Source organism: Snodgrassella sp. ESL0304 (assembly GCF_013344995.1).
In the GTDB taxonomy this organism is placed as follows: Bacteria; Pseudomonadota; Gammaproteobacteria; order Burkholderiales; family Neisseriaceae; genus Snodgrassella; species Snodgrassella alvi.
The window spans coordinates 1-57,671 of the sequence record NZ_JAAEDR010000009.1 but is presented as its reverse complement, the minus strand read 5'-3'; the positions used below and the strand labels follow the sequence as shown (position 1 = coordinate 57,671).

The following is a 57,671-nucleotide window of genomic DNA, read 5'->3' as shown; positions in this document are numbered from 1 at the left end:
TTTCCGGATCCACCAGACCGGTGGGTCGCACCACCTGCTCGACTACCTGACCGGCATGTTCTTCTTCATATTTCGCCGGTGTAGCCGACACAAATATGGTTTGCGGCATCACCCGCTCAAATTCATTGAATTTTAACGGCCGGTTATCCCGCGCAGACGGCAGGCGAAAGCCATAATCCACCAGATTCTGCTTACGTGAAGCATCGCCCTTGTACATACCGCCAATCTGGCTGACGGTAACATGGCTCTCATCGATAAACATCAGTGCATTTTTGGGCAGATAATCCATTAATGTAGGCGGCGGCTCTCCTTCCGGTTTGCCGGAAAAGTGGCGTGAGTAGTTTTCAATACCTTTGCAAAAACCCATTTCATAGAGCATTTCCAGATCAAAGCGGGTGCGCTGTTCAATGCGCTGCGCTTCGACCAGTCTTCCTTCATGGGTAAACCATTTAATCCGGTCGCCCAGCTCCTGTTTGATGTTTTCGCATGCCCGCAATACGGTTTCGCGCGGGGTAACATAGTGGCTGGACGGGAATACGGTATAGCGCCCGACCCGCTGTTGCAGGCTGCCGGATATCGGGTCAAACAGCTGCATGCGGTCTACTTCGTCGTCAAACAGGCTGACACGCAAAGCCAGCTCAGAACTTTCTGCAGGGAAAATATCAATCACATCACCGCGCACGCGGAAAGAACCGCGGGCAAAGTCGATATCGCCCCGCTCATACTGCATGGCTACCAGACGCGCGATGATATCGCGCTGGTCGATTTTCTGCCCTTCTTTCAGGTGCAGAATCATCTGGTGATACTCATTAGGGTCACCAATACCATAAATGGCCGATACAGTTGCCACAATCACCACATCCTGACGCTGCATCAGGCTTTTGGTGGCACTCAGACGCATCTGCTCGATATGCTCGTTAATGGCCGAATCTTTTTCAATAAACAGGTCTCGGCTGGGCACATAGGCTTCCGGCTGATAGTAATCATAATAGGAAACAAAATACTCGACTGCGTTTTCCGGAAAAAACTCACGCATTTCCGCATATAACTGGGCGGCAAGCGTTTTGTTATGCGCCATGATAATTGCCGGCCGGCCGCTTCGGGCAATCACATTGGCCATGGTGAATGTTTTACCGGAACCGGTAACGCCGAGCAGAGTCTGGCCGGACAAACCGTCTTCCAGCCCCTCCAGCAATCCTTTGATTGCAGCCGGCTGATCACCAGCAGGGGGAAATGGCTGGTGCAGTTTAAACACACTACCCGGATACTGAATAACATCCATAAGTTGGTAACCTAAATAAAATTCAACTCAGCAAAAAATCACGGCTGAAACAGCCAAAACCGCCGGCAGCGGTTTTGGCTTACAAATAAGGCCATTACAGGTAAAAAGCAAGTTTGAGCATAATGCTTTATATCACTTTTGCTTGCTGAAATACCGGCTGCTGCCAGACTTTACTTTTTATGGTGGTTTTCTAACAAATCACTTATTTAATCAGAAAGTTAATATTCCACAGCAGCCAATCAGGCATATTATGCCGAGCCTGCCCTGCCGGCCGGTGGTTTTGCGTTAGCCGACAGCAGGCAATAGATGGTTGGTGTAATCATACTGCGCCCTGTCTGGCTGTGTTGTAAAACCCGCTAACGGGTCTATTTTTATGCGCTTTTCCGGATTGATTTCTGTATTACAGCCATTCAGAAATATTATAATCAAATCATTGATTACACCAACCAGAATAACCGGTGAGTACCGGCAGAATATTGTTATACAGGGGAAAAAGTATCATGGGTAAACTCAGTCTGGGCAAATGCCAGCCAATTGAAATTGATGCCGATAATCCGTTTAAAAACGATGCACTGGGCAGAGAAACCAATATCACCGTCCTGACTCAATTTATTACCAGCTTTGAACAGTCTATTGTACTGTGTATTGATGGTGGCTGGGGACAAGGTAAAACCACCTTTATCAAAATGTGGCAGCAGTACCTGAAGAATCTGCATATACCTACAATTTATTTTAATGCTTGGGAAAGTGATTATACTGACGATGCCTTGATTGCACTGATTGGGGAAATTAGTTTATCTATAAAGGAATTAGAATTTCAGGATAAAACTAAGGCTGAAAAAATAATTGCCCGTATCTATGAATATACAGCCAATCTTACTAAAGTTGTTTTACCTTCTGTTACTAATCTAAGCATTAAAGCCCTTTTCGGCTGTTTCACCAATACAAATGAACTAGCCAAAGCCTTAGGTGCATTAAGTGAATCTCTGGTGAAAGAACAGATTAAGAAATACGAAAAATCTCGCAAAACTTTAAGCAAATTTAAAGAAGAATTAAGTAAGCTGGCACAATGTTATACGGGCGGCGATAAACAAAAGCCGTTGATAATTTTTATTGATGAACTGGATCGCTGTCGCCCTGATTTTGCGATTGAGGTGCTGGAAAAAGCCAAACATTTGTTTAATGTGGATAATATTATTTTTGTACTGGCGACGGATAAAACTCAGCTTGGTCATTCTATCAGGGCTGTGTACGGTCAAGGGCTGGATGTTAACGGCTATCTGCGCCGGTTTATTGATTTTGATTATTTGCTCCCACTATCAAATCACACATATATTGAATATTTAATAAATAAATATTCACTTAAAAAGTATTTACTGAAAAAAGAAACACACTATATCGATCCTAAAAGTTTTTTAGAAAATATGGTTGATAAATATAATTTAACTTTAAGAGAACAAGAAGCATTCTGTAATATTTTCAATATTATTGTTAGAACGAAAAATGATGCCTGGTTTGACCATTGGGTGATTTTTATATGCATCTTTTTAATTATATTGAAATTAAAATTTCCGGATATATATAAAAATTTGGAAAACAAAAATAATAGTTATAGTGATTTTCTTGATGAAACAATAAAAAATATTGATTCACATTGTACTTCAGATGATATAAATTCTAATTGTTACTTAGAATTATTAGAATTTTTATTTTTAGAATTTTTAAGATCGTTGCCATATATTTATAATTCAAATTCATTAGAAGAAGTAATTAAGAAAAATGCAAAAAAATTTAATTTTGATGTAAATAAAATAGATAGGCTATTAGGTATTCCTGTTAGATATGGAGATCCTTGTATAAGTTTACCAATACTGTTAGACATAAAAAACTCCATTGAAATTTCTAATTCATTTGAAATTAATTAATTTTCCGGATAGGTATTTATCTACATTTTCTATCTTCTGTTTCCGAATAAAGAATTAATATCCAGAAATATTGAAAACTGCTGGCAAAAATAACATTTGAATAAAAAAACCGCCATACAGGCGGTTTAAATATTTATTTTTTCGGTGTACGTTTAGAATAATCAATGGCTTTGTAATAATCTGCGCCACTGCCTGCCGGCGGTTTGGCTGCCTTCTTAAGACAGGCATTAATCACTGTTTCATCATTCAGTCTGAACTGTTTACTGTCCAGTTTACCGCTTAAGGCCTGATTTTTGATTTTTTTAGCGATATTGATTAAATCCTCACGTGACATGAAACCGGTCAGATTATAAATCCGGTTCTCAGCAATTTCCTTTTCAAGGCCGTTTCTTTTTATCAGATTATAATATTGCAGCATGCCATTATTCAGATATTCTTCCGGCGTGCCTTTCAGAAACGCCGCTCTGATTTCGGTGGAAACAACATTATCGGCAGCAGATAAAGATTTCTGCCCTTTGTAGGCCATGTCATACTGATTGTTGGCTGTGGATACAAAAGCTTTTAACGTAATGCACTGCGGCGGCAGATCATTCACATCGCTGGTTTCATAATTGTATTCTTTGGCAGCAGCGCCTGCCGATATACAAAACAATAAGACAGAGGTAAGCAGCAGTTTGTTCATACGGTTTTCCTGGTTAATCAGATATTGCTTTAACTTTATTTATCAAATCAGATAAAGCAGAGCTTCTATTCAGACAGCAGACAATAAAGCTTAAATTCTGTTTCTCTTAATCCATGATAACTTCACAATAAAGATATCAATGAATGATTAATGTTTAAAGATATAGTTTATATGGTAAATAAGTTTTATATTTTTTTGTCTGCCGAAGTCATTTTCTCCGCATACTGAGTTGATTACTTACCTAAGTGATTTCAGTTAGTCAAATCAGCATTTTTTAGATAAATCTGAATAGCTTTGCCGGTGTATCCCAGAGTATATTGTGTGTCAGCTGTTTATCCTGCAACAGCATATTCAGCTGTGCAGACAGATAATCAGAGGTAATCTGCTGTTCAAATTGGGTATGCGGCCAGTCACTGCCCCACATCAGCCGGTGGCTGCCCAGATTTTCTACTAATAAAGGGATGGCAGAAGTAAAGAATTTGTGACCTTCTGCTGCGGCTGCACTAATCCGGTATGCTCCGGACAGTTTGCACCATATCATTCCGCTACGCCCCCACTCGAGTAACTGCTGAAAACCATAATCGCGGGCAGGCTGACAATCCGATGGCCGGCCGAAATGATCAATCACCACTTTCACATTCTGTTTGAGCAGTGTTGCAATCATGTCACTGAGTTTGTTACTGCGGCAATGTACTTCTACATGCCAGTTGAGCTCTTTTACTTTATCAAGCAGATTTTGCCATGAATCGGTTTGTAAATCCGGCTGGACACCATCAATAATATTCAGGCGTATACCGACAATACCGCCTTTATCCAGTGCTGCAAGTTCAGGCATTGTGATAGAGGGCTCAACACAGGCAACGCCTCTGAGACGGGGTTTAGTCTGTGCAATAGCCTGAAGCATAAAGCTATTGTCATAACCCAGAAAACTGGGCTGAATCAATACGCCATGTGTGCAGCCATGAGCATCCAGATGCGCCAGATAATCAGCGAGCGGCGCATTTTGTGCCGGTGTGTAGCGGCGGCCGGCTACCATCGGTAAATCCAGCATAAAAACATGGGCGTGGCTGTCTATAATACCCACTGACTCCTGATTCATGTTATTTCTCTTTCTCAATCTGCTATTTGTCTGATATCTGACCGTCCTGATCAATTTCGCTTAAGTCGCGCCCTTTGGTTTCCGGTAACAGCAATACGCTAATGACCACGATTGAATAAGCCCAGCTGGCATCTATACCGATGGCTGAACCCAGCGACATTGAAGCGCTCATATGCCCCACCAGAGACGGAAATGCAGAGGAAAGAATACGGCCGAAGTTATAACAGAAGCCTACTCCTGCACCTCTGTATTTCTGCGGATACAATTCATTAAATAATGCCCCAAGACTGGAGGGGATGCCGGCAGCAAAGAATCCCAGCGGAAAACCCAGAAACAGCATCTGGGTATTGGTTAAGGGGACAAACAGATAAATACGTACAGTAATCACACAACATATAGCAAAGCAGGCAACATTAAAACGTCTGCCGATTTTATCGAGTAAAACTGAACTGGCCATACAGCCACACCAGAAGGCAACGATGATTACTGCCAGATAGGCACTGGAATTGAGCACAGAAAGGTGGCGTTCTTCTTTCAGATACGTAGGCAGCCATGACATGATTGCATGATAACCGCCATGTGCGCCCAAACCCAGTAAACCGCCTAGTAAAGTAATACGAATCAGTGAAGGAGAAAAGATACCGAACAATGCTTCTTTAATAGGCATGCTGTTTTCGTTTTTCGAAACTACGCTAGCTTGTTTTACTGGCTCCTGTACATGCCGGCGTACATAGAAAATCAGTAATGCCGGCAATAAACCAACTGCAAACATGATGCGCCAGGCGAAAGTTTCCGGAGCCAGACTGAATACAATGGAAAATAGTATAACAGCCAGTCCCCATCCCACTGCCCATGCACTTTGTACTGTTGCCATCACTTTGCCGCGATACTGGCTGGAAATGGTTTCTGCCATCAGTACAGCTCCGGCTGCCCATTCACCGCCAATACCAAATCCCTGTAAAGCTTTCAGCACCAGCAACCAGTGATATTCGGTAACAAATGCCGCCAGAAATGTAAAAATTGCAAACCATATAATCATAATTTGCAATGTTTTAACGCGTCCGTACCGGTCTGAAAGAGCTCCTGCAAACCAGCCACCCAGTGCTGAAGTGACAAGTGTGGCACTACTGAATAAGCCGGCCTCCCCTCTACTGATAGCAAAATATACAATTAGTGACGGAATCACCAAACCAAACATCTGTGTTTCCAGAGCATCGAGTGCCCAGCCACTAAAGCATGCCCAAAAGGTTTTTCTTTCATTTCCTGATACTGCCCGGTACCACGTAAACATAAAGTTTCTCTTTCTTTATCTAATTTAGAGAAGATCAATTTGTTGTGCTTGCAGCAGAGATAGAACTTAATTTTTAAAACTTTATGTCTTTAATTTACGCTTAATAGCATTTAAAGCCAATAAAAAAACATAATGTTATTCAAAACAAAATAAAACAGATGAAATTTTTCATTAATAACCCTTTTTTTGATAATCAATCTATTAAACATTAAGATATACAAGATTTATCTTTCCAGATATATACACTAGTATATTAGTCTTTTTCCATTTAACTACAATTATATACAATAAAGTTTTGATTTTAAGCAAATCTTTAAGTCTTTATTGCACACAAAGGTTATTAATTAATAAATTATTTTAATTCTAATAAAATTGGTACATTTTGTGCACCTTTTTTTCTATTACATTTGTTTTAGCAACAAACTATGAAAATTTATTCTTAATAAAGAATATTATTTTAATAATAATATTTTTTTAAAAATAAATACCAATAAATATCCAATATCTATCCGTAGTTGTCCCTGACAAGCGTTAAAACATTCATTTTATTTGGCATACAATTTATGCAAATAATATTAAATGATTATTATGGTGAATGAACCATTTTATGGTCAGACAATATATATTTTTATTTTATTTTTATAAAAAATTATATATATCTTTGTCTTGATGTTTATTTATCATCCATCTTATTCTCCCTGAGTTTAAACTTTGATTAAATTAAAACAAACCCATATATCAGATTATATTTTTAAACAATATATCTAATCAAATTAATTTTTACATAAAAAATTTAATTTTAACATTAAATTTCTCTTACTTCATTCGATTTCTCTCACATAAATTTTTAATAACCACTGCTTATCTTTTTAAAATTGATTATTTCAACCTCAAAAAAATACAGGTACTAATTAAAACTGATATTTTGAGGATTTTTTATTAAGTTATGTAATATTTTTCTTTACAATATAAGTTATATTAATAAAATTGTTGGTATTTTAAAAAAGAAATCATATTTAAATGGATATTAAACAAATTAAAACTGATTCAGACAAAACAACTGAATCACTTAACACTGAGGAACAACAAGTAGTAAATGAGCATTTTAAATTACTAGTGCATAATGCAATAGATTTTTTAGAAAAATCAGTCAATTATTTTGAAAATGATTTGAAGGTTTCTATTATTTGCTTGTGCTCTGCTTTTGAACTTTTTCTCAAAGCTCGAATAATTAAAATTGACTGGAAACTAATTTTTAAAAAGCAAAAAAATGCAACGATAGAAAATTTTATTAACAAAGAATTTACTTCTATTAATCCTGACGAAGCTAAAAAAATTCTTCAAAAATTTGATAAAGATAGTTTATATTTAATTAATCATAAAGTTTTTGAAGAATTAAAAGACCTTAGAAATAATATTATTCATTTTTTTTCAGAAGATACTCAAAATGAGGACAAAGATAGGATTATCATAAACCGATATAAAGCTCTTTATTGTTTAGATAAATTATTACAAAATCAATGGAAAGAATTCTTTAAGGATTTCGATAGAAAACTTAAGATTATTACAAAAATGCTATTAGAGCATAAACCATATCTGCAACTTAAATATGACAACTTACAGGATGAATTAAAAAGTTATGAGATTAAAGAAACTTGTAATGTTTGCAGCTTTAATTCATCAGTTAAAACAAATATATACCATAAATTGATTACAGAATTTACCTGTAAAGTATGTGAAACAATGCAATTTCAAATCAAATATAATTGTCATAATTGCAAAACAGATATACTCTTAAAAATTCCAACCTCAATAAAATTAGAACCCCAAGAATTAAACACACTAATTTGCACGAAATGTGATGATGAAATTGTAGCTGATGATATTCATACCTATTTAGCTAATAATCAAAAAACTATATATGTTACTGATTCTGATAATTTAGACCAAAAATGGGTAACTTGTTGGTACTGTGAAAAAGAAGGTTCTTGTGTCGAATTAGAAAAAGATTATTATTTTTGTTTAAACTGCTTTGCTTTTGCATCAGGTATTTCTAAATGCCAATACTGTAATCACTCATTTACGGGTAAAGATACATTAGATGAAGAAGATAGTTATGTTTTTGGATGCCGATTTTGTGAAGGATATTTAGGGAATAATTGTCATAATTAATATTATCTGTTAAAACTGTAGTGATGAAAAAAACACCATCAATACTGGCGAAGTAATATTAACAATAAAACCAAAGCTGATTGCCACCGGTACAGCAGTAATGCCGCCGGAAGACTGTATTACTGGTAAAGTAAAATCCAGACTGGTTGCACCACCTACGCTGACGGCTGTAGTAGGATAACGACGCATCAGTACGGGAATAAAAATAAGGGCAAAGAATTCGCGTGCCAGATCATTAAACATGGCAATACTGCCCCAGACAGCCCCGTAAGCCTGACTCATGATAATGCTGGAAAGTGAATACCAGCCATAACCGCTGCTAAGTGCCAGCCCTTTACTTACAGACACATCAGGCATAATCAGGGCAAATAGCAAACCGCCAAGCAGGCTGGCCAGTGTGAATAATCCGGCACAGATAACGCCGCGGCGATTGAGAAATACCTGATGCAGAGTAATGCCGCTGCTGCGCAACTGCATGCCCACCAGTAAAAGTAAAATTATCAGCGCTTTATTAACAGCAGCCAGCGGGCTGCCCAGCCAGTCAAAAGAGAGATAATTGCCGGCGATCAGCCCGGCAAGCAGACAACCAACCTGCTTGAGACTGCCCATAATACTGGTACTGCCGGACTGGCCTGTTTGCTGCTGCCGGTTCAGCCGCCACGGATAACGGCGGTCAAACCAGATAAATATCAGTAGATTGGCTGCGATCAGGCAGATGAATAATACCGCTACAGTTAAGCTGATATTAGCCAGTTGTGCGCCCAGATCGGGCTCTTGCGCCAGTGATAATCCTATTAGAAATAAAATCAGATATACCAGCCATGCCAGCCCGTAATTCAGCCAGTTTACAACCCGTACCGGTGTGGGTATGCAAAATCCGATAAACAAGGGAATCAGGATGATTAGCAGGGAGATTAAATGTTGCATGGATAATTGTGTACGGCAAAATTGGGATAATAAACGGTTTGGCTACAGGCTGGTACAAAACAGGCAGCACATTGTGTGACAATGGCTGCCTGTGAAATATACGTTCAGGTTTTACTGGTCAACGAAAGCGCGTTCGATAACGTAGTCACCACGCTGCCCCATTTTCGGGGAAATAGTCAAACCAAAACTATTAAGTGTTTCACAGCTGTCTCTGAGCATTTCGGGGCTGCCGCAAATCATCGCCCGGTCGTCAGCAGGATTAATCGGCGGCAAGCCAATGTCGGTAAACAGTTTACCCGATTTCATTAAATCAGTCAGGCGTCCGTGATGGATGAAATCTTCCCGGGAAACCACCGGATAGTAAATCAGTTTTTCACGTACTAATTCACCCAGATATTCATGATTGGGTAACTCTGTGGTGAAATGATCAAAATAGGCCAGATCTTTTTTATAGCGCACGCCGTGAATCAGAATAATTTTTTCAAACTGTTCATAGATGTCCGGATCTTTGGTTACGCTGAGAAATGGTGCCAGACCGGTACCGGTAGACAGCAGATACAGATGTTTGCCGGGGTTAAGGTCACCGACAATCAGGGTACCGGTGGGCTTTTTACTCACCAGTACTTCGTCACCCGGTTTCAGATGCTGTAAGCGGCTGGTTAACGGACCATCCTGTACTTTAATACTGAAAAAAGCCAGCTCTTCTTCCCAATTGGCACTGGCAATACTGTAGGCTCTCATCAGGGGTTTACCGTCTACCATCAGACCAATCATCACAAACTGACCATTCTGAAAACGTAATGATTCGTCCCGTGTGCAGGTAAATGTGAAATATGCGTCTGTCCAGTGGTGTACAGACAATACTTTTTGTGTGTTATAGGCTGCCATTAATTATCCATGGTTAAGGAAAGCGGTATTATTAGCGTAAACCGAAAACACGCCAGCTTTCTGTTGCCATTCAGGGACATTTTATGCTCTGGTTGCTGACGTAAGGTGTGAATTTTAAGACAATTTGATGTGCTGTTCAATGGGTTTTAGAGTATTCACTTTAATAAAAGTACTCTGTTTCAGGCAGTTTTATCTAAACAGCAGTAAATATATCAACAGGTTGCCATAAATATAGCAACCTGTTGATGTTAAGCTGGTTTATCCGCAGTTACAGACGGCCATGGCACAGTTTGTATTTCAAACCGCTGCCACACGGGCACGGATCGTTACGACGAATAACAATACCGCGTGCTTCCAGAGCTTCGGGGCTGAAATCTTCATCTTCTGCTACATTATCAGCAGCGAATACTTCTTGCTGCTCTTCTTCAGAGGCCGGTTGAAAACGCACTGAAATCAGCAATGAAGCAACGGTATGGCGAATATTGCTCCACATGGCCTGAAACATTTCAAATGCTTCGCGTTTGTATTCCTGTTTCGGATTTTTCTGGGCATAACCGCGCAGATGAATACCCTGACGCAGGTAATCCATATCGGCCAGATGTTCACGCCAGCGGCTGTCAATGATTTGCAGCATAATGTCGCGTTCAAATTTGCGCATGGTGTCGATGCCAACCAGTTCGACTTTATAAGCATAATCTTTTTCTACTATATCCAGCAGACGTTCAGAAATGCTTTCGTTGTCGAGGCTGTTGTCTTCTTTAAGCCAGTCATTGATGGAAACTTCAATATTGTAATCAGCAGCCAGTTTGTTTTCCAGACCGGAAATATCCCACTGCTCCTCCATACTATCCGGCGGAATAAAGCTGTCTACAGTATCAACAATTGCATCATGGCGTATTTCCTGCATCATACCGTCAATATCGTTGCTGGCCAGAATATCGGCACGCTGATGATAAATAACCTTACGCTGGTCGTTGGCTACATCATCGTATTCAAGTACTTGTTTGCGCATGTCGAAGTTACGGTTTTCGACTTTGCGCTGTGCTCCTTCAATCTGACGGTTGAGCATTCCGGCTTCTATGGCTACGCCGCGTTCAGGAGCCAGACGGTTAAGAATGGCTGTTGCACGGTCAAGTGCAAACAGGCGCAACAGCGGATCTTCAAACGACAGGTAAAAGCGGCTGGAACCGGCATCACCCTGACGACCGGCACGGCCGCGCAGCTGATTATCAATACGGCGGCTTTCATGGCGTTCGGTACCGATAATGTGTAAACCGCCAGCTGCAATCACGGCATCGTGGTCAATCTGCCATTGCTGCTGTAATTTGTCGATTTCGCTCTTTTTCGCTTCTTCGGTGAGGCTGTCGTCGGCATTAATGGCATCTATTTGCGGTTTGATATTGCCGCCGAGCACAATATCCGTACCACGACCGGCCATATTGGTGGCTACGGTAATCATGCCGGGGCGGCCTGCCTGAGCAATAATATCCGCTTCACGCGCATGTTCTTTGGCGTTGAGAACATTGTGCCTGAGGTGTTCTTTATCCAGCAAGGCGGATACCAGTTCGGAATTTTCAATACTGGTGGTACCAACAAGGATTGGCTGACCTTTGGCATGGCGCTCTTTGATATCGGCAACTACAGCTTCGTATTTTTCTTCGATAGAACGATATATCTGGTCGTTCAGATCTTTACGTATCATCGGGCGGTTTGGCGGGATGATAACGGTTTCCAGACCGTAAATATTCTGGAATTCAAAGGCTTCCGTGTCGGCAGTACCGGTCATGCCGGCCAGTTTGTCATACAGACGGAAGAAATTCTGGAAAGTAATGGAAGCCAGTGTCTGGTTTTCTTTGTTGATTTCCACGCCTTCTTTGGCTTCAACAGCCTGATGCAGACCATCAGACCAGCGCCGGCCGGCCATCAGGCGGCCGGTAAATTCGTCAACAATAATTACTTCACCATCCTGTACCACATAATGCTGGTCGCGCTGGTAGAGTGTATAAGCACGCAGCGCAGCCATCAGATGATGCATCAGCATGATATTGGTGGTGGAATACAGGGAATCACCTTCCTGCAGCAAACCCATTTTGGTGAGAATCTGCTCGGCATGCTCATGCCCCTGATCACTGAGCACTACCTGCCGTGCTTTCTCGTCTACCCAGTAATCGCCCTCACCGTCTTCGCTTTTCTGGGCAATCAGCTGTGGCGGAATCTGATTCATTACCTGATAAAGGGTGACGTTATCGTCAGCCTGACCGGAAATAATCAACGGTGTACGGGCTTCGTCAATCAGAATGGAGTCTACTTCATCAACTACCGCAAATGAGAGCTCACGCTGCACTTTTTCGCTTTGATCACTTACCATGTTGTCGCGTAAATAATCGAAGCCGTATTCATTGTTGGTACCGTAGGTAATATCAGCCAGATAAGCAGCTTTTTTATCGGCATGATCCATGTTGCTGATAATGATGCCGACAGACATGCCCAGAAATTCATACAGCGGACGCATGATTCCGGCATCACGTGCAGCCAGATAATCATTCACGGTAACTACATGTACGCCTTTACCGGTCAGAGCATTCAGATAGACGGCTGTCGTGGCAACCAGTGTTTTCCCTTCACCGGTACGCATTTCGGCAATTTTGCCATAATGCAGTACCATACCGCCGATAAGCTGCACATCAAAATGCCGCATACCGAGTACACGCTTACTGGCTTCACGGCATACGGCAAAAGCTTCTACCAGCAGGCTATCGAGTTTTTCCCCATCAGCCAGACGTTGTTTGAATTCAGCAGTTTTAGCCTGTAGTTCAGTATCGCTTAAAGCCTGAATTTGTGGTTCGAGCGCATTGATTCTGGATACTTCTTTACGATATTGTTTCAAAAGCCGGTCGTTGCGGCTTCCGAGAATTTTTTTTGCTAAGTTTTTCAACATAAATCAACAGTCCGGCACCTGCTGGCGCAATAAATAGTAAGCTGGAAATAGGAGATTTTAACACAAGCGCCTACGCTGCTGTGCGGCTGTTTGCATGCCTGTGTCAATTATGTGCAATCTGAAGCTGTTCAGAAGTTACTGATTGCTGTTTATGGTGCTTAATATAATGGTAAAACCCTTTTTTCCAAGCATTGTCTGACACAACAGAAGCTGTTCATGTCTTTAACGCTGCTATATGAAGATGAAAAAATTTATATGCAATACCGATTATTACTGTTCCGGCAACTGAATTTTGTTTAAAAATAGTTGATTGCACACCAGTAGAAGGATATTGATTCATAATCAGAACTGAATAAATATTATTTATATTTCTTTAATTTTGTCATCCTGATTAAATTATTTTTTATCATTGCTTAAAGCGTCTGACAAATACACAGGCTGAAATAGCTCAATTGCTCTTTTCACTTAAACGGCGCAGTGCTGCCGCTAGCTCTGGATGATGTGTTAAGGCCTCTGCCGAACGTGCCAGCGTATCGCGCGCCACAGGGCTTAAACTGGCATGCTTTACTGCTTCGGGTTTTGATTCTGCCGGCTGAACTTTAACCTTTACAGTTTCAATTGAAGCATCAATCTGCCGCAGTTGCGGCAATAATGCCGGCAACACCATACGTAAACGTGAAGCAGCCATACTATTTTGCGCAATCACCACCAGACAGCCGGTGCGTACACAGGCAACACTAAACTGAGTTCGCATACTTGCCGGCAACTCTTGTTTCAGACAGTTACTCAGGCGTTGCCAGTGTGCGGATTGCTGCAATAATTGATTAAGCTGGGCGTTTTTTTTGCCGAATTGATTCAGGTTCATACTGCCATACTAACTTAATTTGCCGGTGACATCAGAATATTTGGTTTAGTTTGAAAGTTATAGCTAAGTTTACACTCGTTATATCAGGAGCTGATTTTATCCGGTGATTAAAAGCCGTTTTCCATAATAATCTGTCCCGGTACTCTGTTACGGTGCATGCTATAGCCCATATCCAGTAAGGTCTGAAAAGTATCGGTGACCATGGCCGGATTACCACACAGCATAAAACGGGTTTGTTCAGGGTTGAAATTCAAACCCAGTCCCTCTGCCAGCGTACCATTCTGCAATAATTGCGGCAGACGCTGACCGAGTGCTCCGGCAGTAGGTTCACGGGTAACCACCGGCTGGTAAGTCAGTTGGTCTGTATATTCGCCAATCAGAGGGTGATGGATTAACTCGTTTATATGCTGGCTGAAAATCAGTTCATTGGCATATGAAACGGAATGTACCAGTCCGATATGCCGGAAACGTTCCCAGACAGCAGGCTGTTGCAGCATAGACAGAAACGGCGCAATGCCGCTGCCGGTACTGAGCATGATCAGCTGCTCGCCATCAGTAAACCGCCCTGGCAGAAAAAAGCCAAAAGCGGTTTTATCCAGCAATATAGAATCGCCCGCCTGCAATTGTGCCAGCCGGGCACTCATCGGTCCGCCTTCAATCAATACCACAAAGTATTCGAGTGTATCTGCATATTCGGCAGATACAACAGAATAGGCGCGCCAGATAAAACCTGCGCCATCACGAAAGCCCAGACGCGAAAACTGACCGGCACTGAAGCGATAGGCTTCAGGCCGTGTGATGGCAAAAGTCAGCAGTTTAGGGGTATGCTGTTTGACCCAGAGTACGGTTTCTTCAGTAAATTTGGCTTCTGCGGCAGCCTGCATGCAGTTATTCCTGTGTGTGAACCACCGCCTGAGCGGTGACAGTATGATTACAGTCTGATATCGATATCCTGATATTTTCGGCTGGCTTCGGTATGACTGATTTCAATACCATCACTTACTGCCCATTTTCCATCATTAATACGCTGGTATTGCAGGCTGAAACTGCCATCACCGATTTTATGCAGGGTAAAGGTTTCGCCCGCCGGAATATAAAAGGTGCGTATAGCTGTAAATTTACCGGCGTGCAATTCGTATAATTGGGCAAATACCGGCGATTGCAAGGAGGTGGCATGTACGACAATATTGTTATTGCCGCGCTCACGCAAAACCGGATAGCCGGATACATAAGCAGCTTTAAGCGGGAAAAGTTGCCCATTGGGTGCCGTGGTAACTGGCATGCTACTCTGCTCATTAACGTTATTAGCCGGCGGATATGCCAGCCTCCACCACACTCCGCCCATAGCAATCAGTACGGCAATCCCCACAATCCATAACCAGCCGTGACCGCGTTCGTGCAGGTCGACAACTTTATCCTGATGGTTAGGCAATAAAACCGGAGGCGCAAATGGTGTCTGCCGGCGCGCCAGCAATGCAGGTGACAACCTTGCCTGCAGGCTTTGCCGCGCAATCCACACATCATGATGATGGCGCTGCTCCGGATCAGACAATACTGCATATGCTTTATTAATCTCAGCCATACGCTGATGTGCCTGCGGATTATGCGGATTGCGGTCCGGATGGTATTTTTGTGACAAAGCCCGATAGGCCGCACGAATGACTTCGTCGGATGCCCCTTGAGCAACATTTAATACTTCATAATAATTGTGCACGGATTTTTCACTTACACAGGTTAAATCAAGGTATTGAGTGCATGATTGATATCATCCCAGATATCTTCAATATCTTCGATACCGGCTGAAATACGCAGCAGGCCTTCACGGATGCCCAGTGATTCTTTAACTTCTTTACTCATGCCGCTATGCGACTGGCTGGCACTGTGATTAATCAGGCTTTCGACGCCACCAAGGCTGGCCGCCATCCGAATCATGCGCAGATTTTTTATCACACTATTGGCTGCTTCGCGACTGTTCTGACGTAAATAAATGGAGACCACTCCGCCAAAACCATGCTGCATCTGTTTACAGGCGATATCATGGTGTTCATGTTCCGCCAGACCCGGATAAAATACTTTTTCTACCGCAGGGTGCTGCTGCAAGCGTCTGGCCAGCTCAGCCGCATTGGATAAATGCCGGTCCATACGTACAACCAGTGTTTTGATACCGCGTAATACCAGTGCACAGTCCATCGGACCGGCCACGCCGCCGGTATTAATACTTAAGGCACGTAATAATTTTGCATGTGCAGGATCTTTTACCACAACAATACCCATCAGCACATCTGAATGTCCGCACAGGTATTTGGTTGCGGAATGAAAGACGATATCCACACCCAGATTCAGCGGATTCTGTACGTAGGGTGTCGCAAAAGTATTATCCATACCGACAATGGCACCGGCAGCTTTGGCTTTAGCAGACAGTTCGGCGATGTCTACCAGACGCAGCAGCGGATTACTCGGGGTTTCCAGCCATACCATTTTTACTTTGGTCTGTGCCAGTATCCGGTCCAGATTATCCGGATTGGTAAGATCGGCAAAAATAACGTTAACACCCCACTGGGCATATACTTCGGTTAATAAATCATAAGCTCCGCCATAAATATCGGCTACCGCAACAATGGTATCACCCGGCCGCAGAAAAGTACGCCACACAGCATCGATTCCGGCCATACCACTGCCATAGGCAAAACCGGCACAGCCATTTTCCAGCTCGGCGACTGTGTCTTCAAGTACTTGCCGTGTCGGATTGGAAATACGCGCATAACGGAACGGAATATTTTCGCCGATTTCATTCATGGCGAACATGCTGTTCTGATAAATAGGCGGCATTAGGGCACGGTTATGCTCTTCCGGCTGATAACTGGAATGGATGGTCTGTGTGGCAAATTTCATATTTTCTCCGTTTGATTACTGGTTTTGCTGTTCAGACAGCTGTTTATACGGGTAACGGCATTAATACTGAGGCTGCTAGTTTAGCACGCACTCTGGTTATCAGGCAGCATGCTGTTTCTTTTACACTAATCCCGACTGATTTGCTCGGAATTAAGGCATACAGTATAATTTTATGCCTTATATGCCGGCGGTTTCTGTGGTTTAACCATACTGCGCCGGCTGGATTCAGATTTGTTTTGCAAGGAAAAGTATCAGAATGGACACTATTGCCGACGTGCAAAGCAGTGTTGATAAACGCAATATGCCAATCAATCAGGTTGGTGTGAAAGGCTTACGCCTGCCGCTGAGTATTATTTGTGCTGCAGGTAAACAACATACTGTTGCTGATTTAACCATGACTGTGTCACTGCCGGCCGAACAGAAAGGCACACATATGTCACGCTTTATTGAGTTAATGCAGACACAGCATGACAGTATTGATTTTGCTGTACTGCGGCAGCTGACTGCCGCCATGTTAGAAAAACTTCAGGCAACGGCTGGTAAAATCAGTATGCGCTTTCCTTTTTTCCGGCAAAAGCAGGCTCCGGTAAGCGGTATTTCCAGCCTGCTGGATTATGAAGTGGTACTCAGTGGCGAAATTCAGGCTGGTATTTATCAGCAAACATTACAGATCATTATTCCGGTTACCAGCCTGTGTCCGTGCAGTAAGGAAATTTCTGCTTACGGGGCGCATAATCAGCGTTCACATGTCACTGTTACGCTGGTATGCACTGAATCAATTGCTGTTGAAGAAATTATTGATCTGGTAGAACAACAGGGTTCATGTCAGTTATACGGTTTGCTGAAACGGCCGGATGAAAAGTATGTTACTGAATATGCTTATGATAACCCCAAATTTGTTGAAGATATGGTTCGTGATGTTGCTACCGCGCTAAAAACTGATACACGTATTCAGTCTTTTACTGTAGAAAGTGAAAATTTTGAATCTATTCATAACCATTCTGCCTATGCACTGATACAATACCCGTAAACTGATTGTTTGCAGACTTAGCTTTATCTGGTAAACGAAATCAGAAAGCACTTAAGGGGAGATAATGACTACCCTTCGGTTCTGCCGGTAGTCATTTTCTTTGTTGATTGTTCAGGTTGAAATTACACTGGTTACAGTGACCATTTTTTATGTATCACAATCCTACCCGTTCTCGTGTCTGTATGACTTCCCTGTTAAAACTGATGTTTATGCTGCTGGTATTGCTGCCGGGGCTGAATAGTGCAGTGCTGGCTGCGGACAATAAAAAATTATTACCGCCGGAACAGGCTTTTGTACCGGAACTGATTGTTCATAATCAGGATATTCGTGTACATTTTGTTATTGCCGACGGCTATTACCTGTACCGGAATAAAATTCAGATTACTACTGAACCGGCAGATATCTTTGGTGAAGGACAATTTATCCGGCAGGGACAGCAAAAGCACGATGAGTTTTTTGGTACCCAGCAGGTTTACTATAATTATGCAGACGCAGTCTGGCACTATAGATCAGATGCACAGACTGTTCCGTATCAGTTAACTTTATCTTATCAGGGCTGTGCAGATGCAGGAATCTGTTATCCGCCGGTAGAAAATACATTTACCATCAGCCGTACCGGCAAATATCGTATTACGCCACAATCAACGCATATTCAGCCAGTCCCGCCGGATACTTTTACTGATCCTCCGGTTAAAGCTCCGCCACCGGAGTGGTCAGGCAGCTCAGGCGGGGACAGTCTGTTTCAGCTTTCCCGCGCAACACTGATTACCAATTTAATGACATTTTTTATTGCCGGTATGGGATTGAGTCTGACAGCATGCATGTATCCGCTGCTGCCGATAGTATCAGCCATCGTCATGGGTACCCGCCGGAAAACCACTAAATTGCGGGCATTTATCCTATCATTTGTTTATGTACAGGGGCTCGCTTTTACCTATACTATTGTTGGTATTGTTACTGCCCGTACCGGTGCGTTTCTGACCGGATGGCTGCAACAGCCTGCGGTAGTGCTGGCTGCCGCAGCCATACTAGTGATACTGGCTTTATCAATGTTTGATTTATACAGTATTCAGTTGCCGGCACGCTGGCAGACGTTTTTTCAGCGGGTCAGCGGCCGCTTTCATGGCGGACATTTGCTCTCTGTGCTGATAATGGGGGCATTGTCAGCGCTGATTGTCGGTCCCTGTGTCGCACCACCTCTGGCTTTTGCACTGGGTTATATTGCGCAGAGCGGGGATGCTGCTCTGGGCGGCATGGCTCTGTATGTTATGGCGCTGGGTACGGGCATTCCGCTGATTCTGATTTCTGTATTCGGTGTGCATATTCTGCCCCGTGCCGGTAAGTGGATGATTGGTGTCAAATATCTGTTCGGTCTGATGCTGCTGGGTGCAGCTACCTATATTGCCACTCCGTTTCTGAATTACTATCTGGTAGTCACTATTTATACTTTGCTGATGCTGATACCGGCAATCTATTTAGGCTGGCAGTGGTATCATTCATCAGTACGTCAGCGCTGGTTTAATGCGATTATCGGTATACTGTTTCTGGCTTGCGGGATTGGTTTTGTTTCTGCCAGCATAATGAACTGTGTGACGCCTTTACATCGTTTTCTTACTTTAACACCGCCAAACGGTCAGCATTTCGGTCGTTATTTCGATAAGCCGGAACAATTGCGTCAGGCTATGCAAGAGTTGTTTGATGAAGATCCGAATAAGCCGGTACTGGTAGATTTTTATGCAGACTGGTGTATATCCTGCAAGGAAATGACCGCATTTACTTTAAGTAAAGCTTCAGTCAGACGGGTAATTGAAGAAAAGCGTTTTTTGCAGATTGATGTAACCAATAATACGCCGGCACAACGCAGAATGATGCAACGCTATGGTCTGTACGGACCTCCGGGATTATTTGTTGTACACAGAAACGGCTATCGCAGCCAGCCACTGATTGGCTATGTACCGGCATCAGAATTGTTAAGCTGGTATGACAAACAAGTACAGAAAGCACAATAAATTCACAGCCTCTTTGCTTGCAAAGAGGCTGTTGCACAGAGAATTAACAGTGCATACTTTTTCTGTTTGAGTGTGTTTCAATCCTGATAATGACGATCAGCCACTTTCAAAGCGCGCCGTGCCAGTGCCAGATTGGCTGTTTTGCGGTCGAGTACCATAAACATAAACACACCTTGAACATTCTTCATCGGCCGTAATAAATAATATTGTTTATGCAGGCTGATAAGAATATCGTCTATAGCATCTTCATTGTTGTCCTGACCATAAAGGCGCTCAATAGCTTTTATTTCTGAACGTACAATTTCGGTATTGCCGGCGGACAGAATGTCAAGATCCATACCTGACGGACTAACCCCGTCTATAAACATTCCGCTTTCATAATCCACGACAGCACACGCCATGACACCTTTAGTTGCCGCTAACTCACCAATGACGCCATCAAATCTCACTGTGATATCCTTCTTTATATTGCCAGTATTTTAATATGGCAGAGTATTTAATTACCTATTTTCCAATTTTTTCCAGCTTTTGACCAGTATTAACTAATTTTTATTAAAATTTTTTAGTTTAAATTCTGTAAATATACTTTTATGTCAACGCAATAAAAACAGCTAAAGGCACAAAATCATTTTGACTAATCGCTCAGGCAGCTCCGGTACAGCTATAATAACAACCTTAACTGGTGCCGGATGCTGTTATGCTGTATGTTTATCAATCCAATCAATTATCTGATTTAGCTGCTTTATTTGCCAGCGTATATCAGCATACCTCACCACAGTCAGCATGGGCTGCAACAGAAATCGTGGTACAGAGTCAGGGTATGCGCCGCTATCTGAATCACTATCTGGCTCAGGAGCACGGTATTGCCGCCAATCTGCATTTCAGTCTGCCGGCCAGCTACATCTGGCAATTAACCCATCGGGTATTACCGCAAACACCAGCGCTTAACCCGTTTCAGTCAGAAGTATTGCGCTGGCGCTTACTGGGATTGTTTCATAGCCCGGCGTTCAGACAACCCCAATTATGCCAAACTGCTACCGCACTACATTCTTATCTTGATAGCAGCACACAGGCACCTTACCATCTGGCCGGAAAACTTGCTGATATGTTTGACCAATATTTAATCTATCGCAATGATTGGATAAATAATTGGCAGGAAAACAAATCTGCGAATCTGGGTGAAGATGAGCAATGGCAGGCAGAGCTATGGCGCTGGCTGAATAATGAATCAGATTTACCACACCGTGCCGGCTTAATGCAGGAATTTCTGAGCAAACTTGGTTCTGAACATTTACCCGAGCGGATATTCGTATTCGGTATTGCCACACTGGCACCGGTTTATCTGCATGCATTACAGGTAATAGCACAATATACTGATGTGCATATATTTGCGGTAAACCCGTGTGCTGAGTACTGGGGCAATGTGCTCTCAGCAGATATGCTGCTCAATAGTCAGGAAACAGACCTGAGTGTGGTTGGTCATCCTTTACTGGCCAGTCTGGGCAAACAGGGGCGGGATTTTTTTGATGCACTCAATGATCTGGGTGAAGTAGTGTATATGCCTTCTGTCTATGCTCAGTGTGATGAAGTGGCAGATACTCTGTTACACCGTCTGCAAAACGATATTCAGTGCCTGCAACATCCGAAACAGTCTGAACCACCCTACCGGCTGCAGGAATATGATAATTCCATTCAGATTGTGGCGGCGCATTCCTGCCTGCGTGAACTGCAAATTCTCAAAGAGCAGCTGATTCAGGATCTGGCCGCACATCCGCACTGGCAGCCGCAGGATATTGCGGTACTTACCCCTCATATTGGGCCTTATCTGCCTTTTATCCACGCAGTATTCGGACAAACGCAGGGCAACACGCCTGCTCTGCCTTACAATATTGCCGACGTTAAAATCAGCCTGCATGAACCCCTACTGCAATTATTCGAAAAACTGCTGCAACTGATGCAGAGCCGGTTTGATATAGAAACTGTGCTACCTTTGCTGGATGAATCTGCTCTGCGCGCACGTTTTGATTTAAACGACAGCGACGCAGAACTGATTCACCGTGTCTGGAGCGAACAAGGGGTACGCTGGGGTGTGGATGCAGATATGCGTCATGAATATGGCGGACAGGGTAAGCACTTTACCTGGCAGCAGGCGCGTGAACGTACGGTACTCGGCTGGCTGCTGCCGGAAAATAAATATACGGCACTGTGGCAGCAACAACTTCCGTGGTTCGGTGATATCGGCCAGACTGAAATTCTGGCACGCGCACAACAGTTAATAGATTGTCTGATTAAACATCATAGCTGCTGGCAAAAAGCAGCTACCATTCCCGAATGGATTGCGCGTACACGACAACTTCTGCGGGATTTAGCCGATACTGATTCTCTGTCCGGACATGCCATGCAGCAACTGGAAACCAGTCTGGCTGAATGGCAGGCGCAGGCAGCACTGGCACAATTTAATCTGACTATTGAACCGGCCATTGCAATCGAGCATTTGCAGAATTATTTATCCACTACCCGTCAGGCCGGATTTCTGCGCGGCGGGATTACCTTTTGCAGTATGGTACCGATGCGCAGCCTGCCCTTTCGCTGTATCTGTCTGCTCGGTCTGAATGACGGCGAATTTCCCCGTACTACAAAATCTGCTGCTTTCGACCTGATTGCACAGCACCCGCGCCGTGGCGATCGTGCCCGTCGCAACGATGACCGTTATCTGTTTCTTGAATCTATTTTAAGTGCGCGCGAAAAACTGTATTTGTCGTATATCGGTAAAGATATTCGTAAAAACGAAGAACTGGCCCCCTCTGCTCTGCTTTATGAGCTGACCGATGTTCTGGCCGCCATGACCGGCTGTAATCCGCTGGTATTTAATCAGCAGCATATCATCAGACACCCATTACAACCCTTTTCCTATCGCTATTTTAACGGCGATTTAGTCAGCTGCCGCAGTGATTACGCCACGGCACTGAATCAGAATACAGATAAGCCTGCGCCATTTTATGCAAAAATAACTGAACCGGAAAAACAAAATCAGGAAGTTGATATTGAATCCTTTATCCGGTTCTGGCGTAATCCGGTACGTCACTGGCTTCAGCAGCAGTTACAATGGCAGGCACCCTATCAGGAAACACCAATCAGTGCAGCAGAACCGTTTGCAATTGAAAACAGTGCATCGATTTATACTGCCTATACCCGTGCACGCCGGCAGCATCTGGATTTTGCTGAGGTAGATGCAGCACTGGCAGTAAGCGGACTGGTGCCTGAAGGCGAGCTGGGCGTGATTGTCAGCCAGGTTTTACGCAATCAGACACTGGCTCTGGACAGCAGCATACTGTTCAGTCCCGCTGTCGCCGATATTGCCTTTATTTTTGAACACGAACAGTTACAGCTAAGTGGCAACATCAGCCGTTTACATCAGTGCGGGCAGCTGATTGAACGGAATCACGCCCCGACAGCACCGGATAATATTGAGTTATATCTGCGCCATTTACTCCTCTGCGCTACTGAAAGCGAAGGTGCACAGGACACATATGAGCTTTATCCGGCCAAACCGCGCATGCTGGCAGCAATGAGCCTGATTGATGCGCAAGCACAACTGGCTTTATGGCTTGAGTATTACCGGCTAGGACAAAGCCGGCCACTGCCCTTTTTTCCGAAAACCAGCCTTACCACTGCCCTTAAGTGGTATCGTAACCGGCAAAAGAAAAACCGTGCACCTGAATATGGTGCCGAAGAACGCAGTACCGCGTTTAAAGTCTATGCAGACAGCCATAACGGAAAACCGCAGGCCGACTATCCTGAAGTAGCTCAGGTATTTGGCCGCGATGAAGAACTGCCGATTGACACCCCTCTGTTCTGGCAACTGATTGAAGAATTACTGCTGCCCATGACAGCAGCGTTGGAAACCGCTGATAAATTATAATGAGCCAAGCATTAAATCCGATTACCATGCCCTTAAACGGCAGCAGCCTGATTGAAGCTTCTGCCGGTACCGGGAAAACCTTTAACATTGCCGCCCTGTTTGCACGGCTGGTGTTACTGGAACGCATGCCGGTTGACGCTATTCTGGTGGTCACTTTTACCAAAGCAGCTACAGCGGAGCTGAAAACCCGTCTGCGTACCCGCCTTAATCAGGCTCTGGCTCTGTTACAAAATAATCTGCCTGCGGAACAGAATGACCCGATACTGCAACAGCTGATTGACTGTGCCCGCAGTCAGGATGATGATGCCAGCCTGATTCTACGTCTGCAGGCAGCCATTACCCAGTTTGACCGTGCAGCCGTTTACACCATTCACGGATTCTGCCAGCGCGTACTCACTGATTATGCCTTTTTATGCCAGACCCCATTTGATACGGAAACTATTGAAACTGATCCGGAAATGCTGTGCCGGTTTGCCGAAGACTTCTGGCGGCAGCAAGTAAGCAATAACAGCAGTATGGCCACGCTGGCTGTCACTTACAAACTTACCCCTGCCCGGCTTATGCAGGAAATGGGACGGCACTGCGGCATGGTAGATTTACAGGTACGCCAGCCGCCGGTTGCGGATATAGCCGGCATAAATAACTGCTGGCAACAGGCATGGCAGAGCGTATGTACACATTTCAGCCTTATTCAGGATTCATTCTGGCAGTTACATCAGCAACTAAATGGCAATATTTACCGCCAGAAAAGTTATCAGCAGCTTTTCACCGACCTGCAGCAGGTAATGGAAAGCGAAGTAAACTGCCATTCTTTTTCTTCTTCTGTACTGGAAAAATGTGCCAAACTGGCTTCATCCCAGCTACAGGAAAACACCAAAAAAAATCAAACACTCAATAATGAGCTGATAGCTAACATTGCCCCACTGGTCGAACTGGCAGAAGCTGTTGCTGCCATGCTGATTGCAGAAGACAGCATATCACTGCAATTACAGCTGGACTGTTTTAACTACGTGCGCCAGTGTCTGAATCAGCACCGGCGCAACAGCCACCAGCGCAGCTTTGACGATTTACTGGCAGATCTGGGTCTGGCACTGTCTGCGGATAATCCCATGTCTGAAACACTGGCCGCAGCACTGGCGCAAACATGGCAGATTGCACTAGTAGACGAATGTCAGGATACTGATCCGTTGCAGTACCGAATTTTCAAAACCGCGTTTGCCGAACAAAACCGCCCGCTTATTATGGTGGGTGACCCGAAACAGGCTATTTACCGTTTCCGTGGTGCTGATATTCACGCCTATCTGCGTGCCGCTGCCGATACCCCGCCACAGCAGCGCTATACCCTAACTACTAATTACCGCAGCCATCAGGCACTGGTACAGGCCATTGGCCTCCTGTTCAGCGGCAAAAAGCTGCCTTTTATTCTTGAGGGTATCAGCTATCCTCAGGTTCAGGCACAGGCAGAAAATAACCGTCTGCATTACAGTCACGACAATACTGTTATACCGGCGGTAGTGGTGCGCTGGCTGCATGAAAAAATAGATGTCAGCGATAAGGGAGCGGAAATTATCCCGAATAAAGACAGTCTGCGGACACGTGCGGCCGAATATTGTGCCTATGAAATTGCCGGCATGATTAATCAGGGTATGCGCGGAGAACTGCTACTGAGTAACCGTCCGTTACAGGCTGGCGATATTGCCGTATTGGTGCATTCACATAATGAAGGCCGCATGATTGCCGGCGCATTGAAACGCTGCGGCATCATGAGCGTCTCTCTTGGAAACCATTCAGTTTTTTCCAGCACTGAGGCACAGGCTGTCGAGGCTCTGTTACGTTTCTGGCTGCAACCGCAGCGCACTGAAACATTACGCTTTATCCTTGGCGGTGTATTGTTCGGCTGGACAGCAGCACAGCTGGCAGAACTGAACCGGAATGAAAATACACTGAGCGAATGGATACAGCTGGCACTGCAAACCCGCGAACAATGGCAGCAGTATGGTATTTATCCTGCCATACAGTGGTTTGCCGGCCAGACCGGCATGGAAATCAGATTGCTTACACAGCGCAATGAGCGCAGCCTGACCAATCTGTGGCAACTGGCCGAATTACTGGCTGCTGCTGAACAAACCCTGCCGACGGCCAACGCCCTGCTGAACTGGCTGACCAGTGCCATCAGCAACGAACGGTCAGCAGGTGAAAGCAGTCTGCTGCGACTGGAAAGTGATGAAGCACTGGTTAAAATTGTGACCATGCATGCTTCCAAAGGGCTGGAATATCCGGTGGTATTCTGTCCGTTTGCATGGGATGGTAAAGAGACCATTAATAATCAGGAACACTGGCAACGTCTGCATCAGCAGGATAAAGTGGAATTGATTGCCAATAGTTTGCTCAGTGACAGCGACCGGGATGAGCTGGAATGCGAAAGTATGGCCGAACGTTTGCGTCTGTATTATGTAGCCTTTACCCGGGCACGCGAACAACTGATACTGTACACTGCCGCCTGCAACAATACCGCCAGTAACCCCATGGCATGGCTACTGGACGGACAGCCGGACAATACCCTGAAAGAATCACGCCAATTCTGGCAGGAAACCCATAAGCCCAATCTGCCCAGTACTTTACGTGCTGCATGGCATCAATGTCTGGCTGCCGGCAACCCTGAGCTGTTTCAATGGTGTGAAGGTAATGTAGACCCTGCCTGTATTGATATCAGTAAAAAACCCGAACAACCTTATCGTGCACTAACACCGACAGTAAGGACTTTTCAATCCATACGCTATACCAGCTTCACCAGTCTGAGCCGGCATGATTACAGTCACCGCGAATCTGCTCCGGAAGAAGAAAAAATAGCACCTGCGCTGGATCAGGCTGAAGTACAGATTCAGCCGCTGAGCCCCGATACAGAAGCGGAAACACCTGTGCTCGCATTCGAGCGCGGTATCAACGCCGGACTTTGTCTGCATGCCATACTGGAACAGACCGAATTCAGCCTGCCGGCTACTGCAACGGAACAGGAGCATATTCTCGACTGTCTGGCGCGTTATGGTTTCGACAGCCGGCACAGCACCACCATGCAGACGCTTACTGATACCGTACGCCAATGCCAGCTGTCACCACAAACCATTATTGCAAACATACCTAAAGCACAACGAGTGGCTGAAATGAATTTCATGCTGCGGGTTGCCGATTTCAGTATCGCAGATTTACAACAGTGGTTTACCCACACATCCGGATTACCGCAATGTTGTGTTCAGGCAGCACAGGAGCTGGATTTTGCTACGGTAAACGGATTTATCAACGGGGCTATCGATCTTCTAGGCGAAGACCGGCATGGTCAGGTATATGTTATTGATTACAAATCCAACCATTTGGGAAATCGTCTGTCAGACTATACCCGGGAAAACATGGACGAGGCTATTGCCAGACATCATTACTACCTTCAGGCACTCATTTACAGCATTGCCTGTGCACGATTTCTGCACAGTCGCCGGCAGCTTCCGCCCAGTATCAGCGTACGTTATCTCTTCCTGCGCGGACTTAATCCGCACAACCAGAATGGCATATGGAAATGGGATATAGACACAGCCAGTCTCAGACCATGGCTAGTAGAACATGACAAAGTATAGCAGCTGCGGTATATTAACCATTCCAGCCGTATTTTTCGCTAAGGAAGCAACAACATGCTCAACAAGCCCGAAGAATTTATCATGGCCATACTTGCCGGCATATGGGTCGTTATCACCTTTATTATCTGTCGCTATCTGCATCTGCCAACTGATACGGGTTTATTAGTTACTACCCTGACATTGATATGGGCGCTGGTATTTTTCCTGTTATGGCAGCGCGGGCGTACATGCAAAATCTGGCCGGTTTTTCTGGGGCTTCTGGTTATGTGCTGGTGGCGCGCTATTTGTTACTCATCTACCGAGATTATTCTTAACAATGATAACAGTACCTCCACACTGGTACACTGGTACGGCAGCTGGACAGCTCTGATTATTTATGCGCTGATTCCGGTCATTGCCGGTTACGGATTCAAGTGGTGGCAACATAAACGCCGTAAACCACAAGTAACGGCTTGAGGTTGCAGTTTACTGAGATAGTCTGATACATATTGTTAAAAATACAATTAATACAAAAATTCGGATTAATGAGATTATAGGTAATCAAATTAAGATTATCGCTAGGGGCTGAATAAATTGAAAAAAAATCGATTTATTGAATTTTTTAACCCACAAAACTCCCTGAAGCTTTCGTTAATTTATTTAACTATCCTTTATCTTTTCGGGACGCTTTTGCGACCACCTTTCTGGTATCCCTATTTTAACACTGACATTGAATTTCTCTTAATTTATGGCTGCTTATATCTCTTTGGTCTTTTATTAATATGGATATTCGGGTTAACAATAAAACAGATTTTTTCTGCATACTTTAATGATAAACACAGTCCGAATAAGACACCATCAACCGTTACACTATTGTGTTATTCAATCAGTAATTTTCTGATTTGTGTTTTCTTTATTTATTTACAATCAATCACATATCAAGTTTTCATTTATTTCAATAATTTCCTTGTTTTTATTTATACCTTTGTTAACAGCATTGGTGCTTTTATTATTTTAATATTTAAACTTATCTGTCAGGTTTTATCATTTAAACGTCGTAGAACAGTTTCTGCTTCCGATAATTCATTAGCCATCAAAAAAACTAACACTGACCAAAAAGCCAGTACGGGTAAATTCAGTATTAAAAAGTTGCTCATTTTTGCAGCAGTTTATTTATTTGTGCTGACTTGCAGTAACAGCTTAATTGGCAGAGGATTAATGATTCCTTACTTTGAAGGTGACATACTTAATATCCTCTCTGTAGTAATGTTTCTGTGCTTTATACTTTACTGGATTGATATATTACTGGCCTTTGCTCTCGCTATCAAAGATAGTGTTACCCCAAAAAATCAAGTTGCATGGTCTGATTTATTCAATTATTTAACTTACAGCTCGGTCTATTATTTACTGGCACTCACTATTTTATATCCACTAACAGGCGAATTATCTGGCGCAATAGCCGAAGAGCAATTCGAAAATATATGGCTGATTAACTATTCGCTCTATATAATTTTAAATTATATTGGCGTACTCATTATTTTGTCGGTAAAAGCATTCCAAAAACCATTACCCGAATAATCAGTTTCCAGTAATGATTTATACCAGCTAAAAAGCACAATGTTATATCAATGAAATATTCATGGAATATTAAATAATATGTATTATTTAATATAGGGTTCGAGTAAAAAATTTATTATACAATCAAATCCAGCTAACGATACCAACCTTTAACTACCGGCTATTTCTCCCTTATTAAGATTGATACTTTTATTCAGTTGAGTAAATTCAGGAAATCACACCGGCAACAAGACCAATTAACCAGTAAGCTTATATACTGAAAAATTTTATTCGGATATCTGAAACACACCGATATTATGAACACAGCCACTATTACCAGTCTGATACAGCGCCAGCGTCTGCGACGCATGCGAATACTGGCTACCAGTTTGCTGATTATTGCCTGTGTTTTATTTGTTTTAAGCTGCCTGCTGCAAAAACAATATCCGGCTCTGGTCTATCTTAAAGCATTTACCGAAGCCGCCATGGTAGGTGCACTGGCAGACTGGTTCGCAGTTACTGCCCTGTTTCGCCATCCCCTTGGTCTGCCTATTCCTCATACCGCAATTCTGCCTCAGAAACAGGAAAGAATTGCCAATGAATTCGGACATTTTATTGAAAATAATTTTTTACAGGATAAAGCAATTGCCGGACGCATCTATCGTATGCATCCGGCCAGAAGAACCCTGCAATGGCTATGTGCTCCGCAAAATCAGCAAAAATGGCTGCCTGTTCTGACCAGCCAGATTCCGCTGCTGTTAAATACCGCCAGTGCCCGTGAAGTAGCCGGATTTTGCAGTCAGCTGCTAAACACCCAGTACAGCGGTGCCCGTCTGGGCAAAACACTGGCAAACTTTCTTCATTTAATCCATAAACAAGGTATTGATACACTGCTGATACGATCTTTACTGCAACAAATACGCCAATGGCTGCAAAACGAACAGACACGGGCACAACTTGAAAAAAGTCTGTTATCTTGGGTAAGTAAAATTGAAAAAAGCGATCCCAGTACTTGGGATAAATTTAAGGCTTCGCTGAAAACGACACTGACTGCACGTATTGATGACTGGGTCGCCGGCAAAGCACTCGATTGGGCAGACTCCTATATAGATGCGGTATTGGCGAACCCAAAGCACTCTTTCTGGCGCGCCTGCCGAAAACAGTTTCTCGTTACCGAACGCAAATTACGTCGCAGCCGGAGCTGGCACAGATGGCTTGCGGCCGGACGGCAGCAACTGCTGCGCTCTACAGCATTGCAACAAAGCATAATGGATTTATGGGATAGTTTTGTGGCATGGAGTGAACACGACACCAGCCAGAGTAATTCATGGTGGCAGCAGCAGCTTGGCCGGTTATCTACCCATATACAGCAGCAAGCCATGCAAAACCCGCGATTTATGCAGCGTCTGGATACCCGAATTACATTGTGTGCAAAACTCATCACTCGCCAGTATAAAAATCGCGTCAGTCAGTTCATTGCCGATAAAGTCAAAAGCTGGGACAGTAAACAAATGGTTGATAAACTCGAATTGAGTGTCGGGCGTGATTTACAGTTCATTCGTATCAATGGCACGCTTGTTGGCGGTTGCATCGGTCTGCTTATTTATATTGCATCTCAATGGATAGCCGCCTGAACATACATAAAATTACATTGAGTTAAAAAATTAAATTTATTCAAAGATTAATTTATATTTTTTAAGATATAATAAATTAAATTATTTCAGCCATTCAGGCACTCCCATGCATTATCGTGACAAATCTCTTTTCTTTTTAGCCCTGTCCTGTCTTATTTCTACAGTTCGTGCCCAGCCACAATCAGAAAATACAGAACCGCATACAGCAGAATTAAGTCCGGTAGTGGTGGTCGCTTCCAAACAAAGTACCTCGGGAGTTGAAGTAATCAACCCCAAAACAGCCCTTCAGCCTTTACCGGCACAGGACGGTGCTGATTTACTTAAATCAGTTGCAGGAATGAGTGTCACGCGTAAAGGCGGTAGCTCCGGTGATCCCCTGCTACGCGGTCTGGGCGGTTCGCGCCTGCTGATCAGTGCTGACGACCAGTTTGTACTGGGCGGCTGTCCCGGACGTATGGACCCGCCCACCTCCTATCTGTTTCCGGCCAGCTACGACAGAGTCATTATTACCAAGGGACCACAAGCGGTTAATCAGGGGCCGGGAATGATTAGCGGTTCTGTACGTTTTATCCGTGATGAAAAACCACTATCTCAGCCCACTGCCAAATTAGACAGTGCCTTTACAAAAGGATCATTCGGGCGCAGTGATGCTTATATCGACGGTACACTGGGTAATCAGTACGGCTGGCTTCGGCTCAATGCCAGTCACAATGAGTCTAAAGATTACAAAGACGGTAATGGAGACACCATTCATTCTGCATTCAAACGCAATAATCAGATGGCTCAGGCAGCTCTTACCCCATTTACTGACACCCTGCTGGCTGTACAATATGAACACAGCACCGGCCATGCCCGCTATGCCGACCGCAGTATGGATGGTACCCAGTTCGACCGTCATGGCTGGTCAATGAAATTGCGCCAGCAAAATATCACCAACTGGCTGAGTCAGCTGCAGTTTGAATATGGTCGCAGCAAAATCGACCATGTGATGGATAATTTCAGTCTGCGTACTCCTGCACCAATGAAGATGGCTTCCGGTATGAGCAAAATGGCATCGGATATGCCAAATATGAATGGTATGCATACCACCATGCCGGTACGCCGCATGTATTCAGTAATGAATCCTTCGCGTGAAATAAAATCAGCTAAATTGTCAGCACAGATAGAGCTGGGAAATACACACAGTGAAATCGGTGCAGACTGGCAGAATGATGAAGTCAGCACCCGGCCGATGGTAATGAGTACCAGTAAACAGCAGGCAGAAAATTATTACAAACTGCCCTTTATCTGGAACCAGACTTATAAACGTCACGGTGCCTATATTCAGAGTGAATGGAATATAAATGATAATAACAGTCTCTTTGGCGGTTTTCGTCATGACTGGACCAGTACCCTATTTAATCCGCAGAAAAATGCCATTGCCTCAAAGTATTTGCGCCAGCATCAGGGACTGAATGCCGGCTTTATCCGTCTGGAACACCGCAACAATAAACTAACCAGCTATCTCGGCTATGGTATTGCCGAGCGTGCTCCTGATTACTGGGAACGCAGTAAAGCCAACGGCGAAAAATTGCGTAAAGAAACCAACCATGAAATCGATGCCGGTTTAAGTTATCAAGGTAACAGCATCAGCAGTTCAATTGATATTTTTGCAGGACAAATCAATGATTTTATTCTGATTGAAAGCATTAACAGCAAAAATTCAGCCCGTCAGATAGATGCGCGCCGCTATGGCTTCGAAGCCAGAACCAACTGGCAGTTCGCACCACACTGGAATCTTGGCGGCAGCCTCGCCTATACCTATGCCAGTAACCGCAGTGATAAACGACCACTGGCACAAACCCCGCCACTGGAATGGCGTACTTACCTCAACTGGGAAAACGAGCATTTCAGCGCCGGTGCCTTGTGGCGTGTTGTTACTAGTCAGCACCGCTATGCCAAAAATCAGGGCAACATTGTTGGCATGGACTTAGGTCAGAGCAGCGGCTTTGGGACACTGGCATTAAATGCCGGCTGGAAACCCGGTAAAAATATGCTGGTACAAATCGGAATCGACAATGTCTTTAACAAAACCTATGCCGAAGCAGTAAATAAATCTGCTTATGATTTTGATACCTATTCCGTACAACAATACCGAGTTAACGAGCTAGGACGCACACTGTGGGCACGGGCACAGATTAAATTCTGATAAATATTTCTTACCAAAGAAAAATAAAAACCCCGCAATGCGGGGTTTTAAATCACAAAACCGAACTACAGTAACAATAAATTATCGCGCTTTGGAGTGCAGCAACTTCTGTTGCTGACGCAAACGCCAATATTGCTGTTGCTGTTTCGGAGTCAGAATCTGATAGATATCATGTTCGCGTTTTAACTGTAAAAAATCATAATCAGCACGTGCCTGTTGCTGTTCAGCCCAAAGACGCTGTTCCTGTGCAATCATATTTTTAGCTTTAACATCATCAAATTGCTTATTTAATACCAGATTTTTACGCTCCTGTTGCAAATTAGCCAGAATCTGACGATTTTCATTGCTCATAAGCGGACGCTGGCTGGCATACTGATGATCAATTTTCTGTACCAGTGCCCTTTGCTGATTACTTAAATTCAACTGAGGCAAAATTGAATGTGGATTTACCGGACCCAAAACCGGTTTCTGCTCATGCACAACCACTGTTTCAGTTTCAGTGACTACTGCTGTCGGCGGCTGTTCTGTTCCAGCAGCAAAAGCACCCATACTCATTGAAGACAAAGCAGCAAGCGTTACTACACGGATAAAAGTTTTCATAACACAACTCCTTGTTATTTGAATTGAGAATATATTCATATTTAACAGACAGTATTTCATAGTAGTATGTAAAATCATGAATATAATTGAAATTAATTAGTAAACAATTTTATTAATTCCTTAAAAAACAGCACCCGTCCCAGGTGCTGTTTTTTAGTGCTGGTCAGATTTACTTTTTATCCGGCAACGCATAAGCAATTACATAGTCACCAACATCATTTGAATGGCTGGTACCACCGGCTGAAATAACCACATACTCCTTACCGGTTTTCGGAGAGACATAAATCAGCGGAGCAGCAACCGAACCCACTGGCAGGCGTGCTTTCCAAACTTCCTTACCGGTTTTGGCATCTATTGCACGCAGATAATAATCCTGCGTACCGGCAAAAAATACCAGACCGGAGGCAGTAGCTGTCGGACCGCCCAGCGTAGGCATACCAATCGGCATTGGCTGTTTTGTCTTAATATTCAGAGGTCCGGTATCCTGAACTGTGCCCATTGGCACCTGCCATACTAGCTGCTTGGTGTTCAAATCAATGGCACTCAGCGTACCAAATGGCGGCTGCTGACATGGTACACCCAGCGGAGATTGCAGAATGTCGATTTTCACACCGCCATAAATACCGGCAACCTGCGGCCGAATCGTACCCATAAATCCTGGTACTTCATCAGTAGAAACCTTGAACTGTTTTGCCTCCTCACGGGTAACCAACTGCATACGCAGTGCCATGCGCATATCGTTCACAAACATCAGATTCCGTGATTCATCAATTGAGATACCACCCCAGTTCATGCCGCCAAGCAGACTTGGCCATTCAATATACGGCTGTGCACTCGGTGGCGTAAACCGGCCTTTGTATACAGAATTCTTAAACAGAATACGGCAATATAACTGGTCAAACGGTGTGATACCCCACATACTGCGTTCAGTCAGCGGCTCATTACCAATATTGGGCATACCCACAGAATCAGGCTGCGTAGCAGACAAATGTTCACCTTCGGCTGCCGGAGCTGTAGGTACAGGGCTTTCCACAACTTTAGTGACAAATTCCCCGTTTCGTCGGTCAATTACAAAAATCTGCCCGGTTTTAGTAGTTTGAATCAGAGCAGGAATTTTCTGGCCTTTATCATTGGTAACATCATACAGTACAGGTTGAGAAGGCAAATCATAATCCCATACATCATGGTGAACCAGCTGACGTACCCAGCGTAATTTACCGGTGCTGGCATCCAGAGCAACCACTGCTGCCCCGAATTTTTCCTTAATATGATTGCGGTCACCACCCCAGTAATCCGGCGGTCCATTGCCGGTTGGTAAATAAACCAGATTCAGTTCTTTATCATAAGTAGGAATAGTCCAGACATTAGGTGTTTCAAGTGTGTAATTCTGACCGGGCTTAGCCAGACCTTCAGGTTTACCAATATCCCATGTCCACACCAGCTTACCGTCACGTACATCAAATGCCCGTACCGCGCCAGATGGTTCACCGTGAACAATATCGCGAACCCAGCCGCCTACAACAGTTAAATGTCCCATCATTACCGGCAGAGAAGTCGGATGATAGCGCTTACTGTTTTCAGTCGGCCCCATATAAGCCTTGAGATTCACATAACCATTGTCACCAAAACCCGGACATAACGTCCCTTTATCTGCATCCAGAGTAAACAGACGTGCATCCACTGTAGATACAACAATTCTGCGCCGGCATACAGACTGAGTATAAGCGGCTTTTTCAGCATTGGTCAGGCTATCATCCTTATCCATATCATAATAGCCTACCCCGCGGCAGGTTACATGCTCCGCAGTACGTGCTTTAGGATCAAAGCGCCAGATTAGCTTACCGGTATCCGCATCAATTGCAGATACCAAATTTTCCGGTGTGCATGAATACAGCTTGTCACCAATCTGCAATGGTGTATTTTCGTCTACACCGATTGCTTTACCAGAAGTACGGCGGCCAGTATGAAATGTCCATGCCACCTGCAGATTACGCACATTATCCGGATTTATCTGGGTATACGGCGCAAAGCGGGTACCGCGCTGATTTCTGCCAAAAAATGCCCAGTCAGACGGATTTTGAGCATTTTCATGTGCCGCATCAGCATTCTCACTGATATTAACCTGATTACGAATCTGACCATGCGGATAAAACGACGCAATCAGCGTGGCCAGTAAAGCCAGAAATATAACAACACCGCTAAAATTATAAAAACGGCGGCCGGAAGCTGAAACACCCTGATAGCCACTGCCTGACCACAAAGTCATCATAAGAAACAGTGCAGGTATAACCAGACGCGGCATCAGAGTCCAATAAGTTAACTCCGTTGCATCTGTTAATGCCCAGATTAGCGTTGCCACAAACACTGCCAGCGAAAACAAGGCAGTATAAGACTTACGCAAACCAACCATTATCGAAAGTACCAGATAAGCAATACCAGCCAGTAAATAATAGCAAGAGCCGCCAAGTATCAATAGCTTAATTCCGCCATAGCCTAGCGCCAGACCGCCAGCCAGCAATATCAATACAAGCAGCCAGCGTGGCAGATTACGCCAGCAACTTCCTGAAGAACCAGACATCAACTACTCCTAACCTGAATGTGTGAATAAATATTGCTAACCAACATGCAAAGTACATAAAACTTTACTTATCAGGCAGCAATATTTTTAAATTATTTAAAATTAGTTATTTATAAATTAATAAATACAAAAAGATACTTTAAATAAACATAAATAAATTAAAATTTACAAAGTAACTAAATTATTAACCTTTAAATAAGCCATTGTCAAAAAATTAACACTCAGTTTTTTAATACAGGAGGGATGCCCGAATAATGTACTTATCTCAGTACAATCCGAGTTTTATTCACATACAACAAAATATGTTTCTGCCGGAAAGAAGTTAACTTCTTATGTCATTGAATCATCATAAAAACAACAGACATGAAAAAAGCGAAATTGCGGTATTAAGCAATTTCGCCTAAAAAAGCATCCGTAACGATGCCGATAAATAAAATTAGCAATCAGGCTCGTGCAGTCAGCGCAGCAACGGCCGGTAAAGTCTTACCTTCAAGAAACTCCAGAAATGCCCCGCCACCAGTACTGATATAACTGATATCATCAGTTATACCAAACTGAGCAATTGCAGCCAGCGTATCACCGCCACCGGCAATTGAATAAGCATCACTATCAGCAATTGCCTTTGCCAGCACCTTAGTACCATGAGCAAATGCAGCAAATTCGAATACACCTACAGGACCATTCCAGACAATCGTTTTTGCCTCTTTCATCATCTCAGCCAGTCTCTGTGCTGATTGCGGACCAATATCCAGAATCATATCGTCTTCGGCCACATCGGCTACGTTTTTAATTTCAGCAGCTGCATCAGCATCAAAACGTTTGGCTACCACCACATCAACAGGCAAAGGAATATCACCGCCCTTAGCCGCTATCTTAGCCATAATCTGCCGTGCACTATCAACCAGATCAGCTTCAGCCAGCGATTGCCCTACAGGCAGTCCCTTTGCCAGTAAAAATGTATTGGCAATTCCGCCACCTACAATTAAATGATCCACCTTATCGGCCAGACTTTCCAGAATCGTTAGTTTAGTTGATACTTTACTTCCGCCCACAATAGCCACTACCGGAGCCTGCGGATTCTGTACTGCATGAGTTAACGCTTCCAGTTCAGCTGTCAGCAGCATACCGGCACAGGCCAGCGGTGCAAATTCTGCCACTGCGGCTGTAGAAGCTTCTGCACGATGTGCAGTACCAAAAGCATCATTAACATAGATATCACCAAGCGCAGCATAAGCTGCAGCCAGAGCTTGGTCATTTTCCTTCTCGCCGATATTCAGACGAACATTAGGCAGCATGATTACATGTCCGGCCTGCAACTGTGGTTTGTGTTCACGCCAGTCTTCTGCCACACTGACATTCTGACCTAATAATTCTCCTAATCGTTGCGCCACCGGAGCAACACTGTCTTCCGGTTTTGGAGCGCCGGCTTTCGGTCGTCCCAGATGTGTCAGCACCACAACTGCTGCACCCTGCTGCAAACAAAAACGAATCGAAGCTAAAGAAGCACGAATACGCGTATCATCAACAATAACACCATCTTTAATAGGCACATTCATGTCTACCCGAATCACAACGGTCTTGCCAGACACATCCTGATCAGCTAACTTTTTAAACAACATGGTTGAGTTCCCACAATAAAAAACGCTGATAAATTTGTTATATCACTCCGTACCTCCCAAAGAATGACAACATCAGCGCATCACAAACAGATAAAATAGTTATAAATCACAAAAAGCTTGAAAAACTTTAAATTATCTTATAATTTACCCATAGGGTAAAGTCACAGACAGGATAAAACTGCCCGTACTTAACCAGCGCCATCACATAATTTATTTAATTGCAGTACACACATAACTACCGAGGTACAACATTATGACTCTTGCTTACTGGTGTGTTTTAATAGCCATGCTTCTGCCATGGATTGCAGCATCTTATGCTAAAAAAAGTGGTGGTTTTAAAGCTGATGATAATCATCAGCCCCGTGAATTCATGGCTAAAGTACAGGGTAAAGCTGCACGTGCTAATGCTGCACAGCAAAATGGTTACGAAATATTTGCACCTTTCGCTGCTGCGGTCATTATTGCCCATGCAACTGATAACGCTGCCCAGTTCACCATTAACTTCTGGAGCGTATTGTTTATTCTCAGTCGCCTTGGTTATTTTTATTGTTACATTAAAGATAAATCTTTTGCCCGTTCATGTATCTGGGGAGTGGGCGTTATCTGTATCATTGCGCTTTACATAGCTGCAATCTGAATACATTTCAGGCAAGTAATATTGATAATTCAATCTGCAATAAAGGGGTAGTATATGAGCAAACAATCAGGTTCATGTCTTTGCGGCAAAGTTAAATTTTCTCTGGAAACAGATAACCACTCACTGAGTGCCTGCCATTGCAGTACCTGCCGTAAATGGAGTGCAGGTCCGCTGATGACAATTATGCATAATGGTAAGATTCAGTTTGAAAATACAGAATTCATCAAAAATTACAATTCATCAGAATGGGCGGAACGCGGATTTTGCTCAGAGTGCGGTACTCATCTGTATTATCACTTAAAAAATAGCGACCAATACTACATAGCCGCATGGACACTTGACCAGCCTGATGCCCTTGACCAGCCTGACGCCTTGGATTTCAATCTTCAAGTTTATATTGATAACAAACCGGAATGCTATTCTTTCGCCAATCAGACACATAATCTGACAGAGGCTGATATTCAGCAAATGATAGCAGAGCAGCAGAAATAATCACGGCCGGATTAGCCTATCCAACAGTTCTTATCCGAATAAATAACTATATTGTTTTATTTAGTTTAATTGCGACCATTCAAGCGGTCTGCATTATAGATTAATAACGCATTATAGATAGAGTTTATCTAAATAAAAATAGGAATTGGAGTTGGTATGAATGTAATTAAAAAAAGCTTTTTAATTGGTATTTGTTTGTTGAGTTTCACAGGTGTTGTCGCAGCAAAAGATTTAAAGCAAAGAAATATCGCTCAAGAAGAAGAAAATCGTACACTAGTTATCAATTTTTATAATAACTTTTTTAATAAACATCAACTTGCTGAGGCAACAAAAACACTGGCTGAAGATTATAAACAACATAATCCTTATGTCGCTAATGGTAGAACACCTGCGATTACTTATTTCGAAGATTTCTTTAAACAAAATCCGCAATCAAGTGCTATCATAATTCGTTCATCTGTGGAGGGCGATATTGTATGGTTACATGTCCATTCTAAAATCAATAAAGATGATCTTGGTAAAGCAGTAGTTGATATATTCCGAGTTAAAGATGGAAAAATAGTTGAGCATTGGGATGTGATTCAAAATGTACCAGAGCAGGCAGAAAATAATAATACGATGTTTTAATGATTAATCCGACAACTTATAAGCGCCTTAACGGCGCTTTCTTCGTTCAAGCAAAAACAGACTATATATGTTTAATATATAGTCTGTTTTCAATTGGATATTCAGTGAAATTAAACTGTATTACATACGCTCAACAATCATTGCAATACCCTGACCGCCGCCGATACACAGCGTAGCCAGCCCGAACTGAACATCTTTTGCCTGCATACCATATAACAGACTTACCAGAATGCGGGTACCACTGGCTCCAATCGGATGACCAATCGCAATCGCACCACCATGGATATTGGTCTTATCCATATCAAAATGCAATTCGCGGCCTACTCCGAGGAATTGTGCAGCAAAAGCTTCATTTGCCTCAACCAGATCAATATCAGTCAGTGCCAGACCGGCCTTCTGCAAAGCTTTCTGTGTCGCAGGTACAGGTCCCAGCCCCATCAGTGCAGGACTGACACCAGCACTGGCATAACTGCGAATACGTGCCAGAGGCTGTAATCCGAGTTCTTTTGCTTTGCTTTCCGCCATCACCAACACAGCAGCAGCACCATCATTAATTCCTGATGAGTTGCCGGCAGTCACTGTTCCATCGGCACTGAATGCCGGTTTCAATTTAGCCAGTGCTTCAGCAGTTGCCTCTGCCCGCGGATATTCATCACGCGCAAATACAGTATCACCTTTACGTGACTTAATTGTTACGGGCACAATTTCTGCATCAAATACACCGGCTGCAACCGCCTGCGCAGCCAGCTGCTGAGAACGTAAAGCCAGCTCATCCTGTTCCTGCCGGCTGATCTGATATTTCTGTGCAATATTTTCAGCAGTAATCCCCATATGATAATGATTGGTAGCACAGGTCAGCCCGTCGTGTACCATAGTATCAATTACCTGCTGATTACCCATACGATAGCCCCAGCGTGCACGGCTATCCAGCAGATATGGTGCCCGCGTCATATTTTCCATACCGCCGGCTATTACTACCTCTACATTCTGTGCGGCAATAGACTGAGCGGCCAGTGCTACCGTTTTTAATCCCGAACCGCATACTTTATTAACTGTATACGCCGGTACACTATCAGCCAGTCCGGCTGCCAGAGCTGCCTGTCGTGCCGGATTCTGTCCCAGCCCGGCCTGCAGCACATTACCCATCACTACTTCATCAACCAGTCCGCTTTCAACACCGGCACGGCTTAAAGTTTCAGCAATAACCAGCTTACCCAAATCTACTGTGCCTACACTGGCCAGCGAACCATTAAAGCTGCCTACAGGTGTACGAGCTGCACTGACAATAACTGCATTTTCCATATTTAACTCCTAAATCTGACTGTTACCAGCCTATAAACCACGCTGGCTGATTGCCATTTCACGGAAATCTTCAGCCACAGTAAATTCAGCCTGAGTTTTAGCCTTAATTGTTTCCAAATCAACGCCTGGTGCATGTTCCAGTAAAATCAGTTGTCCGTCTTTAAAACCAAACACAGCTAATTCAGTAACAATCAGATTAACCTTGTTTTTTGCTGTTAGCGGTAAAGTACATTCTTTCAGAATTTTGGATTCGCCATTTTTAGTACAATGCTCCATACCAATAATAACCCGGCGCGAACCGGTTACCAGATCCATTGCACCACCCATGCCCGGTACCATTTTGCCCGGCACCATCCAGTTTGCCAGATTTGCCTGCTGATCGACTTCCAGACCACCCAGTACACAAGCATCAACATGGCCGCCGCGAATCAGTGCAAATGAAAATGCACTGTCAAAAGTACAACCGCCGGCAGCAATACCACATGGCTGACCGCCTGCATTCACCAGATTAGGATTGGCTTTTTCAGGGTCCAGTGCAGCGAGACCGAGAAAACCGTTTTCAGACTGCAAAGTAATATGAATATCTTCCGGTACATAATTGGCTACCTGAGTCGGCAGACCAATACCCAGATTCACCACATCCCCGTCATTGAATTCCAATGCAATTCTGCGTGCAATTAATTCTTTTGCATTCATGGTGACTCTTCCTTTATTCCGGATAAACAATATAATCAACCAGCGCTGCCGGTGTAGTCGCCGCATCAGGTGAAATCTCACCCACTTCAACCACATTGCCTGCTTCAACAATTACCTTTTTCGCAGCCAGAGCAACCAGCGGATTAAAATTCTGAGCAGACAGTTCATACACCAGATTACCCAGCTTATCTGCCGTTTTTGCTTCCACAATGGCCAGATCAGCCTGTAATGGCAATTCAAGCAGGTATTCCTGTCCGTTTACCGCGATTTTCTGTTTGCCTTCTTCGACAATTGTTCCCAATCCAGTAGGTGTCAGCACACCACCCAAACCTGCGCCGGCAGCACGAATCCGCTCTGCCAGCGTACCCTGCGGTACCAGTTCAACTTCAATCTCACCGGCAATCATTTTCTTACCGGTTTCCGGATTAGTACCAATATGCGAAGTAATAACTTTTCTGACACGATTATTCGTAATCAGCGGGCCGACACCGGTTTCTACAAACGCAGTATCATTTCCAATAATAGTTAAATCCTTAACCCCTGAATCCAGAATAGCCTGTACCAGTCTGGCGGGCGTACCGATTCCCATAAAACCGCCAAACATAATGGTCATTCCATCCCACAGATGATTTTTTACATCCGCTAAACTGAGCTGTTTTGTTTTCATACTCTTCTAACCTGAGATAAACCAAAGACCGGACAAATACATAACAACTGATTTTGTTATAGATCTATGACAATATTTGATTTGCCGGCGATACCCTGAAAAGCACCGCCGGCAAGTGATTAATTACTCAATGTCCATATCCAGAATTGCTGCACTCAAACCTTTACCATGCATATCATGTGCCAGCGTACGGGTAACACCGCCACCCAAAGCACCATACATAACAAAATTCAGTGCACCAATATTCGGTAATTCATAGCGCACAACATCACCAGTCACGATGTCTGCAAAAAACGCTTTAACCTTTTCCGCAGTCACTGCTGCTTTAATACGTTCATAATCTTCAGGCCGATAAGCAATTACCGAAATATTTGAAGTATTACCTTTATCACCAGTACGAGAGTGTGCAATTTCACGTAACTTCATTATCAAACCTCCAGATAGTCAATACTGGTTGTTACCAGATCACGGGGAATAAATGTTGAATCCATAGCCACAATTTCTTTTACAGATTTCATAGCACCGCCGCCGCCGGCCGGACCATTGGTATATAAAGCTTCAACTTCATTACCCACAACTGCTGCCGCAGCTTTAGTTGCGAAACGTCCGGCTACACGCACACGAACTTCATACGGCTGGCTGCTCTGTGACAAAGTTGCACCGTGCAGAGAATCAATACCAATCAGATCAAAACGCACCTCTTGTGGTTCTGCATGTGCAATTTCAAACCGCTCTTTTACGATGGCCAGTGCCAGACGACCGCGTTCTACCGCTCCCGGACCGGCATAGCTCATCTCACCTTCACCAATAAAACCATCTTCATAACCTACAGATACCTTCAGCGTCTCAGGACGGGCACGACCTGTACCGCCAGTAACAGCAACACGGTCTTTACCTACTTGTGTAAAGGTTACCTGCGTGAAATCTGCGGTGACATCCGGTGTTTTATATTCATCCGGGCGATGAATTTCATACAGCATCTGTTCCTTACAGGTATCAGGAGTAACCATGCCGCCAGAGCCTTCAACTTTAGTAATTACTGCATCACCATCGGCACTGATTTCGGCAATCGGAAAGCCCAGACGTGCCAGATCAGGTACATCGCGGTAACCCGGATCAGCAAAATAACCACCAGTAATCTGGCCGGCACACTCAAGCAAGTGTCCCAGAATAGTGCCCTTACCCAGATGCTCCCAATCTTCTGCACCCCATTTAAACTCATGCATCATGATTGACAGGAACAGAGACGGGTCAGAAACACGGCCGGCAATAACAATATCAGCACCATTGTCCAGCGCCTGTACCATTGGTTCAGCGCCGATATAAGCATTGGCTGAAACAATTTTCTTACCGCATTGTGAAACCGGTTTTTGTAACTCATCCAGTGGCAGATCCTGCTGCATAACCTGTTCGTAAACATCATCGCCTTCAATAATGGCAATTTTCAGATTTTTTGCGCCCAGAGAACGTGCGATTTCGGCAGTTACTTTGGCTGCTGCACGCGGATTGGCAGAACCCATATTAGTAACAATCTTGATTCCCTTTTCCAGACAGGCCGGTAATACTGCCTGCATACGCGCTGCCAGTAATTCATTAAAACCGGTTTCCGGATTATGCTTTTTCTGGCGCTGACCGATAGCAATCGTGCGTTCAGCCAGACATTCAAATACCAGATACTGAATATCCCCTTTTTCCGCCAGCTCTACAGCCGGTTCAATCCGGTCGCCACCATATCCGGCACCACAACCAATTCTGATTTTTTTCATATGTCATATCCTTTTTACATTCAACAACTTAAAAACAACCTGTTTATATCGGGAATACTCCGAATAACATCGCACCTACAGCCATCACGATAGAAGCCAGCCAAAGTATCGGAATAGAGAATTTCTGATGGTCAGCCAAATCCACGCCGGACAGACTGCACAACAGGAAGGTAGCCGGAGTCAGCGGACTAACCGGGAAACCAGTAGTCATCTGTCCAAGTAAAGAAGCCTGAGCCACCTGAATAGGCGGGAAACCACCAATATTGGCCACCACCGGCATAATGCCGAAATAATAGGAGTCAGGGTCAAACACCAGACTCAGCGGCATTGCTACCAGACTGACAATAAACGGAATATGAGAAGACAAACTGTCAGGTACAAAATGACCGGCTGAATTTGCCATAGCTTTGAGCATACCGGATTCACCCATAATGCCTGTGAACACACCGGCAGCAAACAAAATAGATGCCATCATCAGCGCGCCCTTAGCATGAGCATTAATCCGTGCAGATTGTTCAGCAGGCTTGCGGTAATTTAATGTCAGCGCAATACAGCAGGCCACCATAAAAATAACCACTGGTGATATTTTTGTGGCTACCATACCCGTAATTACCAGAATCACCAGAGTAATATTCGCCCAGAATAAATGTGGACGACGCAGCTTTTGCTCTTCTTCGGTTAATTCTTTTGGCGCAAAATGTGTTGCTGTTTCTTCATTTTCACCACCGATTACCGCACCAGCACCAGCTCCGGCCAGACCTAAGCGTTTTTCTTCTTTGCGTCCCCAGTACCAGCCCATAAACACCATAAACGCCAGCCCGCAAATCTGCGCCGGAATCAGTGGCGTAAACAGATCATGTGTAGATACCTCCAGCGCTGCGGAAGCACGAATCATCGGTCCTGTCCATGGCAGGAAATTTACACCGGCACTCAGTGCTGTAATCCCGGCAAGAATTCGCTTATCAATACCAAGTTTGTTATATAAAGGCAGCATGGCCGGTACTGTAATCAGAAATGTCACTGCTCCATTACCATCCAGATGCGCAATCAGTGCCAGAACACCAGTACCAATAATAATTCTCTTAGGATTAGTACCTACCACCTTCAGAATCTTGGCAATAATCGGATCAAACATCCCGGCATCACTTACCACACCGAAGAAAATAATGGCAAACACAAACATCGCTGCCATAGGTGCCAGTTTGGATATTCCTGTCACCACCATTTTTGGTATAACGGTGTAATGAGGTACTACATCCAGACTACCCTGAAACAACGGTACGATGTATAGTGCGATTACAGCCCCTAGAATAGGAATAATAATCAAAGCGACTATCGGCGATAACCGCTTGCTCATAATGCAAAATAGCAAAGTTGCAATAGTTAATATGCCTACTAAAGCCAGCATAAGAATCCCCTTTTTGGGTTATTATTAAAAAAGAATAAATGAATAAATATTTAAGAAAGCCTTTGCATTCTCACCATAACGACACACCCTGTCTAATCGATAATAAAAATCGATTAATAAACAAATTCGATAAATCCGGCAGCATATGAAAAATTTGATAAAACTCAATATGTATTAACGCTAAATATGCTATTGTAGATAGCAATATGGATTTAAATACGGCAAATAATGCTATATGAATATATCAATCAAGCAGATAAAAGCCTTTCTGGCGCTGGTAGAAGAAGATAACTTCACCCGTGCAGCTCAGAAGATCCATTTGTCTCAGCCTGCATTTAGTAGTCTGATTGCCAATTTGGAACAGGAAATCGGCTATCGCCTGTTTGACAGAGATACCCGTAAAGTTCAGCTTAATGAAGACGGAATCCACTTCATCAAACTGGCACGTGAACTCATGTTTGCCTATGAGCGCACTACCAAAGAAATCCGCTCACATGCCAATAATCATAAGGAAAAACTGGTACTGGCAGTTATGCCGTCTATCGTCGTACAATGGGTTTCACAGCTGCTGGCTACTTTTCATCATCAGCATGCCAATGTCCAAGTTGAATTACTCGATACACAATGGGATTTGTGCCTGCAAGCCCTGTTACAAGGACATGCAGAACTGGCGTTAACCGCAAAATCTCCCTCTTTAACTGAAATTTCTGCTGAGTTCCTTTTTTCTGACAAGTTCCATCTCATATGTCATATCAATCATCCACTGGCCAGCAAAGCAGATATTGAATTAAAAGATTTACTAGAATATGGCATGATTGGATTTACTAAAGGCACCAGCATTCGCCATTTTGTTGATAAAATTGTAGATTTATTCGGAATAAATTATGTAGTAGAAGTTAGCCAGCTCACCACCATGATGGGACTGGTAGCGGCTAATTACGGCATTGGCATAGTGCCGAGATTAACATTATTTCAATTTGAACATAAAAATCTCGTAGTCAGAGATGTCAGAGACATGAATCTGGAACGGTCCATTTATCTGATTAAACATAAAGAACGCAAACTATCACCGCAGGCTGAGAATTTTTATCATCACATTAAAGCCAACATATTCAGAGACTAAAAAGTATATGCAGATAGCTAATACTATCTGGATGCAGCGGTAGCCGGTACAGCACGACGATATTTAGAAGCTGGGTTCGAATTAATCGTTACACCACTGACACTAATATCATTTTGCAATTTTTCATAAGTTGCCTTACCAATGCCTTTTACTCGCATAATATCTTCCGTGGAATGAAAAGGACCATGCGCATTACGATAATCAATAATTGCCTGCGCTTTAACTGCACCAATATTCGGTAAAGATTGTAACTGCTGTGAAGAAGCAGTATTAATATTAACAGCAGCCCACACTGAAACCATAGCAAACAACAGTACCAGAATCATACAAATCTTTTGCACTCTGTATTCTCCTTTGATTGATAAGATGTGCTGATCAAATCATACTTATAAATTGACAATAGCATAAAATATAGACTCAAATTATGCAATCATTATTTTAATTAATAAAAGTACGATACTATTATGAATATCCCAACTTAACTGTCCCTTTTTCAAACCATCAAAATCAGATAAAAAACAGTCTTACCTTGAAAGGTTTGCGCAGATTCAGGATAATCCGCACTGGATAACCTTTGTCTCTTGCGGCGGAGCACAGTCCATTAACTCACACCGCTATTGCAACCAGCATTTCCCTCATCAAAAGGCAACTTCATGGCTTCACATCTCGCTAATGCAATTCGCTTCCTGGCAATGGACGCAATTGAACAGGCTAACTCAGGGCATCCGGGCGCACCAATGGGTATGGCCGAAATGGCTACTGTAGTGTGGCGCGAATTCCTGCAACACAATCCGGCTAACCCCAAGTTTTACAACCGCGACCGTTTCATCCTTTCGAACGGACACGCGTCCATGCTGCTGTATAGTCTGCTGCATCTGAGCGGTTACAATCTCAGTATTGAAGATCTGAAAAATTTTCGCCAGCTGCACAGCAAAACCCCGGGACATCCGGAATACGGCTACACTGATGGTGTAGAAACCACAACCGGACCACTTGGACAAGGAATTGGTAATGCCGTTGGTATGGCACTAGCAGAAAAAATTCTGGCTGCCCGATTTAATAAACTGGGCTTGAATATTGTTGATCACCATACTTACGTATTTGTCGGCGATGGCTGTCTGATGGAAGGAATATCCCATGAAGTATGTTCACTGGCCGGCACGCTTAAACTGGGCAAACTCATTGTTCTGTATGATGACAACAACATCTCAATTGATGGCAAAGTAGACAATTGGTTCAGCGAAAACATTCCTGAACGCTTTACCTCTTACGGCTGGCACACAGTTGCCAATGTAGACGGTCATGATGAAACTGCTATCCGTGCAGCCATTACCGCAGCAAAAGCCGAAACCGAGAAACCATCGATTATCTGCTGTAAAACCAGAATCGGCAAAGGTGCCGCTAACAAAGAAGGCAGCCATAAAACCCATGGCGCACCATTAGGTGCCGAAGAAATTGCCGCTACCCGCGCTGCTCTGAACTGGACACATGAACCATTTACCATTCCGCAGGAAATCTATGACGACTGGAGTGCGCTTAAAGCCGGTACTCAACTGGAACAGCAGTGGCAGAATCTATTTAACCGGTATCAGCAACAATACCCTGCTGAAGCAGCTGAATTTATTCGCCGCATGGACGGTAAACTGCCGGAAAATTTTGCAGAACACGTTCAAAATGCATTAAATGAAGTATGCAGCAAAGCTGAAAAAGTGGCCACCCGCAAAGCCAGTCAGAACAGCATCGAAATTCTGGCACAAATTCTGCCTGAATTTGTAGGCGGATCTGCAGATCTTACCCCCTCAAACCTGACTAACTGGTCTGGTAGTACTGCCGTGACAGCCACCAGTGGCGGCAATTACATCCATTATGGCGTGCGAGAATTTGGTATGGCAGCCATTATGAATGGTTTGAGCCTGCACGGTGGTATCAAACCATTCGGAGCTACTTTCCTGATGTTCAGTGAATACGCCCGTAATGCTTTGCGCATGGCTGCACTAATGAAAATCAACCCGATATTTGTATTCACACACGATTCTATCGGCTTGGGAGAAGATGGTCCGACACACCAGCCGGTTGAACAAATTGCCACCCTGCGTCTGATTCCGAACATGAGTGTATGGCGACCGTGTGACAGTGCCGAATCACTGATAGCGTGGGCAGATGCCGCCGCTGCAACCAATCACCCCAGTTGCCTGATATTCAGCCGCCAGGGGTTACCATTTATGCCACGGGATAACCAGCAGCTAGCCAATATCCGTCGTGGCGGTTATGTACTGAAAGCACCCGATACAAAGGCTGCACAGGCAGTACTTATTGCCACAGGATCTGAAGTGGAGCTGGCTATCAATGCTCAGAGCAAATTAGCTGAACAAGGTATTGCCACAACAGTTGTATCTATGCCTAATACCCATATCTTTGATCAGCAGGATCAAGCCTACCGTGACAGCGTCTTACCTGCTCATCTGCCTCGTATTGCCATTGAAGCCGGTGTCAGTGATTCATGGTACAAATACGTGGGTACGAATGGTGCCATTATTGGTATTAATCGTTTTGGTGAATCCGCACCAGCTGAGAAACTCTTTCAGGAATTTGGTTTCACTATCGAACAGGTTGTTGAAGTAGTGAAAAATATCATTTAAATGAGCATATAAAAAAACGCCGGCATTGTTTGCCGGCATTTTTTATATCATTATGATAGATTTAATCTTTTACATTTATATGACGTGTTTCCGGCATCATCAGAATAGCTATTACAGATAATAAACTGGTACCTGCTACATAATAAGCCGGCGATACTGCACCAAAATGCTTGATCAGCCAGGTAATCACAAATTGTGCCGTACCACCAAACAAAGTTATACTAATAGCATAAATTAGTGATACAGCGGTTGCGCGTAGTTTAAACGGTATCATTTCCGGAATAGCCACTAAACTACTGGCACCGCTCATCCCTGTTAACAACGTTACCATCATTGTTACCAGCAACAGCATCGCCACACTTTCAGTTTTTACCAACAGATAAAACATCGGCACAATCAGCAACATTAAAGCCACCCGTGGCCATAATATAATACTTTTACGACCATATTTATCAGCCAGCATACCTGCCAGTAATGAAAACACAAACATCATTAACCCACCCGAAGTAGTGCAGATTTGCGCAATATTTGGCTTAAGTTTAAACGTATCGATAGCAAAAGTAGTCATATAATTACCTACCTGAGCGGTAATAGCCGTCGACATCAGCACCATAACTCCCAGTATCACCTCGTTCCTATAACGGGAAAATATGATTTTTATCATCTGAGTACCACTGTGATGAGTCGGTTCTTCCAGTGTTTCCGGTAAGGCTCGGCGAATATACAGAGCAATCGGAATTAATACCAGACTTATCAGAAAAGGGATGCGCCAGCCCCATGCATTCAACTGTTCCAGAGTCAGAATACTGGAAACAGTAAAACCAACCAAACCACCAACCACTACCGCAATTCCCTGACTGGCCATTTGCCAGCTGGCATAAAAAGCACGTTTATCTGGCGGAGCAGATTCAATCAGCATTGCTGAAGCCGGACCTACTTCTCCACCTAAAGCCAGCCCCTGAACCATACGTGCAATAACCACAATAATAGGAGCTGCAATCCCGATCACCTCATAGCTGGGTGTAACAGCCAGTCCCAGTGTTCCCAGCGTGATTAATGCCACAGTCAGCATCATCGCTGCCCGACGACCTTTCTTGTCTGCATAGGCACCAATAAGTAAACCACCCAACGGTCGCGTAAAAAAACCGACACCATATACAGCTACTGCAGCAAGCAAACTGGTGTATTTATCATTATTGGTTGAGGGAAAAAATGATTGCGCAATATACACTGCAAAAAATGAATAAATAATAAAATCATAAAATTCCAGTGCATTCCCTGCCACCGCCGCCGCAATCGCTTTCGCCGGTGGCTTATTATGCTCTATAGCTACTTGTCCTGTATTCATATCATTACTCCAATTATTTTATTAAATATTCAAATCTGATTTACTTTAAAAAGCGCTCAGCCAGTGCTACCCAGTATGTCGCACCAATAGCTATATTTTTATCATTGAAATCATAATAAGGATTATGCAAATCAAAACCCGAAGCGGCATCCACTTCTTTCAGACCATTACCAATAAACAAATAACTTCCCGGACATTTTTCCAGCATAAATGCAAAATCTTCACTTCCGGCCATTGGTTCAGTCTGATCGACAATATTTTCTTCCGCTACCACTTCACGTGCTACCTGACGCGCAAACTGAGTTTCTTTACTGGTATTAAATACAGGAGCATATCCATGCTGATAATCCACTTCAGCCACAACATTAAAGCTTTGTGCCTGAGCCTGAGCGATGGCCACAATACGTTGCTGTAACAGCTTACGTACTTCAGGCTTGAAGCAACGCACAGTCAGCTTTAGTTCAGCCTGTTCAGGAATTACATTATTCGCCACACCGGCATGAAACATACCCACTGTAACCACAGCCGAATCCAGCGGACTGACATTACGTGACACAATTGTCTGTAAAGCCATTACGATAGAAGAAGCAGCCACAATCGGATCATGCGTATTGTGCGGTTTCGCGCCATGCCCGCCCACACCTTTTACTGTAATAGTGGCCACATCAGATGAAGCCATCATCCAGCCATCATAAAAATGTAACTGTCCCTGCGGATAACCCGGCATATTATGCATACCATATACGGCATCACACGGATATTTTTCAAACAGACCATCAGCAATCATCCGCATAGCACCACTACCAGATTTGCCATATTCCTCCGCCGGCTGAAAAATCAGATTCAATGTACCATTAAACGATTTTCTGCTGGCTAATACCTTAGCCGCAGCCAGTAGCATTACAGTATGTCCATCATGACCACATGCATGCATTTTGCCTGTATGCTGGCTTGTATGCGCAACGCCACTTTCTTCAGTAATCGGCAATGCATCCATATCAGCCCGGATACCAATCCGTCTGTCACCATTTCCAGCTTGAAGTTGCGCTACCAGACCAGTACCACCAATACCCCGTTCAACTTTATATCCCCACTGCTCCAGCAAAGCGGCAACTTTATCGCTGGTTCGATTTTCTGCAAAAGCCAATTCAGGGTGTTGATGAATATCATGACGCAGCTGAACAAAAGTACTTAACTCAGCTTCAATCAGCTCATGAATCTCTTTCATAAACATACCTTTACATTTTTAATGAATTAAGAAGACTATAGCTTAACAAACAAAATTATTATTGACAAAACAAAATAATTTAATACATTGTCTTATAAGATTAATTTTTTAAGTATATTTAAAACAAAATATGAATAATAAAAACCAGTTATTTATATAACCCAAAAGAATAGTTTTCAATATTAATCTGTTTTGTCTCTTTTACATTAAAAAATTTAAACACCCGTCTGATGACAGAACAAAAAATGCACTTTTTGAAATTTAAAGTACATTTTTATATTTAGAAAAGATATTTAATTAAACCGTGATTTAAAATATTTTTACTCAAGTTTTAATCATTCTTTAATTTTTACATTAAAAAACAATAAAGTTATCAATCCTATTATTGCCAGTATAGGCAAAAACCATAAATATCGCCAAGTTACCGGAAAATAACTCAGACGTAACACTCCATTAAAATCAGGCGGTACAGAAACCTGTACCAATGAACCTGAACTATCTGCAGTAACAGATAATATATGATCATTAATATTAGCAGAATAACCATACCACCATAAACGCGGGAATATCAGCGTAATATTATCTTTATGCTCTGGAATCTGAACCCAATCTGTATTATTTTCGTGTTTCACAATTCTGACACCAGCTATATCAGGATATACAAAGGGAGAATTATTTTCCCACCCTTTTGTCAGAGTAAATGGTAACGATACATACAAATCACTACGGCTATCTGCTGACTGAACTTCACTATATCCGCACTGCTTAAACTGATGACTAAAGGCAGCATAATCATCCTTATTAACGATAATAGTGCTAATCCGCATCAACACTGCCTGACAAACATTGAATCCTTTTGCACTCTGTAAAATATTCTCCAATGCCGGTTTAGATGTAAAAATACCATGTGCAGACTGATTAACCGGTAATATTTTCTCGAGTCTTTTACTACCTACAGGAGAATAACCATTTATTGATTTAATATCATAAAAACCGAACTGAGCTGAAGCAATATCATTTAATTGCCGGGTTTGTTTTAAATAAATATTTAATGGAAGAGACAAAACATAACCTTGTAAATTAACATTATCTGGTAACTGAATACGTTCAGCTAATTCAGTCTGACGCTGATAAGAACCGCCTAATGTAGGTAATCCGTTAAGGAACAATAATAAAATTAATAAAGTTAAGCCTATCATCCCGTATGAACTTTTTCTCTCTATTATTTTCGGGCTCAATATAAGCAGCCAGACAGAAAAAATTTGCAATACAATATAAAACGGATGAAGATTCCAAGAATTAAAAAACACCAGACAAAATACAAATAGAATAACTAAAAAATATTTTTTATTAAAATTAACTAATATACTTTTTTTAAAATTAAATAAATCATGTTCAAGTAAAAACAGCATCAACACTAAACTCAGAATCAATGTTAATGTATCAAAGCCCGCATAAGCTGGTAAAAATAAAAAAAATCCACCTAAGATAATATATAAAGAAATATAAATTTTTTTATTTAATATTATCTTTTTACCTTGGATAATATGTGCATACTGTAAAATATAGAATACAGCCAGACAGATAAAAAAAGAAATAAAGGGTAAAAATCGAAATGGCCAGCGCAAAGGGCCAAACTGGGATGGCATTTGTGATAAAAGAAAAAATATTATAATTAATGTGGAAAACCATTTCAGAATATTATCTCGTTGCCAAAGTTCTTTGATATTTCGGTAAAAAAATACCATAGGTAAAAATAAAGTAGAAAAACCCAAAGGTACTAACACCAGCCTATAGCTGATATAAGTCATATAATCATAAAAAGTGGGAAAAAACCCCAGAATAATAGTAGACCATGAAGGAATAAAAGTTCTGAGTGAACTATCAAATCCATTTACGCGATTAGTTAAATCATGCGAAAAAATATATTCGGAATAAATTGGGAAAGAAAAAATAAGTGCCAGAATAGCCGGAATACTCAAGTAAACAACTTTATTTAATTTACCTGATTGTTTAAATTCAAAAACCAGAGTTATTCCGACAAACACAGCATAACCTATTACTCCATGTGGCCAGCCGGAAGAAAGCAAAAAAATAACTGATATAAAGTTTAGAATAATATTGATTTTAGAGTAATTTTTTTTAAGTAATAAAAATGTGGCAATAGACACCATTGCCCAAGCCTGTCCGTTTGCCGCATTCCACCAGGCACCCAGATACTGATAAAGAAAGACCGGCTGAATAACTGTAAATGCGGCCAGTGTATAAGCATAACATTTATGTAATCTGAATACTCTGGCAATAACCAAAGAAGATAGCGAAACCAATACGATATTTATAAAAGCCAGTATCCAGCCAGATAACAGAATATGATGAAAACGAGAAGTAATAAGAGAAACCAGAATATTCTGAGGTAAAAATATACCTTTACCTAAATCAATCATCTCATTACCACCGATATACATAGAGTCAACTATAAAAGGTATTCTCCCTTCTGACCAAATATGGCCAATCTGTCTGAAAAAACCAAGCATTTCATAAGAAGCATCATCAATACAAAAAAAATCACTCTGAAACAGACTACATATAATAATTATTGAAATTGCATAAAATATTGAAAATAACAATGCCTCTTTAACATTTACGTTTTCATTACTCATTATTGGGTTTTCTTTATATTAATATAATTATCATATGCAGCACACATAGCAGTTATATCTGAACATGAAGGTGACCAGCCTAGCAACTGATTAACTTTTGTAATATCAAGCAAAGTATTCTGATCAGCAATGGCATACTGCTCAGGATATAATAGTGTCATACCTATTTTATCCAGTCCGGACAGTACTGGTTTAATCAATCTTGCAGGAACCGGTATTAAAAAAGATTTTGAATTAGCATATTTGATGATTGCCTCTAACAGCTCTCTGGTTGTCGGAGGATTTAATGAACCCAAATTAAAATTTTCTCTGGGAAAGTTATTTTTACAGGCCTGCAAAGCGGCAGTAACACAATCATCAACACTTACCATTTGATAACGATTAGTACCATTTCCTATCATCGGCACAGGTAAATTTAAAGATATCAGCCTGAATAATTTACCTAATATACCTAAACGCCCAGCACCAGTAATCAGTCTTGGACGAAAAATAGTAGCATTTAATTTTTCATAACTTCGAATTAATTTTTCTGCTTCAACTTTACTGCTTCCATAAGGTCCCAAAGGATTTTGGGGATGCTCCTCTGATACCGGACATGAATTCACCATACCATAGGTCATATCAGTAGAAAAAAATACCATTCTGGTTGTACCTGCTGCTGACATTGCCTGCAAAATATTTTGAGTACCAGCAACATTCACCTCAAAAAACCAAGCCTGACGATTTGATCTGGGTACATTATCAGCAAACTGTCGTGCAGCCAAATGATAAACAATATCATCCGGTTGAAGATTTAATTTTCTTATATCCTGAACTGAACGTATATCACCATAAACAAACTGACTCTGTTTTTCCAGAGTGCAATCAGTATAGTTTTTTATGTCAAAATTAACTACTTCATTGCCATTCTGTAATAATTTTCTTATGAGAATCTGTCCTGTGAACCCACTACCTCCGGTAATAATATGACGCAATTTACGCACTCCTGGAAATAATTATGATTCCTATACAAATAGTAATCAAACCTATAATACGAAGCAGATTAACATTTTCATGTAAGAAGAAATACCCGATAAAAGCAGTAATGATATAACCAATTGATAAAAGCGGATAAGCCAGACTCACTTCAGTTTTGCCCAATACAGCCATCCATAAGCCAATACTGATTGCATAAAGGCACATACCAGTAATAAACCATGCATTCAATATTAGGTGATATCCAAAGTAAAAATAATCAGAAGCACTTTGGGGAAACGTCCCAAGTGTCTGCATAGTTTTACGTAATGCAATTTGCGCCATAGCATTTAGTGTAACGCTGATAACTGCAAGCATAAATGTTAATAGATTCACTCTAACTCTTCCAAATCAGAAAACTAAATATATCTGGCTAACAATATAATATATATTATTAAAGTCAGTAAAATCAGACTTTTTTTATCTTGAATAAAAAATACGATTGGATCATCGTGCATTAAACCTCTTTTAGTCATCATCCATAAATTACCAATCAGATAGACCATCAATAATTGTGCCAACCATAATAAAGCAGGAGTTCTATAATAAACAATGGTTTCCGGAGCATTAATATAAAGACCAAAAACAATAATGGCACCAATATATGTACTTAGACCTAATGGCCAGAGAATATCTAAATCAGCTTTTATATACCCTCTACCAACAATCGAATTATTCTCATCGGACTTTGAAACTAACTCAGCACACCGTTTTACAGTAGCCAAACTTAAGAATATTAAGACAGAAAATGCCAGTAAAGAGTAACTTAATTCTATATTAGCAACTACTCCACCTGCTAATATTCTGACGGTATATAAAACGGATAAAACTATTATATCTAATAATATAATCTGTTTTAACCTTAAACTATATAATGTTGTTATTAATAAATATAATAAAAATATACCAAAAAAATATCTTGATATCAAAATAGAAATTAATCCTGCACTCGTTAAAAGCAATAAACTTACCCTGAGACCCTGAGCAATCGATAAATTTCCGGAAGCAAACGGTCGATGTCTTTTATTCAAATGCTGACGGTCATTTTCCAGATCCCATAAATCATTTAAAATATATGTTGCTGATGCACCTAAAGAAAAAGCGATAAATGCAGTAGATACTATTAAAAATTTTTGAAAATCATAAAACTGAAAAGAAGTAAGGAGTGGAACAAAGAGAAGCAGATTTTTTAAACATTGATGTAAACGTATGGCTTTCAGCCATGACATCATTTTTTCATCTTTATTGCTGAACTGTTTTAATACCGGCGTTCCGCTTTGCTTTATTATTTTTATAAGTTTATCAGTTTTATTTCCTGTAACAATAGCTCCGCTAGCCTCTTTCCAAATTGGCAAATCAGCACTATCATCCCCTGCATATATAAATTTTCGTCCGATTTTCTGTTCTATCGCATTAAATTTGTTTATTCCTTTTAAATTTTTTTGTGAATCCGTAGCAATAACATCATCAAAACAATTCAAAAAATCCGCTACTTTATATGCAATATCTTTATAGGCAGCAGTAGCAAGTATGACTTTTCTTCCTTGTTGTCGTTGCTTTTGTATGTAGTTAACTAATTCATGACGATAAGGTATTTTATCAGCATTAAAGTCACTATGTTCATAGACAAATTTTTTAAATTCTGCCTTACCTTGGAAATATATTTTTATTAATTTGAAAAGCTTAAACGGATATAATTTAAGCATACTGATCAGGGTTTCATGTAATGAATCAGTCAGAATTAATGTTCCATCTAAATCCACAACTAACGGAAGACTTGATTCTGTCACTATTTTCCCCTGCATATCGATAAAATAATGCAATAATTTTACATAGATGTTTACTCATCATCAATACAGTTACCTAAAGCATTCATCATGCATAACCGAAACTCAAATTAATGCACAAGTCTACTTGATAGAAACCTACGGCACACGCAATTACACTCAGTTCGACTACAGCGACCCCAATCAGCAAATCTATTTCCTCTTCGGTCGCGAAACCACCGGATTGCCCCGGGCATTCGCACAGGCACGCGCCGAGTAGTGTCTGCGAATCCCGCAGTCAGAGCATATCCGCTCACTGAACCTTTCCAACGCCGCCGCCATCGTCCTCTACGAAGCACTGCGTCAGCAGGCCTTCCCTTCTCTGGCCTAGATACAGCAACAGCAGCCATCAGGCTGCTGCGGTATTGTTCTCTTCTCTGCGCTTAAAGTAAGAAACCCGGCTGACTGATCAACCGGGTTCTTCTATAGGGAGTCTGGCGGTGTCCTACTTTCACATGGGCAATCCATACTATCATCGGCGCTAGGTCGTTTCACGGTCCTGTTCGGGATGGGAAGGCGTGGGACCAACCCGCTA

The 57,671-nt window shown here is 42.7% G+C and carries 43 protein-coding genes and 1 rRNA gene (1 of these 44 running past the window's edge); 15 read left to right on the top strand and 29 right to left on the bottom strand.

The annotated features are described in order from the left end of the window. Positions 1-1,282 carry the 5' portion of an excinuclease ABC subunit UvrB gene (gene uvrB, locus GYX91_RS01705; RefSeq protein WP_084585002.1) on the bottom strand. Its footprint begins 746 nt before the window's first position, so only the first 1,282 of its 2,028 coding nucleotides appear in the window; its start codon is at positions 1,280-1,282; its stop codon lies beyond the left edge, outside the window. Positions 1,283-1,782: 500 nt separating this feature from the next. Between uvrB and GYX91_RS01700 the strand changes: the two genes are divergently transcribed. Next, positions 1,783-3,207: a P-loop NTPase fold protein gene (locus GYX91_RS01700; RefSeq protein ID WP_174829775.1), complete on the top strand. Its 1,425-nt coding sequence runs from the start codon at positions 1,783-1,785 to the stop codon at positions 3,205-3,207. Between the two features lie 133 nt (positions 3,208-3,340). Here the strand turns inward: GYX91_RS01700 and GYX91_RS01695 are convergent, their stop codons facing one another. From GYX91_RS01695 to GYX91_RS01685, 3 genes are all read right to left on the bottom strand, one after another. Continuing rightward, positions 3,341-3,889, bottom strand: coding sequence for a hypothetical protein (locus GYX91_RS01695; protein ID WP_084563732.1), 549 nt, complete (start codon positions 3,887-3,889; stop codon positions 3,341-3,343). Positions 3,890-4,163: 274 nt separating this feature from the next. Continuing rightward, positions 4,164-4,988, bottom strand: coding sequence for an amidohydrolase (locus GYX91_RS01690; RefSeq protein ID WP_174829774.1), 825 nt, complete (start codon positions 4,986-4,988; stop codon positions 4,164-4,166). Between the two features lie 22 nt (positions 4,989-5,010). Continuing rightward, a complete protein-coding gene (locus tag GYX91_RS01685; RefSeq protein WP_078474769.1) occupies positions 5,011-6,279 on the bottom strand; it encodes an MFS transporter in 1,269 nt (422 codons plus the stop codon). Between the two features lie 1,020 nt (positions 6,280-7,299). Between GYX91_RS01685 and GYX91_RS01680 the strand changes: the two genes are divergently transcribed. Further along, on the top strand, positions 7,300-8,451 hold the full coding sequence (locus GYX91_RS01680) for a hypothetical protein (RefSeq protein WP_174829773.1): 1,152 nt from the start codon (positions 7,300-7,302) through the stop codon (positions 8,449-8,451). Between the two features lie 9 nt (positions 8,452-8,460). Here GYX91_RS01680 and GYX91_RS01675 read toward each other — a convergent pair whose 3' ends face one another. From GYX91_RS01675 to GYX91_RS01645, 7 genes are all read right to left on the bottom strand, one after another. Further along, the gene (locus GYX91_RS01675) at positions 8,461-9,378 is read right to left on the bottom strand and encodes a lysine exporter LysO family protein (RefSeq protein ID WP_100125082.1); all 918 of its coding nucleotides are present in this window, start codon (positions 9,376-9,378) and stop codon (positions 8,461-8,463) included. Between the two features lie 111 nt (positions 9,379-9,489). Beyond that, entirely contained in the window at positions 9,490-10,266 is a 777-nt protein-coding gene (locus GYX91_RS01670) for a ferredoxin--NADP reductase (protein ID WP_084562489.1), read from the bottom strand. A gap of 268 nt (positions 10,267-10,534) precedes the next feature. After that, the gene (gene secA / locus GYX91_RS01665; RefSeq protein ID WP_174829772.1) at positions 10,535-13,204 is read right to left on the bottom strand and encodes a preprotein translocase subunit SecA; all 2,670 of its coding nucleotides are present in this window, start codon (positions 13,202-13,204) and stop codon (positions 10,535-10,537) included. Between the two features lie 448 nt (positions 13,205-13,652). Beyond that, positions 13,653-14,069: a DciA family protein gene (locus GYX91_RS01660; RefSeq protein ID WP_025329996.1), complete on the bottom strand. Its 417-nt coding sequence runs from the start codon at positions 14,067-14,069 to the stop codon at positions 13,653-13,655. A 107-nt stretch (positions 14,070-14,176) separates the two neighbouring features. After that, a complete protein-coding gene (locus GYX91_RS01655; protein WP_084585974.1) occupies positions 14,177-14,953 on the bottom strand; it encodes a ferredoxin--NADP reductase in 777 nt (258 codons plus the stop codon). A 47-nt stretch (positions 14,954-15,000) separates the two neighbouring features. Then, positions 15,001-15,783, bottom strand: a complete 783-nt coding sequence (locus tag GYX91_RS01650; RefSeq protein WP_084585973.1) for a J domain-containing protein — start codon at positions 15,781-15,783, stop codon at positions 15,001-15,003. 20 nt (positions 15,784-15,803) lie between these two features. After that, complete coding sequence (locus GYX91_RS01645; RefSeq protein WP_025329993.1) at positions 15,804-16,961, bottom strand: PLP-dependent aspartate aminotransferase family protein; 1,158 nt, start codon at positions 16,959-16,961, stop codon at positions 15,804-15,806. Between the two features lie 256 nt (positions 16,962-17,217). Here GYX91_RS01645 and folE2 point away from each other — a divergent pair, with 256 nt between their 5' ends. Together folE2 and dsbD are read left to right on the top strand one after the other, a co-directional pair. After that, positions 17,218-17,991 carry a GTP cyclohydrolase FolE2 gene (gene folE2, locus GYX91_RS01640; protein ID WP_084550769.1) on the top strand — a complete coding sequence of 258 codons (774 nt, stop codon included), beginning with the start codon at positions 17,218-17,220 and terminating at the stop codon, positions 17,989-17,991. A gap of 149 nt (positions 17,992-18,140) precedes the next feature. Beyond that, positions 18,141-20,000, top strand: a complete 1,860-nt coding sequence (gene dsbD / locus GYX91_RS01635; protein ID WP_238791300.1) for a protein-disulfide reductase DsbD — start codon at positions 18,141-18,143, stop codon at positions 19,998-20,000. Between the two features lie 77 nt (positions 20,001-20,077). Here dsbD and GYX91_RS01630 read toward each other — a convergent pair whose 3' ends face one another. Beyond that, positions 20,078-20,449 carry a hypothetical protein gene (locus GYX91_RS01630; protein WP_078474622.1) on the bottom strand — a complete coding sequence of 124 codons (372 nt, stop codon included), beginning with the start codon at positions 20,447-20,449 and terminating at the stop codon, positions 20,078-20,080. Between the two features lie 248 nt (positions 20,450-20,697). Here GYX91_RS01630 and recC point away from each other — a divergent pair, with 248 nt between their 5' ends. The 6 genes from recC to GYX91_RS01600 all read left to right on the top strand — a co-directional run bounded on the left by recC (position 20,698) and on the right by GYX91_RS01600 (position 32,906). After that, on the top strand, positions 20,698-23,922 hold the full coding sequence (gene recC / locus GYX91_RS01625) for an exodeoxyribonuclease V subunit gamma (RefSeq protein ID WP_174829771.1): 3,225 nt from the start codon (positions 20,698-20,700) through the stop codon (positions 23,920-23,922). Then, positions 23,922-27,548: an exodeoxyribonuclease V subunit beta gene (gene recB / locus GYX91_RS01620; protein WP_174829770.1), complete on the top strand. Its 3,627-nt coding sequence runs from the start codon at positions 23,922-23,924 to the stop codon at positions 27,546-27,548. Before recC ends, recB begins: the two co-directional genes overlap by 1 nt. Positions 27,549-27,602: 54 nt before the next feature. Next, complete coding sequence (locus tag GYX91_RS01615) at positions 27,603-28,004, top strand: hypothetical protein (protein WP_025329987.1); 402 nt, start codon at positions 27,603-27,605, stop codon at positions 28,002-28,004. 117 nt (positions 28,005-28,121) lie between these two features. Continuing rightward, entirely contained in the window at positions 28,122-29,105 is a 984-nt protein-coding gene (locus tag GYX91_RS01610) for a hypothetical protein (protein ID WP_144340627.1), read from the top strand. A gap of 296 nt (positions 29,106-29,401) precedes the next feature. After that, a complete protein-coding gene (locus tag GYX91_RS01605; protein ID WP_174829769.1) occupies positions 29,402-30,718 on the top strand; it encodes a DUF445 domain-containing protein in 1,317 nt (438 codons plus the stop codon). Positions 30,719-30,824: 106 nt separating this feature from the next. Next, positions 30,825-32,906, top strand: coding sequence for a TonB-dependent receptor domain-containing protein (locus tag GYX91_RS01600; RefSeq protein ID WP_174829768.1), 2,082 nt, complete (start codon positions 30,825-30,827; stop codon positions 32,904-32,906). Positions 32,907-32,987: 81 nt separating this feature from the next. Here the strand turns inward: GYX91_RS01600 and GYX91_RS01595 are convergent, their stop codons facing one another. The 3 genes from GYX91_RS01595 to GYX91_RS01585 all read right to left on the bottom strand — a co-directional run bounded on the left by GYX91_RS01595 (position 32,988) and on the right by GYX91_RS01585 (position 37,703). After that, positions 32,988-33,506, bottom strand: a complete 519-nt coding sequence (locus tag GYX91_RS01595) for a Spy/CpxP family protein refolding chaperone (protein WP_174829767.1) — start codon at positions 33,504-33,506, stop codon at positions 32,988-32,990. 169 nt (positions 33,507-33,675) lie between these two features. After that, a complete protein-coding gene (locus tag GYX91_RS01590; RefSeq protein ID WP_174829766.1) occupies positions 33,676-36,084 on the bottom strand; it encodes a membrane-bound PQQ-dependent dehydrogenase, glucose/quinate/shikimate family in 2,409 nt (802 codons plus the stop codon). A gap of 443 nt (positions 36,085-36,527) precedes the next feature. Continuing rightward, positions 36,528-37,703 (bottom strand): phosphoglycerate kinase, encoded by a 1,176-nt coding sequence (locus tag GYX91_RS01585; RefSeq protein ID WP_174829765.1) that lies wholly within the window; start codon positions 37,701-37,703, stop codon positions 36,528-36,530. 253 nt (positions 37,704-37,956) lie between these two features. Here GYX91_RS01585 and GYX91_RS01580 point away from each other — a divergent pair, with 253 nt between their 5' ends. From GYX91_RS01580 to GYX91_RS01570, 3 genes are all read left to right on the top strand, one after another. Then, complete coding sequence (locus GYX91_RS01580) at positions 37,957-38,340, top strand: MAPEG family protein (protein ID WP_037475497.1); 384 nt, start codon at positions 37,957-37,959, stop codon at positions 38,338-38,340. Positions 38,341-38,394: 54 nt separating this feature from the next. Then, entirely contained in the window at positions 38,395-38,832 is a 438-nt protein-coding gene (locus GYX91_RS01575; RefSeq protein WP_084587301.1) for a GFA family protein, read from the top strand. Between the two features lie 156 nt (positions 38,833-38,988). Further along, positions 38,989-39,459 (top strand): ester cyclase, encoded by a 471-nt coding sequence (locus tag GYX91_RS01570; RefSeq protein WP_174829764.1) that lies wholly within the window; start codon positions 38,989-38,991, stop codon positions 39,457-39,459. A 120-nt stretch (positions 39,460-39,579) separates the two neighbouring features. Here the strand turns inward: GYX91_RS01570 and GYX91_RS01565 are convergent, their stop codons facing one another. From GYX91_RS01565 to GYX91_RS01540, 6 genes are all read right to left on the bottom strand, one after another. Beyond that, complete coding sequence (locus GYX91_RS01565) at positions 39,580-40,761, bottom strand: acetyl-CoA C-acetyltransferase (protein WP_174829763.1); 1,182 nt, start codon at positions 40,759-40,761, stop codon at positions 39,580-39,582. A gap of 30 nt (positions 40,762-40,791) precedes the next feature. Continuing rightward, positions 40,792-41,457 (bottom strand): 3-oxoacid CoA-transferase subunit B, encoded by a 666-nt coding sequence (locus GYX91_RS01560; RefSeq protein WP_174829762.1) that lies wholly within the window; start codon positions 41,455-41,457, stop codon positions 40,792-40,794. Between the two features lie 13 nt (positions 41,458-41,470). Then, positions 41,471-42,124 (bottom strand): acetate CoA-transferase subunit alpha, encoded by a 654-nt coding sequence (atoD, locus tag GYX91_RS01555; RefSeq protein ID WP_110413857.1) that lies wholly within the window; start codon positions 42,122-42,124, stop codon positions 41,471-41,473. A 123-nt stretch (positions 42,125-42,247) separates the two neighbouring features. After that, positions 42,248-42,550, bottom strand: coding sequence for a hypothetical protein (locus GYX91_RS01550; protein WP_025329974.1), 303 nt, complete (start codon positions 42,548-42,550; stop codon positions 42,248-42,250). 2 nt (positions 42,551-42,552) lie between these two features. Continuing rightward, complete coding sequence (locus GYX91_RS01545; RefSeq protein ID WP_174829761.1) at positions 42,553-43,890, bottom strand: acyclic terpene utilization AtuA family protein; 1,338 nt, start codon at positions 43,888-43,890, stop codon at positions 42,553-42,555. Positions 43,891-43,933: 43 nt separating this feature from the next. Then, positions 43,934-45,298: a CitMHS family transporter gene (locus GYX91_RS01540; protein WP_025329972.1), complete on the bottom strand. Its 1,365-nt coding sequence runs from the start codon at positions 45,296-45,298 to the stop codon at positions 43,934-43,936. A 235-nt stretch (positions 45,299-45,533) separates the two neighbouring features. On the opposite strand from GYX91_RS01540, the gene GYX91_RS01535 reads away from it, so the two are divergent. After that, complete coding sequence (locus GYX91_RS01535; RefSeq protein ID WP_025329971.1) at positions 45,534-46,421, top strand: LysR family transcriptional regulator; 888 nt, start codon at positions 45,534-45,536, stop codon at positions 46,419-46,421. A gap of 23 nt (positions 46,422-46,444) precedes the next feature. On the opposite strand, the gene GYX91_RS01530 is transcribed toward GYX91_RS01535, so the two are convergent. After that, positions 46,445-46,762 carry a ComEA family DNA-binding protein gene (locus GYX91_RS01530; RefSeq protein WP_244912838.1) on the bottom strand — a complete coding sequence of 106 codons (318 nt, stop codon included), beginning with the start codon at positions 46,760-46,762 and terminating at the stop codon, positions 46,445-46,447. A 312-nt stretch (positions 46,763-47,074) separates the two neighbouring features. Between GYX91_RS01530 and tkt the strand changes: the two genes are divergently transcribed. Then, a complete protein-coding gene (tkt, locus tag GYX91_RS01525; protein ID WP_174829760.1) occupies positions 47,075-49,060 on the top strand; it encodes a transketolase in 1,986 nt (661 codons plus the stop codon). Between the two features lie 61 nt (positions 49,061-49,121). On the opposite strand, the gene GYX91_RS01520 is transcribed toward tkt, so the two are convergent. The 7 genes from GYX91_RS01520 to rrf all read right to left on the bottom strand — a co-directional run. Continuing rightward, a complete protein-coding gene (locus GYX91_RS01520; RefSeq protein WP_025329968.1) occupies positions 49,122-50,408 on the bottom strand; it encodes an MFS transporter in 1,287 nt (428 codons plus the stop codon). Between the two features lie 40 nt (positions 50,409-50,448). Continuing rightward, positions 50,449-51,636 (bottom strand): M20 aminoacylase family protein, encoded by a 1,188-nt coding sequence (locus GYX91_RS01515; protein WP_202983725.1) that lies wholly within the window; start codon positions 51,634-51,636, stop codon positions 50,449-50,451. Between the two features lie 335 nt (positions 51,637-51,971). Next, positions 51,972-54,296, bottom strand: coding sequence for a hypothetical protein (locus tag GYX91_RS01510; RefSeq protein ID WP_174829759.1), 2,325 nt, complete (start codon positions 54,294-54,296; stop codon positions 51,972-51,974). Next, complete coding sequence (locus GYX91_RS01505) at positions 54,296-55,270, bottom strand: NAD(P)-dependent oxidoreductase (RefSeq protein ID WP_174829758.1); 975 nt, start codon at positions 55,268-55,270, stop codon at positions 54,296-54,298. Before GYX91_RS01505 ends, GYX91_RS01510 begins: the two co-directional genes overlap by 1 nt. 1 nt (position 55,271) lies before the next feature. Beyond that, positions 55,272-55,646: an EamA family transporter gene (locus tag GYX91_RS11195; protein ID WP_144235716.1), complete on the bottom strand. Its 375-nt coding sequence runs from the start codon at positions 55,644-55,646 to the stop codon at positions 55,272-55,274. Positions 55,647-55,669: 23 nt separating this feature from the next. Then, entirely contained in the window at positions 55,670-57,100 is a 1,431-nt protein-coding gene (locus GYX91_RS01495) for a UbiA family prenyltransferase (protein WP_202983724.1), read from the bottom strand. Positions 57,101-57,568: 468 nt separating this feature from the next. Continuing rightward, positions 57,569-57,671, bottom strand: a 5S ribosomal RNA gene (rrf, locus tag GYX91_RS01490); the annotation flags it as partial.

Coding starts and splice junctions, on each gene's coding strand:
- GYX91_RS01515 (WP_202983725.1), bottom strand. CDS start 51,636: ATGAAAGAGATTCATGAGCTGATTGAAGCTGAGTTAAGTACTTTTGTT.
- GYX91_RS01645 (WP_025329993.1), bottom strand. CDS start 16,961: ATGAAATTTGCCACACAGACCATCCATTCCAGTTATCAGCCGGAAGAG.
- GYX91_RS01670 (WP_084562489.1), bottom strand. CDS start 10,266: ATGGCAGCCTATAACACACAAAAAGTATTGTCTGTACACCACTGGACA.
- GYX91_RS01660 (WP_025329996.1), bottom strand. CDS start 14,069: ATGAACCTGAATCAATTCGGCAAAAAAAACGCCCAGCTTAATCAATTA.
- GYX91_RS01685 (WP_078474769.1), bottom strand. CDS start 6,279: ATGTTTACGTGGTACCGGGCAGTATCAGGAAATGAAAGAAAAACCTTT.
- GYX91_RS01675 (WP_100125082.1), bottom strand. CDS start 9,378: ATGCAACATTTAATCTCCCTGCTAATCATCCTGATTCCCTTGTTTATC.
- recC (WP_174829771.1), top strand. CDS start 20,698: ATGCTGTATGTTTATCAATCCAATCAATTATCTGATTTAGCTGCTTTA.
- GYX91_RS01510 (WP_174829759.1), bottom strand. CDS start 54,296: ATGAGTAATGAAAACGTAAATGTTAAAGAGGCATTGTTATTTTCAATA.
- GYX91_RS01575 (WP_084587301.1), top strand. CDS start 38,395: ATGAGCAAACAATCAGGTTCATGTCTTTGCGGCAAAGTTAAATTTTCT.
- GYX91_RS01560 (WP_174829762.1), bottom strand. CDS start 41,457: ATGAATGCAAAAGAATTAATTGCACGCAGAATTGCATTGGAATTCAAT.
- tkt (WP_174829760.1), top strand. CDS start 47,075: ATGGCTTCACATCTCGCTAATGCAATTCGCTTCCTGGCAATGGACGCA.
- GYX91_RS01585 (WP_174829765.1), bottom strand. CDS start 37,703: ATGTTGTTTAAAAAGTTAGCTGATCAGGATGTGTCTGGCAAGACCGTT.
- secA (WP_174829772.1), bottom strand. CDS start 13,204: ATGTTGAAAAACTTAGCAAAAAAAATTCTCGGAAGCCGCAACGACCGG.
- GYX91_RS01695 (WP_084563732.1), bottom strand. CDS start 3,889: ATGAACAAACTGCTGCTTACCTCTGTCTTATTGTTTTGTATATCGGCA.
- GYX91_RS01580 (WP_037475497.1), top strand. CDS start 37,957: ATGACTCTTGCTTACTGGTGTGTTTTAATAGCCATGCTTCTGCCATGG.
- GYX91_RS01615 (WP_025329987.1), top strand. CDS start 27,603: ATGCTCAACAAGCCCGAAGAATTTATCATGGCCATACTTGCCGGCATA.
- GYX91_RS01550 (WP_025329974.1), bottom strand. CDS start 42,550: ATGAAGTTACGTGAAATTGCACACTCTCGTACTGGTGATAAAGGTAAT.
- GYX91_RS01600 (WP_174829768.1), top strand. CDS start 30,825: ATGCATTATCGTGACAAATCTCTTTTCTTTTTAGCCCTGTCCTGTCTT.
- GYX91_RS01680 (WP_174829773.1), top strand. CDS start 7,300: ATGGATATTAAACAAATTAAAACTGATTCAGACAAAACAACTGAATCA.
- GYX91_RS01605 (WP_174829769.1), top strand. CDS start 29,402: ATGAACACAGCCACTATTACCAGTCTGATACAGCGCCAGCGTCTGCGA.
- GYX91_RS01655 (WP_084585974.1), bottom strand. CDS start 14,953: ATGCAGGCTGCCGCAGAAGCCAAATTTACTGAAGAAACCGTACTCTGG.
- GYX91_RS01595 (WP_174829767.1), bottom strand. CDS start 33,506: ATGAAAACTTTTATCCGTGTAGTAACGCTTGCTGCTTTGTCTTCAATG.
- GYX91_RS01565 (WP_174829763.1), bottom strand. CDS start 40,761: ATGGAAAATGCAGTTATTGTCAGTGCAGCTCGTACACCTGTAGGCAGC.
- GYX91_RS01535 (WP_025329971.1), top strand. CDS start 45,534: ATGAATATATCAATCAAGCAGATAAAAGCCTTTCTGGCGCTGGTAGAA.
- folE2 (WP_084550769.1), top strand. CDS start 17,218: ATGGACACTATTGCCGACGTGCAAAGCAGTGTTGATAAACGCAATATG.
- GYX91_RS01570 (WP_174829764.1), top strand. CDS start 38,989: ATGAATGTAATTAAAAAAAGCTTTTTAATTGGTATTTGTTTGTTGAGT.
- GYX91_RS01700 (WP_174829775.1), top strand. CDS start 1,783: ATGGGTAAACTCAGTCTGGGCAAATGCCAGCCAATTGAAATTGATGCC.
- GYX91_RS01590 (WP_174829766.1), bottom strand. CDS start 36,084: ATGTCTGGTTCTTCAGGAAGTTGCTGGCGTAATCTGCCACGCTGGCTG.
- GYX91_RS01540 (WP_025329972.1), bottom strand. CDS start 45,298: ATGCTGGCTTTAGTAGGCATATTAACTATTGCAACTTTGCTATTTTGC.
- GYX91_RS01545 (WP_174829761.1), bottom strand. CDS start 43,890: ATGAAAAAAATCAGAATTGGTTGTGGTGCCGGATATGGTGGCGACCGG.
- atoD (WP_110413857.1), bottom strand. CDS start 42,124: ATGAAAACAAAACAGCTCAGTTTAGCGGATGTAAAAAATCATCTGTGG.
- dsbD (WP_238791300.1), top strand. CDS start 18,141: ATGTATCACAATCCTACCCGTTCTCGTGTCTGTATGACTTCCCTGTTA.
- recB (WP_174829770.1), top strand. CDS start 23,922: ATGAGCCAAGCATTAAATCCGATTACCATGCCCTTAAACGGCAGCAGC.
- GYX91_RS01690 (WP_174829774.1), bottom strand. CDS start 4,988: ATGAATCAGGAGTCAGTGGGTATTATAGACAGCCACGCCCATGTTTTT.
- GYX91_RS01520 (WP_025329968.1), bottom strand. CDS start 50,408: ATGAATACAGGACAAGTAGCTATAGAGCATAATAAGCCACCGGCGAAA.